The sequence below is a fragment of the Salinicola sp. RZ23 genome, from assembly GCF_003206675.1.
GTDB lineage: Bacteria > Pseudomonadota > Gammaproteobacteria > Pseudomonadales > Halomonadaceae > Salinicola > Salinicola endophyticus.
The window spans coordinates 56128-113798 of sequence record NZ_PZJK01000001.1 but is presented as its reverse complement, the minus strand read 5'-3'; the positions used below and the strand labels follow the sequence as shown (position 1 = coordinate 113798).

The 57671-nt window shown below is 64.1% G+C and carries 47 protein-coding genes (2 of these 47 only partly in view); 25 read left to right on the top strand and 22 right to left on the bottom strand.

Annotated features, from left to right (window positions below; all coding sequences use genetic code 11):
- The 4 genes from mnmE to rpmH form a co-directional block, all read right to left on the bottom strand.
- Nucleotides 1–720, bottom strand: the 5' portion of a protein-coding gene (gene mnmE, locus DOM67_RS00490; RefSeq protein WP_110673720.1) for a tRNA uridine-5-carboxymethylaminomethyl(34) synthesis GTPase MnmE. Its footprint begins 651 nt before the window's first position; the window shows 720 of its 1371 coding nt (coding positions 1–720); the start codon lies at nt 718–720; its stop codon lies beyond the left edge, outside the window.
- A 136-nt stretch (nt 721–856) separates the two neighbouring features.
- Entirely contained in the window at nt 857–2542 is a 1686-nt protein-coding gene (yidC, locus tag DOM67_RS00485) for a membrane protein insertase YidC (protein WP_110673719.1), read from the bottom strand.
- 105 nt (nt 2543–2647) lie between these two features.
- A complete protein-coding gene (gene rnpA / locus DOM67_RS00480; RefSeq protein WP_110673718.1) occupies nt 2648–3034 on the bottom strand; it encodes a ribonuclease P protein component in 387 nt (128 codons plus the stop codon).
- Between the two features lie 11 nt (nt 3035–3045).
- Nucleotides 3046–3180 (bottom strand): 50S ribosomal protein L34, encoded by a 135-nt coding sequence (rpmH, locus tag DOM67_RS00475; RefSeq protein ID WP_019019264.1) that lies wholly within the window; start codon nt 3178–3180, stop codon nt 3046–3048.
- A gap of 624 nt (nt 3181–3804) precedes the next feature.
- Here rpmH and dnaA point away from each other — a divergent pair.
- The 8 genes from dnaA to DOM67_RS00435 all read left to right on the top strand — a co-directional run bounded on the left by dnaA (nt 3805) and on the right by DOM67_RS00435 (nt 14819).
- Nucleotides 3805–5283 carry a chromosomal replication initiator protein DnaA gene (gene dnaA / locus DOM67_RS00470; protein ID WP_110673717.1) on the top strand — a complete coding sequence of 493 codons (1479 nt, stop codon included), beginning with the start codon at nt 3805–3807 and terminating at the stop codon, nt 5281–5283.
- 140 nt (nt 5284–5423) lie between these two features.
- Nucleotides 5424–6527, top strand: coding sequence for a DNA polymerase III subunit beta (gene dnaN, locus DOM67_RS00465; RefSeq protein WP_110673716.1), 1104 nt, complete (start codon nt 5424–5426; stop codon nt 6525–6527).
- Nucleotides 6528–6757: 230 nt separating this feature from the next.
- Complete coding sequence (gene recF / locus DOM67_RS00460) at nt 6758–7843, top strand: DNA replication/repair protein RecF (RefSeq protein WP_110673715.1); 1086 nt, start codon at nt 6758–6760, stop codon at nt 7841–7843.
- A 19-nt stretch (nt 7844–7862) separates the two neighbouring features.
- Nucleotides 7863–10277, top strand: coding sequence for a DNA topoisomerase (ATP-hydrolyzing) subunit B (gene gyrB, locus DOM67_RS00455; RefSeq protein ID WP_110673714.1), 2415 nt, complete (start codon nt 7863–7865; stop codon nt 10275–10277).
- Between the two features lie 264 nt (nt 10278–10541).
- Nucleotides 10542–11837, top strand: a complete 1296-nt coding sequence (locus tag DOM67_RS00450) for an ABC transporter substrate-binding protein (RefSeq protein WP_110673713.1) — start codon at nt 10542–10544, stop codon at nt 11835–11837.
- 69 nt (nt 11838–11906) lie between these two features.
- Nucleotides 11907–12812: a sugar ABC transporter permease gene (locus DOM67_RS00445; protein ID WP_198651688.1), complete on the top strand. Its 906-nt coding sequence runs from the start codon at nt 11907–11909 to the stop codon at nt 12810–12812.
- Entirely contained in the window at nt 12809–13678 is an 870-nt protein-coding gene (locus DOM67_RS00440; RefSeq protein WP_110673712.1) for a carbohydrate ABC transporter permease, read from the top strand. Before DOM67_RS00445 ends, DOM67_RS00440 begins: the two co-directional genes overlap by 4 nt.
- A gap of 7 nt (nt 13679–13685) precedes the next feature.
- Entirely contained in the window at nt 13686–14819 is a 1134-nt protein-coding gene (locus tag DOM67_RS00435) for an ABC transporter ATP-binding protein (protein ID WP_110673711.1), read from the top strand.
- A gap of 149 nt (nt 14820–14968) precedes the next feature.
- Here the strand turns inward: DOM67_RS00435 and DOM67_RS00430 are convergent, their stop codons facing one another.
- The gene (locus DOM67_RS00430) at nt 14969–16402 is read right to left on the bottom strand and encodes a PLP-dependent aminotransferase family protein (protein WP_110673710.1); all 1434 of its coding nucleotides are present in this window, start codon (nt 16400–16402) and stop codon (nt 14969–14971) included.
- 206 nt (nt 16403–16608) lie between these two features.
- On the opposite strand from DOM67_RS00430, the gene DOM67_RS00425 reads away from it, so the two are divergent.
- On the top strand, nt 16609–18030 hold the full coding sequence (locus DOM67_RS00425; RefSeq protein ID WP_110673709.1) for an APC family permease: 1422 nt from the start codon (nt 16609–16611) through the stop codon (nt 18028–18030).
- 88 nt (nt 18031–18118) lie between these two features.
- The gene (gene gabT / locus DOM67_RS00420) at nt 18119–19396 is read left to right on the top strand and encodes a 4-aminobutyrate--2-oxoglutarate transaminase (RefSeq protein WP_110673708.1); all 1278 of its coding nucleotides are present in this window, start codon (nt 18119–18121) and stop codon (nt 19394–19396) included.
- A gap of 101 nt (nt 19397–19497) precedes the next feature.
- Here the strand turns inward: gabT and DOM67_RS00415 are convergent, their stop codons facing one another.
- Nucleotides 19498–19971: a GNAT family N-acetyltransferase gene (locus DOM67_RS00415; protein WP_110673707.1), complete on the bottom strand. Its 474-nt coding sequence runs from the start codon at nt 19969–19971 to the stop codon at nt 19498–19500.
- A 97-nt stretch (nt 19972–20068) separates the two neighbouring features.
- Here DOM67_RS00415 and DOM67_RS00410 point away from each other — a divergent pair, with 97 nt between their 5' ends.
- The gene (locus tag DOM67_RS00410; RefSeq protein WP_110673706.1) at nt 20069–21043 is read left to right on the top strand and encodes a threo-3-hydroxy-L-aspartate ammonia-lyase; all 975 of its coding nucleotides are present in this window, start codon (nt 20069–20071) and stop codon (nt 21041–21043) included.
- Nucleotides 21044–21062: 19 nt separating this feature from the next.
- On the opposite strand, the gene DOM67_RS00405 is transcribed toward DOM67_RS00410, so the two are convergent.
- Nucleotides 21063–21371, bottom strand: a complete 309-nt coding sequence (locus DOM67_RS00405; protein WP_198651687.1) for a hypothetical protein — start codon at nt 21369–21371, stop codon at nt 21063–21065.
- A 288-nt stretch (nt 21372–21659) separates the two neighbouring features.
- Between DOM67_RS00405 and DOM67_RS00400 the strand changes: the two genes are divergently transcribed.
- Nucleotides 21660–22100 carry a hypothetical protein gene (locus tag DOM67_RS00400; RefSeq protein WP_157958758.1) on the top strand — a complete coding sequence of 147 codons (441 nt, stop codon included), beginning with the start codon at nt 21660–21662 and terminating at the stop codon, nt 22098–22100.
- A 669-nt stretch (nt 22101–22769) separates the two neighbouring features.
- On the opposite strand, the gene DOM67_RS00395 is transcribed toward DOM67_RS00400, so the two are convergent.
- From DOM67_RS00395 to glyQ, 4 genes are all read right to left on the bottom strand, one after another.
- Entirely contained in the window at nt 22770–24824 is a 2055-nt protein-coding gene (locus DOM67_RS00395) for an AsmA family protein (RefSeq protein ID WP_110673704.1), read from the bottom strand.
- Nucleotides 24825–25038: 214 nt separating this feature from the next.
- Nucleotides 25039–25587 carry a D-glycero-beta-D-manno-heptose 1,7-bisphosphate 7-phosphatase gene (gmhB, locus tag DOM67_RS00390; protein WP_110673703.1) on the bottom strand — a complete coding sequence of 183 codons (549 nt, stop codon included), beginning with the start codon at nt 25585–25587 and terminating at the stop codon, nt 25039–25041.
- A gap of 239 nt (nt 25588–25826) precedes the next feature.
- Nucleotides 25827–27893 carry a glycine--tRNA ligase subunit beta gene (gene glyS / locus DOM67_RS00385; protein ID WP_110673702.1) on the bottom strand — a complete coding sequence of 689 codons (2067 nt, stop codon included), beginning with the start codon at nt 27891–27893 and terminating at the stop codon, nt 25827–25829.
- 2 nt (nt 27894–27895) lie between these two features.
- A complete protein-coding gene (gene glyQ / locus DOM67_RS00380; protein ID WP_110673701.1) occupies nt 27896–28858 on the bottom strand; it encodes a glycine--tRNA ligase subunit alpha in 963 nt (320 codons plus the stop codon).
- 152 nt (nt 28859–29010) lie between these two features.
- On the opposite strand from glyQ, the gene rfaD reads away from it, so the two are divergent.
- From rfaD to DOM67_RS00360, 4 genes are all read left to right on the top strand, one after another.
- Nucleotides 29011–29982, top strand: coding sequence for an ADP-glyceromanno-heptose 6-epimerase (gene rfaD, locus DOM67_RS00375; protein ID WP_110673700.1), 972 nt, complete (start codon nt 29011–29013; stop codon nt 29980–29982).
- A complete protein-coding gene (waaF, locus tag DOM67_RS00370) occupies nt 29975–30991 on the top strand; it encodes a lipopolysaccharide heptosyltransferase II (RefSeq protein ID WP_110673699.1) in 1017 nt (338 codons plus the stop codon). Before rfaD ends, waaF begins: the two co-directional genes overlap by 8 nt.
- Nucleotides 30992–31034: 43 nt before the next feature.
- Complete coding sequence (locus tag DOM67_RS00365; RefSeq protein ID WP_110673698.1) at nt 31035–32183, top strand: glycosyltransferase; 1149 nt, start codon at nt 31035–31037, stop codon at nt 32181–32183.
- 339 nt (nt 32184–32522) lie between these two features.
- A complete protein-coding gene (locus tag DOM67_RS00360) occupies nt 32523–33233 on the top strand; it encodes a hypothetical protein (RefSeq protein ID WP_110673697.1) in 711 nt (236 codons plus the stop codon).
- Between the two features lie 93 nt (nt 33234–33326).
- Here DOM67_RS00360 and DOM67_RS00355 read toward each other — a convergent pair whose 3' ends face one another.
- From DOM67_RS00355 to DOM67_RS00325, 7 genes are all read right to left on the bottom strand, one after another.
- Nucleotides 33327–34889, bottom strand: coding sequence for a sulfatase-like hydrolase/transferase (locus tag DOM67_RS00355; protein WP_110673696.1), 1563 nt, complete (start codon nt 34887–34889; stop codon nt 33327–33329).
- 259 nt (nt 34890–35148) lie between these two features.
- Nucleotides 35149–36246, bottom strand: coding sequence for a D-alanine--D-alanine ligase (gene ddlA / locus DOM67_RS00350; RefSeq protein WP_110673695.1), 1098 nt, complete (start codon nt 36244–36246; stop codon nt 35149–35151).
- A 96-nt stretch (nt 36247–36342) separates the two neighbouring features.
- Nucleotides 36343–37338, bottom strand: coding sequence for an NAD-dependent epimerase (locus DOM67_RS00345; RefSeq protein ID WP_110673989.1), 996 nt, complete (start codon nt 37336–37338; stop codon nt 36343–36345).
- 98 nt (nt 37339–37436) lie between these two features.
- On the bottom strand, nt 37437–38519 hold the full coding sequence (locus DOM67_RS00340) for a glycosyltransferase (RefSeq protein WP_110673694.1): 1083 nt from the start codon (nt 38517–38519) through the stop codon (nt 37437–37439).
- 4 nt (nt 38520–38523) lie between these two features.
- Nucleotides 38524–39312 carry a glycosyltransferase family 2 protein gene (locus DOM67_RS00335; RefSeq protein WP_110673693.1) on the bottom strand — a complete coding sequence of 263 codons (789 nt, stop codon included), beginning with the start codon at nt 39310–39312 and terminating at the stop codon, nt 38524–38526.
- A 62-nt stretch (nt 39313–39374) separates the two neighbouring features.
- Nucleotides 39375–41216 carry a DUF3413 domain-containing protein gene (locus DOM67_RS00330; RefSeq protein ID WP_110673692.1) on the bottom strand — a complete coding sequence of 614 codons (1842 nt, stop codon included), beginning with the start codon at nt 41214–41216 and terminating at the stop codon, nt 39375–39377.
- Nucleotides 41217–41220: 4 nt separating this feature from the next.
- Nucleotides 41221–41970 (bottom strand): 3-deoxy-D-manno-octulosonic acid kinase, encoded by a 750-nt coding sequence (locus DOM67_RS00325; RefSeq protein ID WP_110673691.1) that lies wholly within the window; start codon nt 41968–41970, stop codon nt 41221–41223.
- A 196-nt stretch (nt 41971–42166) separates the two neighbouring features.
- On the opposite strand from DOM67_RS00325, the gene DOM67_RS00320 reads away from it, so the two are divergent.
- Nucleotides 42167–43318 carry a glycosyltransferase family 4 protein gene (locus tag DOM67_RS00320; protein WP_110673690.1) on the top strand — a complete coding sequence of 384 codons (1152 nt, stop codon included), beginning with the start codon at nt 42167–42169 and terminating at the stop codon, nt 43316–43318.
- A 58-nt stretch (nt 43319–43376) separates the two neighbouring features.
- Here the strand turns inward: DOM67_RS00320 and DOM67_RS00315 are convergent, their stop codons facing one another.
- On the bottom strand, nt 43377–44570 hold the full coding sequence (locus DOM67_RS00315; protein ID WP_157958757.1) for a glycosyltransferase family 4 protein: 1194 nt from the start codon (nt 44568–44570) through the stop codon (nt 43377–43379).
- A 126-nt stretch (nt 44571–44696) separates the two neighbouring features.
- On the opposite strand from DOM67_RS00315, the gene DOM67_RS00310 reads away from it, so the two are divergent.
- Nucleotides 44697–45725 (top strand): capsular polysaccharide synthesis protein, encoded by a 1029-nt coding sequence (locus DOM67_RS00310; protein ID WP_110673688.1) that lies wholly within the window; start codon nt 44697–44699, stop codon nt 45723–45725.
- Nucleotides 45722–46900, top strand: coding sequence for a glycosyltransferase family 4 protein (locus tag DOM67_RS00305; RefSeq protein ID WP_110673687.1), 1179 nt, complete (start codon nt 45722–45724; stop codon nt 46898–46900). Before DOM67_RS00310 ends, DOM67_RS00305 begins: the two co-directional genes overlap by 4 nt.
- 563 nt (nt 46901–47463) lie before the next feature.
- Here DOM67_RS00305 and DOM67_RS00300 read toward each other — a convergent pair.
- A complete protein-coding gene (locus DOM67_RS00300; protein WP_110673686.1) occupies nt 47464–48252 on the bottom strand; it encodes a galactosyltransferase Lgt5 in 789 nt (262 codons plus the stop codon).
- 372 nt (nt 48253–48624) lie between these two features.
- Between DOM67_RS00300 and DOM67_RS00295 the strand changes: the two genes are divergently transcribed.
- From DOM67_RS00295 to DOM67_RS00280, 4 genes are all read left to right on the top strand, one after another.
- On the top strand, nt 48625–49764 hold the full coding sequence (locus DOM67_RS00295; RefSeq protein ID WP_110673685.1) for a glycosyltransferase family 9 protein: 1140 nt from the start codon (nt 48625–48627) through the stop codon (nt 49762–49764).
- Nucleotides 49761–51191, top strand: coding sequence for a bifunctional D-glycero-beta-D-manno-heptose-7-phosphate kinase/D-glycero-beta-D-manno-heptose 1-phosphate adenylyltransferase HldE (gene hldE, locus DOM67_RS00290; RefSeq protein ID WP_110673684.1), 1431 nt, complete (start codon nt 49761–49763; stop codon nt 51189–51191). The genes DOM67_RS00295 and hldE overlap by 4 nt, the downstream gene beginning before the upstream one ends.
- Nucleotides 51192–51197: 6 nt before the next feature.
- On the top strand, nt 51198–52478 hold the full coding sequence (waaA, locus tag DOM67_RS00285) for a lipid IV(A) 3-deoxy-D-manno-octulosonic acid transferase (RefSeq protein ID WP_110673683.1): 1281 nt from the start codon (nt 51198–51200) through the stop codon (nt 52476–52478).
- A gap of 101 nt (nt 52479–52579) precedes the next feature.
- Complete coding sequence (locus DOM67_RS00280; RefSeq protein ID WP_110673682.1) at nt 52580–53614, top strand: glycosyl transferase family 90; 1035 nt, start codon at nt 52580–52582, stop codon at nt 53612–53614.
- Here the strand turns inward: DOM67_RS00280 and DOM67_RS00275 are convergent.
- Nucleotides 53524–54465, bottom strand: a complete 942-nt coding sequence (locus tag DOM67_RS00275; RefSeq protein ID WP_232825079.1) for a histone deacetylase — start codon at nt 54463–54465, stop codon at nt 53524–53526. The genes DOM67_RS00280 and DOM67_RS00275 overlap by 91 nt on opposite strands.
- An 80-nt stretch (nt 54466–54545) precedes the next feature.
- Between DOM67_RS00275 and DOM67_RS00270 the strand changes: the two genes are divergently transcribed.
- Nucleotides 54546–55541: a 2-hydroxyacid dehydrogenase gene (locus DOM67_RS00270; RefSeq protein WP_110673681.1), complete on the top strand. Its 996-nt coding sequence runs from the start codon at nt 54546–54548 to the stop codon at nt 55539–55541.
- 7 nt (nt 55542–55548) lie between these two features.
- Here DOM67_RS00270 and rpiA read toward each other — a convergent pair whose 3' ends face one another.
- A complete protein-coding gene (rpiA, locus tag DOM67_RS00265; protein ID WP_110673680.1) occupies nt 55549–56220 on the bottom strand; it encodes a ribose-5-phosphate isomerase RpiA in 672 nt (223 codons plus the stop codon).
- Between the two features lie 198 nt (nt 56221–56418).
- On the opposite strand from rpiA, the gene ilvA reads away from it, so the two are divergent.
- A protein-coding gene (ilvA, locus tag DOM67_RS00260) for a threonine ammonia-lyase, biosynthetic (protein WP_280951028.1) crosses the window boundary here: on the top strand, nt 56419–57671 show its 5' portion. Its footprint extends 283 nt past the window's final position; 1253 of the gene's 1536 nt are visible here — the first part of the coding sequence; its start codon is at nt 56419–56421; its stop codon lies off the right edge, out of view.

Sequence of the window (57671 nt, the reverse complement as noted above, 5' to 3'; positions counted from 1 at the left end):
CTCGGTGAGACGGTTGAGCAGACTCGACTTGCCGGCGTTGGGGCGCCCGGCGATCACCACGCTCATGCCCTCACGCATCAGTGCACCCTGGTTGGCGCTGGCGCGCACTGCGGCCAGGGTCTCGCGCAGCGCCGCCAGCTTGGCCGCGACCACACCATCGGCGAGGAAGTCGATCTCCTCCTCGGGGAAGTCGATCGCCGCCTCGACATAGAGGCGCAGTTCGATCAGCTCGCCGACCAGCTGCGACACGCGGCTGGAGAACTCGCCCTGCAGCGAGCGCAGGGCATTCTCCGCGGCGGCGCGGGAGCTGGCGTCGATCAGATCGGCGATCGCCTCGGCCTGGGCCAGATCGAGCTTGTCGTTGAGAAAGGCGCGCTCGGAGAACTCGCCGGGGCGTGCCAGACGCGCGCCGAGCGCCACGCAGCGCTCCAGCAGCATGTCCATCAGCACCGGGCCGCCATGGCCCTGAAGCTCGAGCACATCCTCGCCGGTGAACGAGTGGGGGCCGGGGAAGTAGAGCGCGATGCCCTCGTCGATGATACCCGTCTCGGCGTGGAAGGGTCCGTAGTGGGCGTGGCGTGCCTGGGGGCGGTGGCCCAGCAGGTGCTCGGCCATGACCCCGGCGGCGGGCCCGGAGACTCTGACGATGCCCACGCCGCCGCGTCCCGGGGGCGTGGCCAGGGCGGCGATGGTGTCCTGACGATAGAGCGGTGCGTTCATCACGGTCTCCGGTGGCACGGGGTGGACGGCGACGCTCGGTGCCGGGCCGGCGTGCGCGGGTAGTTGTACAGGAAGGCGATGTATAAACGCCAGACCCCCGCCGGGGCGGGGGTCTGGGAGGGTTCGCGGAGGGCGATCAGCTCTTGGGCTTGAGCGCCTTGCCGCCACCGCTGTCGTCGTTGAGGACGCGCCGGGTGATGAACCACTGCTGCAGGATCGAGATCGAGTTGTTGACGATCCAGTAGATGACCAGACCGGCCGGGAACCACAGGAAGAAGAAGGTGAAGACCACCGGCAGCATCTTCATGATCTTCGCCTGCATCGGGTCCGGCGGGGTCGGGTTCAGGAACTGCTGCAGCAGCATGGTGCCGCCCATGATGATCGGCAGGATGAAGTAGGGGTCCTTGGCCGAGAGGTCATGGATCCACAGGATGAACGGCGCGTGGCGCAGCTCCACCGACTCCATCAGCATCCAGTAGAGCGCGATGAACACCGGCATCTGGATCACCATCGGCAGGCAGCCCCCCAGAGGATTGATCTTCTCCTTCTGGTAGAACTTCATCATCTCCTGCGACATCTTCTGGCGATCGTCGCCGTACTGCTCCTTGAGCCGCTTCATTTCCGGGCCCATCTTGCGCATGCGGGCCATCGACTTGTAGGCCTTGGCCGCCAGCGGGAAGAGCACGATCTTGACGCAGACGGTGAGCAGGACGATCGACCAGCCCCAGTTGCCGACGATCTTGTGGATATGATCGAGCAGCCAGAACAGCGGGTTGGCGAGGAACCACAGCCAGCCGAAGTCGACCGTCAGCTCCAGGTGCGGCGCCACCTTGGCGAGCATCGACTGCACCTTGGGTCCGACGTACAGCGTTGCCGCAAGGGTCTCCTGCTGGCCCGGCTTGACGGTTTCGTTGGGGCCGGCGAAGGCCGCCACGGTGCGATCGCGGTTGTCGACGCTGCCGTAGTAGAGGTTCTGCTGATTCGGGTTGGGCACCCACGCGGAGGTGAAGTAGTGCTGGATCATCGCGACCCAGCCGCCCTTGACATCGCGGTTCTGGAAGTTGCCCTTACGGATATCCTCGAAGCTGACCTTGCTGTACTTCTCTTCCGGCGACGAGAACGCCACTCCCAGGAAGGAGTGCATGCCGACGCCCTGGCCGCTGGTCGGATCGGCGCTCTGATCGCGGGCGAGCTGACCGATGAAGCGAGCGGTGACCGGCTGCTGGCTCGCGTTGTCGATCAGGTACTCGACCTTGATCGCGTAGCTACCGCGGTCGATCACGAAGCGCTTGATGATATCGACGCCGTTGACGCTGCCGTGCAGGTCGACGTCGAGGCTCTTCTCGTCTTTGCTGAGCGCGTAGCTCGTCTTGTCGGCGCGGAAATCGATGCGCCCGCTATGACCTTCGATCTGCAGACCGGACTTGGCCACGTAGCTGCGCACCTTGTTGTCGCTGAGCAACACGAAGGGCTTGTCGGAGTCGAGAACCTGGTCATGGCCGAACAGCGCAGCGTAGACGATGTCGCCGCCGTTGGGGTTGATGCGCAGATCGAGCACGTCGCTCTGGACCTGGATCAGGTTGCTGCCCTTGGCGGGAGCACTACCCGCGGGCATGTCGTCCTCGATCGGCTGGGTCTTGCCACTGCCGCCGTCGGGGGCGGAGAGGGCATTGCCTTCTTTGCCACCGTCGCTGGTGGCCGAAGCGACTTCCGGTGCCGGGTTGTTCACGACGTTCTGACCGTAGTCCTGATTCCACTGCATGATCAGCAGATAGGCGAGTACGGCCAGCGGAATCACGAAAAGGAGTCGTTTGAAATCCATAGAGGGGTCTGCCCGGTAAGGGAGTGGTTCGGTAGGCGCCGGGCAACGGCGATCATTCGGCGATGGACGCCGAAGCTCCCCGGCCTGCAGCGCGGGGATGTCCGATCAGGTCGACGACGAAGTGTCGTGGCGCGTCTGGCGCGCGGACTTTTCCAGGCGTCGCCACATGCCGTTGAGCTGGCGCGCGACGCTGGCATTGTCCAGCTCGTGTACGCCTCGCCGAGCGAGAAGAACGATATCCACGGGCGGCAGGCGATGCTGCTGCAGACGGATGGATTCGCGCACGAGGCGTTTGAGGCGATTGCGGTCGACGGCACGACGCACGTTCTTCTTGCTGAAGATCAACCCGATCCGCGGATGGCCAAGCGCGTTTGGGCGTGCCAACACCAGCATGCCTTTACCGTGGACCTTGAAGGGAGCGTGGTCGAAAACGTGCTTGTAGTCCCCGGCGTTGAGCAACCGTAGCTGCCGGGGGAAACCCTGATCGGACACCCGATGTCCGATCAGGCGCTGAGGCGCTTGCGGCCTTTGGCGCGACGACGGGCAATGACCTGACGGCCGTTCTTGGTCGCCATGCGGGCACGGAAACCGTGGACGCGCTTGCGCTTCAGGACGCTCGGCTGAAAAGTACGTTTCATGGTGGCTTTTTCCCAATTGGTTGAGTGATTAAGCTATTGATTTAGCTCGAAAAACTGGTTCGAAACGGGATGCCCGACACGCGTACGGAAACCGGGCTCACTCGGCTCAAGAGCGGGAATTCTAGTGAATCCGGCGATCGGGTGCAATTTTTCTCTGAATTATCCACACCCGTTTGTGGGTGAAACCCTTGCGTCAGATCGCCGCGGCGGTCACGCGCGTACGCCGGTAGGAAGGGGCGCCATCGGCGGTCGAAGGTGGAAATGGTCCTCCTCGGCTTATCCCCACCCTGGACGCTTGTCAATCACACCATGTGGTTAAGGATGGGGATAATGTTTGTGAATAACTCACAATAACCCTTATTATTCATGTATCTATGCATTTTTCTGGCCTGTGGGGAAGATGCGGAAGAGAGGTGAAGATCCTGCGTGCAGTGACAAGGTTCGAGGTCTGGCGCGGCGCTGAATGAGCACGGCCGGGTCATGATTTTCCCAAGGCTGTCAACGGGTTCTCCGCCGTTTATCCACAGAGGGATGACCTGGCGACCACGTGTGGATAACCTGTCTGGCCGGCGCTACACTGTGCGGCCGTTTTCTTTTCATCTGCCGAAATTCCCGTGAGGTCGTGTGTCGGTCGCTCTCTGGCAACAATGTCTCAATTCGCTTCAGGATGAGTTGAGCTCGCAGCAGTTCAACACCTGGATCCGCCCCCTGCAGGCGGAGGATGGCGAGACGGACGAGCTCTGTCTGCTGGCGCCCAACCGCTTCGTGCGCGACTGGGTCAGCGACAAGTACCTGAAGCGCATCAACGAGCTGCTGCGCGAAGTGGCATCGAGCAGCAAGCCGCCGAAGGTGCGTCTGGTGGTGGGCAGCCGTCGCGCGGCCGCCGTGTCGCCGCGGGATCTGGGCGCGCCGGTGTCGGCGCCCAGCCAGCCGCCGCAGCGCCCCAGTGCGCCCAGTGTCCAGACACCGTCGCGCTCCCCCGAGGTGGCCGAGGAGCAGGCACTCGACCAGAGCCGCGAGCGTGAAGAGAGCGGCCGGCGTGGCGGTGAACGCCAGGTGCAGGTGGAGGGCAGTCTCAAGCACCAGAGCGGCCTCAACCCCAACTTCACCTTCGAAACCTTCGTCGAGGGCAAGTCGAACCAGCTGGCGCGGGCCGCTTCGCGCCAGGTCTCGGAGAATCCCGGTGGCGCCTACAACCCGCTGTTCCTCTACGGCGGGGTGGGCCTGGGCAAGACCCACCTGATGCATGCGGTGGGCAATCATCTGGCCGGCCTGCGCGATAACGCCAAGGTGGTCTATCTGCACTCCGAACGCTTCGTCGCCGACATGGTCAAGGCGCTGCAGCTCAACGCGATCAACGACTTCAAGCGCTTCTACCGCAGCGTCGATGCGCTGCTGATCGACGATATCCAGTTCTTCGGTGGCAAGGAGCGCTCCCAGGAAGAGTTCTTCCACACCTTCAACGCCCTGCTCGAGGGCGGCCAGCAGATGATCCTCACCTCCGACCGTTACCCCAAGGAGATCAGCGGGGTGGAGGAGCGTCTCAAGTCGCGCTTCGGCTGGGGGCTGACGGTGGCGATCGAGCCGCCGGAGCTGGAGACCCGGGTGGCGATCCTGATGAAGAAGGCCGATCAGGCCAAGGTCGACCTGCCACACGACGCCGCCTTCTTCATCGCCCAGAAGATCCGCTCCAACGTGCGCGAGCTGGAGGGCGCACTGAAGAAGGTGATCGCCGACTCCCACTTCATGGGCAAGCCGATCACCCAGGACTTCATCCGCGAGTCGCTCAAGGATCTGCTGGCGCTGCAGGACAAGCAGGTCGGGATCGAGAACATCCAGCGCACGGTGGCGGAGTACTACAAGATCAAGATGGCCGACCTGCTCTCCAAGCGCCGGTCGCGCTCGGTGGCGCGGCCGCGCCAGGTCGCCATGGCGCTGGCCAAGGAGCTGACCAACCACAGCCTGCCCGAGATCGGCGATGCCTTCGGTGGACGCGACCACACCACCGTGCTGCACGCCTGCCGCAAGGTGGTGGCGCTGAAGGAGGAGAGCGCGGACATCCGCGAGGACTACAAGAATCTGATGCGACTGCTGACCAGCTGACCCCATCGGCTCGGCAAGCGCCGCCAGGGGATTGCCCGTATCGCCCCGGGCAGCAAGAATGAACCCCAGCCGGCAGCGTCGCCGCGGCCGCTCGCGGCGCCGACGTTTCTTTCAGGATCGAATTCAACCACGGAGCTCCCATGAAATTTTCCATCTCCCGCGAAGCCCTGCTGCGCCCGCTGACGCTGGTGGCCGGCGTGGTCGAGCGCCGTCAGACGCTGCCGGTGCTCTCCAATGTGCTGATCGAAGTCCAGGATGGCGGCCTGTCGCTGACCGGTACCGATCTCGAGGTGGAATTGATCGGTCGCGCGACCACCGACCTGGTCGACGAGCCGGGCTCCGTCACCGTGCCGGCGCGCAAGCTGATGGATATCTGCAAATCGCTGCCGGATCAGTCGGAGATCAGCTTTACCCTGGAGGATGGTCGCGTGGTGCTGCGCGCCGGGCGCTCGCGCTTCACCCTCTCCACCCTGCCGGTGGCCGAGTTCCCCAATATCGAGGATGGCCACAACGACACCACGCTGTCGCTGCCGCGGGGCACGCTCAAGTACCTGATCGATGCCACCTCCTTCGCCATGGCGCAGCAGGATGTCCGCTACTACCTGAACGGCATGCTGCTGGAGCTGGCCAACCACGTGGTGCGCACCGTGGCCACCGACGGTCACCGTCTGGCGGTGTGCGAGCGCAGCGCCGAGATCGAGCTCGCCGACGCGCGCAAGCTGATCATCCCGCGCAAGGGCGTGCTGGAGCTGTCGCGGCTGCTCGATGGCAGCGAGGAGCCGGTGGAGCTGGCGCTGGGTGCCAACCATATCCGGGCCAACACCGGCGAGTTCACCTTCACTTCCAAGCTGGTCGACGGCAAGTTCCCCGACTACGACCGGGTCATCCCCAAGGGCGGCGACAAGACCTTCATCGCCGAGCGCGGCGAACTGCGCCAGATCCTGGCGCGTACCGCCATTCTCTCCAACGAGAAGTATCGCGGCGTGCGTCTGCAGCTCGAGGAGAACAACCTCAAGGTGATGGCCAACAACCCCGAGCAGGAAGAGGCCGAGGAGAATGTCGGCATCGAGTACACCGGCGATGCGCTGGAGATCGGCTTCAACGTCGGCTACCTGATCGATGTGCTCAACGTGCTCGACGCCGACCGCATGCAGATGACGCTGTCGGATGCCAACAGTTCGGCGCTGATGGAAGAGCCGGGCGGTGGGGATGCCCGTTACGTGGTCATGCCGATGCGCCTTTGACCATCGGTAATGGCTGCGCGCGCGAATCGCGTTGTTGCACGCCGCCCGTCAAGCTCGCCTAACCCCGTTGTTATGTCTCGCTTTTCGGGCGGCGCGCGGCGTGCACTTTATCGCGCTCGCCGATTACCCTCCAGCGGCGGTGGTGGCCGATCATCGCTCGCCAACGTCTTCCCCGGTGATCGATTGGCCGGGCATCTCCTCTCGTCTCTTGCCATGAGTTTTCACTTGCCATGCCGCTCGATCGGTTGAGTTTTCACGGCCTGCGCAATCTGCATCCGCTCGAGATGACGCCGGGGCCGCACATCAATGTGATCAGCGGGGCCAACGGCAGCGGCAAGACGTCGCTGCTCGAGGGGCTCCACGTGCTGGGGATGGCGCGCTCCTTTCGCACCCAGAAGCTCAAGGCGCTGATTACCCACGACGCCGAGGAGATGACCCTGTTCGGGCGCCTCGACGGCGATCCGCCGCGCCCGCTGGGAGTGCGTCGTCGACGTGATGTCCAGGAGCTGGAGATCCGTATCGGCGGCGAGCGCGCCGCCAGGGTGACCCAGCTCGCCGAGGCACTGCCGCTGCAGTTGATCAACCCCGATGCCTTCCGTTTGCTGGAGGGATCGCCGGCGGCGCGCCGCGAGTTTCTCGACTGGGGTGTGTTCCATGCCGAGCCGGTGTTCCTCGACGCCTGGAAGCGCGTGCGGCGTGCGTTGAAACATCGGAACGCCCTGCTCAGGCATGATAGAATCGACCGGGCGTCGATAGGCGTCTGGGAGCAGGAACTGGCCCACTGGAGCGAGCGGCTGGATGCGCTGCGCGAGGGCTATATGGCGCGCTTTCTGCCGGTCTTCGAGGAGACCTTGGCGGCGCTGTTGCCGCTGGCGGATCTGAGCCTGCGCTACTCGCGCGGCTGGGATCGTCAGCGCGCCCTGCTCGAGGTGTTCGAGGCCGGGCGCGATACCGACCGCCAGATGGGCTTCACCCAGCAGGGGCCACAGCGTGCCGACCTGCGCATCCGGGTCGGGCGCCACGCCGCGGTGGAGGTGCTCTCCCGCGGGCAGCAGAAGCTGGTGGTCAGCGCCATGAAACTGGCCCAGGGGCGCCTGCTCGAGCAGCTGAGCGGGCAGACCTGCCTCTATCTGATCGATGACCTGCCGGCGGAGCTCGACGGCGAACACCAGCGCATCTTCTGCCGCTGGCTCGAGCGGCTCAACTGCCAGGTCTTCATCACCAGCGTCGAGCGCTCGGCGCTGGCCGACGTCTGGCAGCCGGACACGGATGTCGTGGCATCGTGTATCGCCGGCGGACGGCTGCATTCGGAATGATTTCACCATGGAGTGAGCAATGAGCGAACAGGCCTACGATTCATCGAGCATCAAGGTCCTCAAGGGACTGGACGCGGTGCGCAAGCGCCCGGGCATGTACATCGGCGACACCGATGACGGCACCGGCCTGCACCACATGGTGTTCGAGATCGTCGACAACTCGATCGACGAAGCGCTGGCCGGCCATTGCAGCGAGATCCGCATCGTCATTCACCCCGACGAATCGGTCACCGTCTCCGACGACGGTCGCGGCATCCCCACCGACATCCACGCCGAAGGGGTCTCCGCCGCCGAGGTCATCATGACCGTGCTCCACGCCGGGGGTAAGTTCGACGACAACTCCTACAAGGTCTCCGGCGGTCTGCACGGGGTCGGGGTGTCGGTGGTCAACGCACTCTCCGAGCAGCTCAAGCTGACCATCTGGCGCAACCACCAGGTCCACGAGCAGATCTATCGCCACGGCGTGCCGCAGGCGCCGCTGGCCGTGGTCGGCGAGACCGAGAAGTCGGGCACCCAGATCAATTTCAAGCCGTCCAGCGAGACCTTCGCCAACATCGAGTTCCATTACGATATTCTCGCCAAGCGCCTGCGCGAGCTGTCGTTCCTCAACTCCGGCGTGGCGATCCGCCTGGTCGACGAGCGTGACGGCCGCGAGGAGCTGTTCCACTACGAGGGCGGTCTGCGCGCCTTCGTCGACCATCTCAACACCAACCGCACCGCGCTCAATCCGGTCTTCCACTTCGAGATGCAGCGCGAGGACGGTATCGGTGTCGAGGTGGCGATGCAGTGGAACGACACCTTCGCCGAGAACGTCTTCTGCTACACCAACAACATTCCGCAGCGCGATGGCGGCACCCACATGGCCGGCTTCCGTGCGGCGCTGACGCGCAGCCTCAACAGCTACATCGAGGCCGAGGACATCCAGAAGAAGGCCAAGGTGGCGACCTCCGGCGACGACGCCCGCGAAGGCCTCACCGCGATCATCTCGGTCAAGGTGCCGGATCCCAAGTTCTCCTCGCAGACCAAGGACAAGCTGGTCTCCTCGGAGGTCAAGACCGCGGTCGAGCAGGAGCTGAGCCGGCACTTCTCCGACTATCTGATCGAGCACCCTGCGGATGCCAAGGCGATCGTCAACAAGATGATCGACGCCGCGCGTGCCCGCGAGGCGGCGCGCAAGGCGCGCGACATGACCCGACGCAAGGGTGCGCTGGATATCGCCGGGCTGCCGGGCAAGCTGGCCGATTGCCAGGAGAAGGATCCCAGCCTCTCCGAGCTCTATCTGGTCGAGGGTGACTCCGCCGGCGGTAGTGCCAAGCAGGGCCGCGACCGCCGCACCCAGGCGATCCTGCCGCTCAAGGGCAAGATCCTCAACGTCGAGAAGGCGCGCTTCGACAAGATGCTCTCCTCTGCCGAGGTCGGTACCCTGATCACCGCGCTGGGCTGCGGCATCGGGCGCGAGGAGTTCAATCCGGACAAGCTGCGCTACCACTCGATCATCATCATGACCGATGCCGACGTCGACGGTTCGCACATCCGTACCCTGCTGCTGACCTTCTTCTTCCGCCAGATGCCGGAGCTGATCGAGCGTGGTCATGTGTTCATCGCCCAGCCGCCGCTTTACAAGATCAAGCGCGGCAAGCAGGAGATGTACCTGAAGGACGAGCAGGCGATGACCGACTACCTCACCACCACCGCGCTGGATGGCGCACGCCTGTGCGTCAACGCCGACGCGCCGGGCATCGGCGGTGAGCAGCTCGAGACGCTGGTGACCCAGTATCGTGACGTGATGAAGCGCATCGACCGGCTGTCGCGGGTCTACCCCAACGCGGTGCTGCGCAAGATGGTCCACGCTCCCAAGCTGGAGGAGGCCAATCTGAGCGACCGCGGCACCCTGCAGCAGTGGATCGAGGCACTGCAGGTGGAGATGGATTCGCTGATCGCCCACGAGGGCGGCCCGCGCTACACCTTCCAACTGCAGGAGGACACCGAGCGCGGTCTGTGGCTGCCCAGCGTGGCGCTCACCGCCCACGGTGTCACCACCGACTACGTGTGGGGCATCGACTTCTTCCGCAGTGCGGATTACCGCGCGCTGGCGGGTCTCGGCGAGACCCTCGACGGGCTGGTCGAGGAGGGCGCCTATATCGCCCGTGGCGAGCGCCAGAAGCCGATCGAGACCTTCTACGATGCGCTGGAGTGGCTGATGCTGGAGGCCCAGCGCGGGCTGTCGATCCAGCGCTACAAGGGGCTGGGCGAGATGAACCCGGACCAGCTGTGGGAGACCACCATGGACCCGCAATCGCGGCGCATGCTGAGGGTCTCGATCGAGGATGCGGTGGCCGCCGACCAGATGTTCAACACCCTGATGGGCGACGAGGTGGAGCCGCGCCGCGACTTCATCGAGCGCTTCGCGCTGGTGGCCAACCTGGATATCTGAGCGCGCCCGAGACACTGCCAGGCCAGCCGACGGCCCGCCCCCTACCGGGGGCGGGCCGTTTTGCGTTCGGCGGCTGCACCCTTGGTTGTATTGCCGGCGGCAAACCGCTGCGCAATAGTCGTTCGAATCAGTGGCTGATCCGAGTCAGCAAGGGACTTTGGCGAGCCGCACCGTGGTCCCGGAAGCGGCCGACGCTTCCCCGAACGCGGTCTCCGATCCGATATGGCCTTCCTCGACAGGCCGACAACAAGAAGGATGACAGGGATGTTCGGTATCACGACACGACGCTTCATCGCCCGCCTCGGCTGCGCCCTGCTGCCGCTGAGCGCCTCGGTTCTGAGCCCATCGGCCCTGGCGGCGGATGGCACCGGCGACAATCAGGTGGAGGTGCTCAACTGGTGGACCTCGGGCAGCGAGGCCAAGGCGCTGGGCGCGCTCAAGGATGCGCTCGCCGCGCAGCAGATCGGCTGGCAGAACATGCCGGTCGCCGGCGGCGCCGGGACCAACGCGATGGCGGTGCTGCGCTCGCGGATCACCTCCGGCAATCCGCCCACGGCGGCCCAGGTGCTGGGCTACGACGCCCAGGACTGGGCCAAGCGCGATGCGCTGGCGACCCTCGACGACGTCGCCGCGGCGGAGCACTGGAACGATGTCTTCCCCGCGGCGATCCAGAACTTCGCCAAGTTCGACGGGCACTGGATCGCGGCCCCGTTCGAGATCCACTCGACCAACTGGGTGTGGGCCAACAAGGCGCTGATGGACAAGCTCGGCATTGCCCAGCCCAAGACCTGGGATGCGTTCATCGCCTCCCTCGAGAAGGCCAAGCAGGCCGGTTACACCGGGCTCGCCTACGGTGGCCAGCCGTGGCAGGACACCACGGTGTTCGAGAACGTGGTGCTGGCCACCGGCGGTGCCGACTTCTATCGCCGGGCGCTGATCGAGCTCGACCCGCAGGCGCTCGACTCCGAGACCATGGTCAAGACCTTCGACAACCTGCGTCAGCTGCTCGCCTACAAGGACGACAACTCGCCGGGACGCGACTGGAATCTGGCCACCGCGATGGTGATCAACGGCAAGGCGCTGTATCAGATCATGGGTGACTGGGCCAAGGGCGAGTTCCTCAATGCGGGGCTCGAGGCGGGCAAGGACTTCATGTGCTTCCGCACCCCGGGCACCCAGGAGGCCGTCACCTTCAACAGCGATCTGATGATCATGTTCGATACCGACGATGCCCAGCAGCAGAAGATGCAGCAGACCATGGCGCGGATCATCGGTTCACCCGAGTTCCAGCTCACCTTCAGCCGGCTCAAGGGCTCGGTACCGGCGCGCATGGATCTCTCCGCCGACTCGCTCGATGCCTGCGCCCAGCGCGGCTATCAGCAGGTTCAGGCGGCCGCCGAGCATTCGACCCTGATGGGCAGTCTGGCGCACGGTTACGCCGCGCCCGCTTCGGTCAAGAACGCCGTGTTCGACATCGTCTCCTCGTTCGTCAACAGCGACATGCCCAGCGACGTGGCCGCCGAGCAGCTCGCCATGGCGGTCAAGAGCGCGACCTCCTGAGCGTCGCGTCCGCGCAGTGGCGCGGGCGCGATCATCCAACCAGCGTGAGATCGAGCGGGGAGTGAATCGATGCCGAACGCCGCCTCGCGTCGGCACATGGGAGCGCGTGAGCGCCTGCAGCGCTGGCTGCCCAAGCTGGTGCTGTCACCCTCCTGTGTGCTGGTGCTGTTCTTCGTCTACGGCTTCATCGCCTGGACCAGCTATATCTCCTTCAGCGACTCCGGCATGCTGCCGGACTACACCTGGGCGGGGCTGCGCCAGTGGACGCGGCTGTGGCAGTCCTGGACCTGGGGCATCGCGCTGCACAACATTTGGGTCTTCGGCCTGCTCTACATCGTCGCCTGCATCCTGCTGGGGCTGCTGCTGGCGATCCTGCTGGACCAGCGTATCCGCGCCGAGGGCGTGCTGCGCACGATCTATCTCTATCCGATGGCACTGTCGTTCATCGTCACCGGCACCGCCTGGCAGTGGTTTCTCAACCCTGGGCTGGGGCTGGAGAAGACGATGCACGATCTGGGCTGGCAGAGCTTCAGCTTCCACTGGCTGATCGACTCGAAGATGGCGATCTATACCGTGGTGATCGCCGCGGTGTGGCAGGCCACCGGCTTCGTCATGGCGATGTTCCTGGCCGGCCTGCGCGGTATCGACGGCGAGATGATCAAGGCCGCGCAGCTCGACGGCGCGCCGATCTGGAAGATCTATCTGCGCATCATCGTGCCCCAGCTGCGGCCTGTCTTCCTCAGCGCGGTGGTGGTGCTGGCGCACCTGGCGATCAAGAGCTTCGATCTGATCGTGGCGATGACCGGCGGTGGCCCCGGCAACGCTACCGCGGTGCCGGCGACCTTCATGTACTCCTATGCGTTCTCGCGCAATGAGATGGGTATCGCCGCGGCCAGCGCGGTGTTCATGCTGGCGGTGATCGCGGCGCTGATCATCCCCTATCTCTACTCCGAACTGCGGGAGCCGCGCCCATGAGTGCCGTCGCCGGCCGTCGCTTCACGCTCGCGCGGGCCTTGCTCTATACGATTCTGTTGCTCTTCGCGGTCGTCTACCTGATGCCGCTCTACGTGATGCTGACCACCTCGTTCAAGACCCTCGAGGAGATCCATCAGGGCAACATGCTGGCACTGCCTGGGCAGTGGACGCTGGCGCCGTGGCGCGAGGCGTGGGGGAGTGCCTGCATCGGCCTGGAGTGCAGCGGGATCCATGGCTACTTCTTCAACAGCATCAAGATCGTGGTGCCGGCGGTGCTGATCTCCGGCCTGCTCGGGGCCTTCAACGGCTATGTGCTGACCAAGTGGCGCTTTCGCGGGCACAAGATCGTGTTCGGGCTGATGCTGTTCAGCTGCTTCATCCCGTTCCAGATCATCCTACTGCCGATGGCGCGGGTACTGGGCATTCTGCACCTAGCCAACAGCACCGCCGGCCTGGTGCTGGTGCATATCGTCTACGGGATCGGCTTCACCACGCTGTTCTTCCGCAACTTCTACGCCGCCTTCCCGGATGAGCTGGTGCGCGCCGCCAAGCTCGATGGAGCCGGCTTCTTCACGCTCTTCTTTCGCATTCTCCTGCCGGCCTCGGTGCCGATCATCGTGGTCACCGTGATCTGGCAGTTCACCAACGTCTGGAACGACTTCCTGTTCGGGGTCTCTTTCGCCTCCGGCGACAGCGCGCCGATCACGGTGGCGCTCAACAACCTGGTCAATAGCTCCACCGGGGTGAAGGCCTACAACGTCAACATGGCAGCGGCGATGGTGGCGGCGGTGCCCACCCTCATCGTCTACGTCCTCGCGGGCAAGTACTTCCTGCGCGGGCTGATGTCGGGATCGGTCAAGGGCTGAAAGAGACATGAGTTTTCTGCACATTCACAACGTCCACAAGCGCTTCGGCTCGACCCCGGTGCTCAAGGGGATAGATATCGCGATCGCCCAGGGCGACTTCCTGGTGCTGGTGGGGCCCTCGGGCTGCGGCAAGTCGACCCTGCTCAACATGATCGCCGGGCTCGATACCCTGAGCGATGGCGAGCTGCTGCTCGATGGCGTGCGCATCAACGACCTGCCGCCGGCCAAGCGCGACATCGCCATGGTGTTCCAGTCCTATGCGCTCTATCCGAGCATGACCGTGGCCGGCAACATCGGCTTCGGCCTGGAGATGCGCAAGGTGCCGCGCAAGGCGCGCCGCGAGGCGATCGAGCGGGTGGCGCGGCTGCTGCAGATCGAGAATCTGCTGTCGCGCAAGCCGTCTCAGCTCTCTGGTGGCCAGCGTCAGCGCGTGGCAATGGGGCGGGCGCTGGTGCGCGAGCCGCAGCTGTTCCTGTTCGACGAGCCGCTCTCCAATCTCGATGCCAAGCTGCGGGTCGACATGCGTACCGAGATCAAGCAGCTGCATCAGCGCCTGCGGACCACGATCGTCTATGTCACCCACGATCAGATCGAGGCGATGACGCTGGCCACGCGGATCGCGGTGATGCGCGGCGGCGAGCTGCAGCAGCTGGGCACGCCGCAGCAGGTCTACGATGACCCCAGCAATCTGTTCGTGGCCGGCTTCATGGGCTCGCCTTCGATGAATCTGATTCCCGGGCGGGTGGTCGAGCGCGACGGCGAACCCTGGGTCGCTCTCGACGCCGAGGAGACCCAGGTGCTGCTGCCGGTGCGCCGCGACCGTGACGCCCTGCGTCAGTGGTACGACCGCGAGGTGGTGGTGGGGCTGCGCCCGGAGGCGATCACCGACCCGGCCAGCGCCGATCGCCGCGAGGGCGACGTCCACGAAGCCGAGCTGCCGGTGGCGCTGGTCGAACCTACCGGTGCCGATCTCTACGTGGTGACGTCGCTCGGCGGCAAGCGCATCAATGCCCGCATGCGCCCGGGCGGGGCGGTCGAGCCGGGCAGCGCCGCGCGCTTCGCTTTCGACGTCACACGCATGGTGGTGTTCGACCCCGACTCCGAACAGCGCATCCGTTCCCCGGCGCAGGACCCCGCCTGACGCGCTGCCCTGTGGCGACCGCGCGGGTGTCCACCCGGTGCCGCGCGCACCCTCCATCGAGCACACCTTGTACCTCGGCGCTCTTCACCGAGTCGCCCTCCATCAAGAGAGCGTGACGGCTTACTGTCCCGGTGTCGGTCGCATGACGCTCACGCCTGCTGTTCGACGAAGCTGCGGATCGCCGCCGCCAGCCGCCGACCCTGGTGTGTCAGCGCTTCCCCTTCGGCCATGCCCACCCCGAGAACCAGACCGCGGCGCGTATCGCCGGGCGCGCACACTCGGCTCAGCGGTCGTACCACCAGGTGGTGACGGTTGAGCAGGTAGTGCGACAGGCGTTCATCGTCGAGGGTGGGGGAGAGCTCGACGCTCAAGCTGATATTGGGCGCCGGCGGGGAGACCGCGATCACCCCCGGTGTCTCTACCAGCAGGGCGTGGAGCTCGCGCTGACGGGTCAGGTAGTCGGCCGCGATCCGGTGGCACCAGCTATCCAGGTCGCCAGCGTCGATGAAGGCGGCGAGCACCGCCTGATCCAGCAGCCGACCCTCGCGAAAGACCCCGGTACGTACCCGGTTGAGGGTATGGCTGAGAGCGCTGGGCACGACCAGATAGCCCAGCCGCAGCCCGGGGAACATCAGCTTGGAGAAGGAGCCGATCAGGATGCGATTGCCGCTGCGCGGGTCGAACGTCAGTGACTGGCGATCGCCGTCACCGAATTCGTAGTCATCCTCGAGTATCCATTCGGGCTCGAGATGCTGGATCAGTGCCTGTTTGTGAGCGTTTACTGACTCCACGCCCAGCGGGTAGTGGTGCGATCCGGTGAAGTAGACCAGTCGCGGTGCAGGCGCCGGCAGCGGCTCACGGTAGCCGTGGCGGGGGTCCCAGATGGCGTGGTCGACACCCAGGCCGCAGGCCTGGAAGACGTTGCGAGCGCCCCAGTAGAAGGGCGAGTCCATCACCGCCCGGTCACCCTCGTCGGCGAGCGCCAGAGCGCATAGCTGCAGGCCATGGTGGGCGCCTTCGGTGATCACGATCTGATCGAGCTCGCAGTGGATACCGCGCCAGCGGGCGAGAAAGCCGGCGATCGCGCGCTTGAGCGGGCCATAGCCCCCTGAGGCGTAGGCGAGCAACAGGGTGTTGTGAGGTACCGTGACGCGTGAGTAGAGCAGGCGCCAGCGGGCCAACGGGAAATGCACGATATCCGGCACCCCGGGGACGAAGGCGCCGCTCTGCACCGGACTGGCGCCGACGTCGCTGAGGAGGCGTTGGGCACGCTGCGAGATCGGCCCGGTTGCGGGTGCGCTGGTATCGGGCGGCGAGCGCTTGTGGACCCAGGTGCCGCGGCCGTGATCGGTGATCAGGTAGCCCTGCTGGACCAGCCGTTCGATCACCCCGGCCAGGGTATTGCGGGCCACGCCCAGCGATGCGCACAGATCGCGATGCCCGGGCAGGCGCTGACCTTTCTGCCAGTGGCGCTCGATCAGCGACAGCAGGGTCTGCTCCAGGCGTTGGTGCTTGGTCCAATGGGCGGGCTGGTCGCGGTAGCCGCTCTCGATCCGGGCCAGAGCCCGGCGGCGATCTTCCATGGGTGCCTCCGGGGTGCCGTGACGATGAAATTATGGCGCTTGCCGCGCAAGTGGTCTATCTGAATAGCAGGAGTGGTCTACTCAGCGTGGCTGGCGGCGGTGATAGCGTGGCGTCAGAGTCGTGCCAATAGCGGCTCATCGACAATGCTTCGGCAACAACGCTTCATCAACACGCTTCATCAACAACAACGTCAAGAGATCCTGCTATGTCCAACGCTTCTCAACCCACCGAGTTCGTGCGCGTCCTGGCGCGGGCCGACGTGCTGGCACTCGCCTTCGGCGCGATGATCGGCTGGGGCTGGATCGTGCTCACCGGCGGCGCCATTCTCGATGGCGGCAGCCTGGGTGCGATCATTGCCTTCATCATCGGCGGCATCGCGGTACTGCTGGTCGGCCTGACCTACGCCGAGCTGGCCGCGGCGATGCCGCAGGTCGGCGGCGAGCACGTCTACAGCTATCGTGCGCTGGGGCATTTCGCCTCCTTCGTCTGCACCTGGAGCATCGTGCTCGGCTATGTCAGCGTCGCCTCGTTCGAGGCGGTGGCGCTGCCCACCGTGGTCCAGCATCTGTTCCCCGGCTATGCCGTGGGCGATCTGTGGACCGTCGCCGGCTGGGAGGTCAAGGCCAGCTGGGTGGCGGTCGGGGTGATCGGCTCGCTGATGATGATGGTGATCAACTACCTGGGGATCTCGACGGCGGCGCTGCTGCAGAAAGTGGTCACCGGGCTGATCCTGATCGCCGGGGTGATGTTCGTCACCGGTTCGCTGTTCTCCGGTGATACCGGCAACATGCAGCCGCTGTTCGCCAGCGGCGAGCACGGCGCCTTCGGCGGTATCGTCGCGGTGCTGGTGCTGGTGCCCTTCCTGTTCGTCGGTTTCGACGTCATTCCCCAGGCGGCGGAGGAGATCGATCTGCCGTTCCGCGACATCGGCAAGGTGCTGGTGCTGTCGGTGCTCATGGCGGTGGCCTGGTACACCCTGATCGTGCTGGGGACCAGCCTGATGCTCGATAACGACGCCCTGGGCGGCAGCACCCTGAGCGTGCCCGATGCCATGCAGGCGGTGTTCGATGGCGCCTGGGCCGGCAATCTGATGGTGCTGGCCGGGATCGCCGGGATCATCACCAGCTGGAACGCCTTCTATATCGGCGGCTCGCGGGCGATCTACGCACTCGCTCACTCGGGCATGCTGCCGGCGTTCCTGGGCAAGCTGCATCCGCGCTACAAGACTCCCACCAACGCCATCATCCTGATCGGCGTGCTCTCCACCCTGGCGCCATTCTTCGGCCGCCCGGCGCTGGTGTGGCTGGTCGATGCCGGCGGTCTGGGGATCGTCATCGCCTACCTGTTCGTATCGCTGTCGTTCTTGATCCTGCGCCGGCGTGAACCGGAGATGGCGCGCCCTTATCGGGTCAAGGCCGGTGGCCTGGTCGGCGTGCTGGCGGTACTGCTGTCGCTGGGCATGGTGTTCCTATACCTGCCGGGCAGCCCGTCGGCCCTGGTGCCGGTGGAGTGGGTGGTGTTCGGCGGCTGGATGATCGCCGGATTGCTGCTGTACCTGTGGGCGCGACAGCGCTACGGTCGAGAGGTAGGCGATCGTCTCATCCGTGCCTCTTACACGAAATCGTGACAGTCACCATCGTCCCGTCGATACCCGTGTGGACGTCCGGGACGGCTCATCGGCGCCATCACGCGCGCCGCCTCAGGAGGAGAGTTGCATGACCAACGCAGAACTCAATGAACTCAAGCAGCGCTACGTGGCCAACGGTGCCGCCAGCCCGGCGGTCGAATTCGCCGCGCGGGCGGAGAACGCCGAGCTGTGGGACGAGGACGGCAAGCGCTTCATCGACTTCGCCGGCGGTATCGGCGTGCTCAACATCGGCCACCGCCATCCCAAGGTGGTCGAAGCGGTCAAGGCGCAGCTCGACCGCGTCATGCACACCTGCCAGACGGTCATGCCCTACGAGGGCTATGTGCGCGTGGCGCAGAAGCTCAGTGAAGTGACCCCTGTCCGTGGACACGCCAAGGTGATGCTGGCCAACTCCGGTGCCGAGGCGCTGGAGAACGCGGTCAAGGTGGCGCGGGCCGCCACCGGGCGCTCCGGCGTCATCTGTTTCACCGGCGGCTATCACGGGCGCACCTTCATGACCATGGCGATGAACGGCAAGGTCGCCCCCTATCGCAACGACTTCGGCCCGATGCCGGGTCAGGTCTACCGTGCGCCCTATCCGGTCGAGTCGATCGGGGTCAGCGAGGAAGAGGCCCTGCGCCACCTCAAGATGGTGCTCAAGAGCGACGCCAATCCGCGCGATACCGCAGCGATCGTGATCGAGCCGGTGCTTGGCGAGGGCGGCTTCCACGCGGCGTCCAAGCGCTTCCTCGAAGCGATCCGCGAGATCTGCGACGAGCACGGCATCCTGATGATCGTCGACGAGGTGCAGTCCGGCTTCGGGCGTACTGGCAAGCTGTTCGCGATCGAGCACAGCGGGGTCGAGCCGGACATCATGACCATGGCCAAGAGCATGGCCGACGGCATGCCGATCTCCGCGGTGGTGGGCACCGACAAGGTCATGGACGCTTCCGGTGGCAACTCGCTGGGCGGTACCTATACCGGCAGCCCGGTGTCATGTGCCGCGGTGCTGGCAGTGCTCGAGGTGTTCGAGGAGGAGCGCATCCTGGAGAAGAGCCAGGCGCTGGGCGAGAAGCTGCGGGCGCGCTTCGACAAGTGGCAGCAGGACTACGCCTCGGTCGCCAACGCGCGCAACCTGGGCGCCATGGCGGCGTTCGACCTGGTCAGCGACAAGAAGAGCGCGCAGCCCAACACCGAGATGGCGGCCAAGCTGTGCAAGACCGCTCGCGAGCGCGGGCTGATCCTGCTCTCCTGCGGCCTCTACGGCAACACCATCCGTTTCTTGATGCCGGTCACCATCAGTGACGAGGTACTGGAAGAGGGGCTGGACCTGATCGAGAAGATGCTGAGCGAGTTCGGCGCCTGAACGAAAGATGACCTCTGCCCCGCCTGGCGGGGCGGATACGCCGAAGAGAAGCCGACGCTGCTGTGCAGCGTCGGCTTTTTTGTCTCCATTGATGTGTGTGGTTAGCGACTTTCCGCGTCCCAAGCTCGGTGCATGTCGATATGCGGAATGCCGTCTTCCAGATAGATATCGCTGACGGGTTCGAATCCGTGGCGGCCGTAGTAGGCTCGTAGATGCGCCTGGGCAGACAGCCTGGCGCTGCGGCCGGGCCACAGGGATTCGATTCTGTGCAGCGCGGCTCGCAACAGGTCGTGGCCCAGGCCACTACCCCGGTGGTCGGGGTGGATGACGACGCGTCCGATGGCGACCGGCTGAGTGACCGTAGCGGGTGCCAGCAGACGCAGGGTGGCCGCGAGCTGACCCGCTGCCAAGACCTGCAAGTGATGCGTCGATGGCGCCAGGTCGCGGCCGTCCAGCTCCTGATAGGCACACTGCTGTTCGACCACGAACACCGCCGTGCGCAGCGACAGCAGTGTGTACAGCCCGGCGGGATCGAGTTCCGGCCCGGTTTGCCATATCCACTCGTATGACGTCATCTGTCCCTTTCCTCGGTAGCCGTTGAGAATGACACTGTGGCTGGCATATTACGCAGCGCGCCACGGGGTGTCAGTGGCGAAGGTGACAGGAGAGAGCATGAGCCACTTGGCGATCGATTATGACGATGTGGTGGCGGCACACCGGCGGTTGGCGGGCATCGCCCACCACACCCCCGTGCTGCGTTCGACGACGGCTGATGAGCGCAGCGGCGCAGCGCTTCATTTCAAGGCGGAACATCTCCAGCGGATCGGCGCCTTCAAGTTTCGTGGCGGATACAACGCCATCAGCCAGTTCGATCGGGAGCAGAAGGCCGTGGGGGTGATCGCCTTCTCCTCGGGTAACCATGCCCAGGCGATTGCGCTCTCGGCCAGACTGCATGGCATTCGCGCCGTCATCGTGATGCCCGAGGATGCACCGGCGATCAAGATCGCGGCGACGCGGGGCTACGGTGCCGAAGTGGTGCTCTATGATCGCTATACCCAGGACCGCGAGGCGTTGGGCCGGGAGCTGGCCGAGGCCGAAGGCTTGACGCTGATCCCGCCGTTCAATCACCCACACGTCATGGCCGGGCAGGGGACCGCGGCCAAGGAGCTGTTCGATGATGTCGGCGAGCTGGATGCGCTGATCGTGCCGCTGGGTGGCGGCGGGCTGTTGTCCGGCTGTGCCACGGTCGCCAGGGCGCGCTATCCGGGCTGCCGAGTCATTGGGGTCGAGCCGGAGGCCGGAAACGATGCCCAGAGAAGCCTGGCCAGTGGTGAGATCGTCTCGATTGCCACCCCGCGCACGATCGCCGATGGCGCCCAGACCCAGGCGCTGGGCAGCCTGACGTTCCCGGTGGTGCAGCAGTGCGTCGATGAGATCGTCACCGTCACCGACGCCGAGCTGGTCGAGGCGATGGGCTTTCTGGCCGGTCGCATGAAGCAGTTCGTCGAGCCGACCGGTTGCCTGGCGGCTGCGGCGGCTTTCGCTGGCCGTGTGCGGATCGAGGGCCAGCGTGTCGGGATCGTGCTCTCCGGCGGCAACGTCGATCTGAACCGTTTCGCCGAGCTGATATCGCCAGTCCGCGATTGATGCCGCCACCCGGGGTGGATCAAGACGGCGGTGAGCGTTCTTGGAGCAGTGATCGCGTGATCTCCTGCCACTCGTCATCGAGACTCTGGTCCGGCACTGGGCACCCCGCTTGCCGATACCAGTAGCCGGCGTTGCCGATATCGCCTTCCCAGCGGTGCAGATACGCGTGCACCCAGGCGGCGCGGGCACCGCAAGCGGTCTCCACCTGATCGTGTGCCTTGGACCACTCGGACTTGCCGGCCCACCACAGGGCGCGCAGCTCGCGCCCCAGGTCGGCGGGGGGAGACGGTCGATCCAGACTGCCCAGGAAGGTCGTCATGTCGATCATGGCGTTTTCTCTCTTCTCTGCCTGTCTGTGTGTCCCACTATCGACGAGTGAAAATCGGCTCGACACAACGTGGATCAAGTCGGCCGCCGTGAGTCGAACATATCGAAGGGCAGAGGCGCTGTCGCACGCGTGATGCATCCCCTTTGTGGCGGCTGGCCGCGGGATATGCCATTGCGCTTCAGGTGACCCTGCGACCTAGTGTCGCTTTCGACTAATGACTGAGGGAGTAAAGCCCCGGCGATGCATAGACTGAAGGTATCGTCACGCACCGAAGCCGAGGAGGTCATCATGATGCAGACGCAGGAATACCGCGAGCAGCGTCCGATGTCGGAGGCGACGGACTGCTGCGAGATGAGCGCGATCAATCTGCTCGACGACAGCGTTTCCACCCAGAAAGAGGTGCAGGAGCGTAACGTCATGCAGCTCTACCTGCTCACCGTGCAGATGAGAGCGCTGATGGATGTCGCCTGTCATCAGGGACACGCCGAATTTCTCACCGAGCGGATGCGTTTCCATACCGAGCAGCTGGGCGATCAGTTCGAAGCCCTGGTCAGAAAGCACAAGGGTTCCTCCTATACCCGCCACTTCTATGCCCAGCAGCAGGAGCGTTTCAGCAGCGAGATCGATAAGCTGATCGACGCTCTCGCATCGCTGGGCCGCCACTATCGTGACAACGCTGACGCTGATAGCGCCGCTCACCAAGATGGCAGGGCGGAACCCCGCGACTGACATTCCCTACCCGTTGCCTCCCGGCCCGCCGTTGTGTCGTTTCACGACTAAGGCGGGCCTCTTTTATGTGCCGGGCTTTCTCGTTGTGTAAGCCACTTCCCACCGTACATTCCCGCTGCGGCGCAGCCGTTGACACGCAAGCATCGCGTTCATGAGAGGTGACTGCGTGTTCTTTCGGCGCGTTGGATGTTTCACGTGGAACACCGTGCCTAGCCATCGATCGGCATCACTGATCGGCGCGGCTGGGGCGTTCGCTGAGGGTCAGGATTCGGTATTCGTCGAGTGCAGGGGCGGCCATGTTGTCGAAGCGGCAACAGGGTCGTGTCTCGGCAGCGACGGCACCAGATCAAGGAGTGATGGTTACGGTGGTCTCTCGGGCGACATAGGCACTGTCGTGAGATAGCGTCGATGTTTCACGTGGAACACGACTCCTCGCCATGGGCCGGCGTCGCTGATCGGCACCACCACAGTCGGGTCAATCGCTGAGTTTCAGATTCAAGTCGCCGTCGACTGCAGGGAGAGGAGCACGTCAGGGCGGTAGCACATCCGCATCCTGCGGCGGGCGCAACCGCCCCAGGGTAGACATGTCGACTGCCGGTCCCGGCCTCATGCTCGGCAGAGGCCGCTGCCGCAACGCTCCGATAGTGTTCCACGTGAAACATCTTGGCGTCATCGCTGGGTCTGGATCTGGCTCAGAAAGTCATTGCACGGCGTGGTCTGGCCGGCGCTGGGAGAAACCAGTGCCAGGAGCGCAGCCGCGGGTGCGGCGACAGTGCCCAGGAAGGCGCCGACAGCGCCTCGCGCCAGCAGCGAGCTGGCATCCACCCCGGGCGAGGGGTTGGCGAAGGTGCCATGGACATAGAGCGGGGAGCGCAGCGTGAATACTCGAGCGCCCTTGCTTTCCGGCTCGATATTGAGATCGAGCCGCTCGTTGGCGAAGTTGATGCTGCCATCGATCTTGATCAGTGCGTTCTCCGTATCGATGACGAAGAATCGCGTGCGTGCCAGGCCATCGTCGACCTTGAGACTGGTGGCGGCGCAGTTGATGCGTACCTGTTCGTCCCCGAACAGCTTGCCCACCAGATAATTGCCCACGTTGAGCCCGGCCAGTTCCATCAAATTGCGACTGATGACGCCATCGCTGACGATCATTTGTAGATCGCCATCGCTGCTGCCGAGCAGGGCGGCAACCGAGTTGCCGCGCCCGCTGAGGGTGGCGTCTCCGTTGAGCTCCCCACGGCTGTTCTGCATCAGCTCGACCTCGGGAAAGAGTCGGCTCAACAGCAGGCGACGAATATGCAGATCGATACGCGCCGCCAGTGGCGTCTGGCTGCCATCCAGGCGTAACGTGGTATTGAGATTGCCGCCGGCGACGCCAAAGCGCAGCGGGTCGAGCAGGATTTCGCCATCACGTAGTCTGACATGGGTATAGAGATCCTCCAGCGGCAGCGAGTCGCCGTGTTCGATCCGCTGGGCGGTGAACTTGACGTCGGCATCCATGGCTCGCCACTGCTCGGTCTTGAACTCTGCCACCGGCAATACCTTGCCTTCGGGCTGCGGTTTGCTCGTTTCGTCGGGGCTGTCGCTGCTGCTGTCGGCGCCGATCAGTGGCGCCAGATCGGCGAAGCGCAGCTGACGCGACACGACCTCGCCGGTGAGAGACGGGCGAGGCTCTCCCAGGGTATAGGTGAGGTCGCCATGGATGTCGCTGTCCCCGACCTGGCCGTCGAAATCGCGGTAACGAAAGGTGAGCGCATCTTGCGTCGCCAGGTCGGCGGTCAGGTGGCCACGAGTCGAGTACGGAGGAGTGTCGGGCAGGGTGACACCGATCACCCGATAGAGATCTCCCAGATTCTGGCCGGCGAAGGTGAGGTCGAGATCGATCCGTTTTGGCGCCAGCGGGTCGGTCAGAGTGCCGGCGACGCTCACGCGGGTCTGTCCTGCGGTGACATCGGCTTGCAGCGGGTAGGGCGCGCCGGGCTGACGCAGCGCTATCAGACTGCCTAGTTTACCCTCGCCGCCGATATCCTGACCCCGATAGGTGCCGCTGGCCTGCCAGCCGAAAGCGTAGTCGGCGACGCGATGACCTGTGCCGTCGTCAGGTGCAGGCGCCCCGCCGCTCAGCTCGCTGAAGGCGATGGGCTGGCCCAGCAGGGTCAAGGTGGCGTCGACATTGGCATCCAGGGTCTGGTCGCGATAGTGGAGGGCAATGGGGTCGAACGTGATATCGCCAATATCCACGGTCCAGCCAGGCTGCGCTTCGGCCGTATCCGCATCACTGGAGGTGTCGCCGAGATCGAGGGTCCAGTTGTTGCTGCCATCCTTGCGCCTGACCAAGGTGGTTTCGCCGCCGCTGATCGCTATTCGAGGGATCGTCACGCGGCGTTCGAGCAGTGACAAGGGGGCCAGCGTCAGGTCCAGTGCTTTCAGTCTGGCGAGATCGGCATCGGTGACGGGCTCGGGGCTGCCGACACGAATCTGCTCGGCGTGCAGGTGCGGCCAGGGTACCCAGCCACGCCAGCCGTCGACATCCGTCGGTCTCTCCCAGGAGAGATCGAGATCGCCCTCGATGGCGAAAGGCCGATGAATTGCCGCCGAGATCCGCTGGTTGAGCGTCGGCTTGAGGCGATTCCAGTCGAATGTCAGCACCACGATGACTAACGCGATGATCGCCACCAGCACGACGACCAGCAGCGATAGGCCTATCTTCTTACCCGATGTCATGACCCCGTCCCATCCGTTGGGCTGTTGCCCCTAGCGTAGTCCAGTCTTCATGCGCTGTTTGTGACGTAACGTTGCCGGGCAACACCCTAGGCCGCACGGCATGTTTCACGTGAAACATGTTGAGCGTACCGTCGCCTTCGTGGCACCTGCCGGGGCCAGTCTTATTGGGCTCGGCGATTGCGGTCTTGGTAGTCAGCGCGATATCGCGGTTCGATCATGCCACCTTCAGCAGGTGTCGAACGAAGTCAGCGAGGTCGTCGCAGCACCAGGTCTTTGGATGGTCACGGGCCACGTCGGAGGCGTAGCGCTCGCCCTTGCCAGTATTGACCAATGCCGTTTGTGTGCCGGCCGCGATACCCGCTTCGATATCGCGCAGGCTATCTCCCACCATCCAGCTCCCCGCCAGTGTCGGCAGTGCCAGCGCCTGCTGGATCTGAAACAGCAGACCCGGCTTTGGCTTGCGGCAGTCACAGGCCTCCTGGGGCAGGTGGGGGCAATAGGCGATATGTGCGATCTCGCCGCCGGCCTGACGAACCATCGTGTGAAGCCGCGCGTGGATGGCTTCCAGGGTGTCGCGACTGTAGTAGCCGCGGCCGATGCCCGACTGATTGGTGGCGATCGCTACTTGCCAGCCTGCCCGCGTGAGTGTGGCAATGGCTTCGATGGCATTGGGGTAGGGGTGCCACTCGTCGAGGGACTTGATATAGGCATCGGAGTCCTCGTTGATGACGCCGTCGCGGTCGAGGATGACCAGTTTCTGCATGGCGGGGCCTGGTTGGAGGCGGATGTCGCCGCATTATCGCTCTGCTGTGGCACTGGCGCCAATCCAGTTGCGCAATGTTTCACGTGGAACAATCTGGCTTGTGCCGCGCGCTCGGGCTGTGAGGATATGAGATGGCGAGAGGCGTGGTCGGGCCGTGCTGATGCAGGAGGGGCTGGTCAATACCGGGAGAGAAGAGACCCGCCCGGGTGTTCCGGGCGGGTGGTGTTTCACGTGAAACGTTACTGCTGCAGCTCGGAGATATCCGCCACGGCGAGGAACAGCCCTTGCAGGCTGGCCAGCAGCGCCAGACGGTTGGTGCGGACCGCGTCGTCGTCGACCGCCACCATGACCTCATCGAAGAAGCGATCCACCGGTGCGCGCAGCGTAGCCAGGATATCCAGCGCTTGGGCGTAGTCGGCCTGACGGAACAGCGGCTCCACCTGGTCGCGACAGTCGGTGACGGCATGCGCCAGGGCGATCTCTGCCTCTTCGCTCAACAGCGCCGCGTCGACGGTGGCGCCGGTGTCGTGCTGCTGCTTGGCCAGGATGTTGGCAACGCGCTTGTTGGCGGCCGCCAGGGCGGCGGCTTCCTCGCGCTGCTCGAAGCGATGCACCGCGTGCAGACGGCGGGCGAAGTCGAGCGGGCGAGTTACCGGGCGTGACCGCACGGCGAGGTAGACGTCTACTGGCAGGCCTTCGTCCTGGGCCCAGGCGCGGAAGCGGTCGAGCATATAGGTGAGGACGTCATCCACCAGACCGTCGGCCTTGGGCAGGTCGCGATGCTGGGAGGCGGCGAGTTCGAGCAGCTCACGCAGGTCCAGATCCAGCTCGCCCTTGATCAGGATGTTGAGCACGCCGATGGTGGCGCGGCGCAGGGCGAACGGGTCCTTGGCCCCGGTGGGGCGCTGGCCGATACCGAAGATGCCGGTGAGCGTATCCAGACGATCGGCCAGGGCGATTGCCATGCCGGTCGACGTACGCGGAATCTCGTCGCCGGCGAAGCGGGGCAGATACTGCTCGTGCAGCGCGTCGGCGACTGCATCGGGTTCGCCGTCGTGGCGTGCGTAGTAGGTGCCCATGATTCCCTGGAGCTCGGGGAACTCGAGCACCATCTCGGTGACCAGATCGCACTTCGCCAGCTGCGCTGCACGCGCTGCGGCGCTACTGTCGCCGCCGATCTTCTCGGCAATGAAGCTGGCCACCACCTCGCTGCGCGCCGCCTTGTCCGCCAGACTGCCGAGTTCGCGCTGGAATACCACGTTACTCAGCGAGGTCTGACGCGAAGCCAGTGTCTGCTTGCGATCGGTTTCGAAGAAGAAAACAGCATCGGCCAGGCGCGGACGAATCACCTTCTCGTTGCCGTAGATCACCTGCTGCGGATCTTCGCTCTCGATATTGGCCACGGTGATGAACTGCGGCATGAGCTTGCCGTCGGCATCGAGCAGGTGGAAGTACTTCTGGTTGGCCTTCATCGAGGAGATCAGGCACTCCGCGGGGACCTCGAGGAAGCGCTCGTCGAAGCTTCCGGTCAGCGCCACCGGCCACTCCACCAGGCCGTTGACCTCTTCCAGCAGGGCGTCGTCGATGACCGCCTGCCCGTCGTGGACCTCGGCTTCCGCCAGCACCTGCTCGCGAATGCGTGCGCGCCTGCGATCCATGTCGACCAGCACATAGGCATTCTCCAGCGCGGCCTGGTAGTCGTCGGCATGGGCCAGGTCGAACGCATCGGGGGCGTGGAAGCGGTGGCCACGGGTGGTGCGTCCGGCAGACAGGCCGAGCACCTCGGCATCGACGACGCGATCACCGTAGAGCAGCACCAGCCAGTGCACCGGGCGCGAGAATTCGATGCGTGAGGCGCCCCAGCGCATGTTCTTGGGGACCGGCAGGGCGTTGACCGCACTGGCGACGATGGCCGGTAGCAGGGCATCGATGGATTCTCCCTGCTGCTGCTCGCGGTAGCCGAGCCAGGTCCCCTTGTCGGTCTCCAGGTGGATCAGCTCGTCCACGCTCACGCCGCAGGAGCGGGCAAAGCCCTCGGCTGCCTTGGTCGGCTGGCCATCCTTGAAGGCGGCGGCGAGTGCCGGGCCGCGCTTCTCGACCTCACGGTCGGGCTGCTTGTCGGCGAGCGCTTCGATGCGCACGGCGAGGCGGCGGGGAGAGGCCAGGGCGGTGGCGCTACCCATGGGGACTTCGGCTTCGGCGAGCCCCTTGGAGACGCCGTCACGCAGGGCCTGGGCGAGATCGCGCAGGGCTCCGGGTGGCAGCTCCTCGACGCCCAGTTCGATCAGTAGGGTGTTGGCTGCCATGCTCATGCGTCTCCCTGAGTGGTTTGCGATGTCTGCGCCAGCAGGTCGCGCCGTAGCGCTTCCGGTGCCAGCGGGAAGCCGGCCGCCTCACGCGAGGCGTAGTAGGCGTGGGCCACGTCCCGCGCCAGTGTGCGCACGCGCAGGATATAGCGCTGACGCTCGGTCACCGAGATGGCGTGGCGGGCGTCCAGCAGGTTGAAGGTGTGCGAGGCCTTGAGTACCTGCTCATAGGCGGGCAGCGGCAGATTGGCCTCGAGCAGCTTGTTGCACTCGCCCTCGCAGTGGTCGAAGGCCTCGAACAGGTAGGGTACTTCGGCGTGCTCGAAGTTGTAGGCCGACTGCTCGCGCTCGTTCTGCAGATAGACGTCACCGTAGGTGACGCGGGTGCCATCCGGGGCGATCGTCCACACCAGGTCGTAGACACTGTCGACATCCTGCAGGTACATGGCGATGCGCTCGAGACCGTAGGTCAGCTCGCCGGTGACCGGATAGCACTCGAGGCCGCCGGCCTGCTGGAAGTAGGTGAACTGCGTCACCTCCATGCCGTTGAGCCAAATCTCCCAGCCCAGGCCCCAGGCACCCAGTGTGGGTGACTCCCAGTTGTCCTCGACGAAGCGGATGTCGTGGACCTTGGGGTCGATGCCCAGGCGCTCGAGTGAGCCGAGATAGAGCGCCTGGAAGTCTGCCGGCGAAGGCTTCATCACCACCTGGAACTGATAGTAGTGCTGCAGGCGGTTGGGGTTCTCGCCATAGCGACCGTCGGTGGGGCGGCGCGATGGCTGAACGTAGGCGGCGTTCCAGCTCTCCGGCCCGATCGAGCGTAGAAAGGTGGCCGGGTGGAAGGTGCCGGCGCCCACTTCCATATCGAGCGGCTGCAGCACGACGCAGCCCTGTTCCGCCCAGTATTGCTGCAGGGCGAGGATCAGCCCCTGAAAGGTTTTCGCATCTGCCGTCGACTCTGTCATTGACTGCGTACCGTTGCCCATGAATTCGTAAGCCGCCAAGTATACAATTAGCGCTCAATCGGTTATAGGCACCGGCAGCAATCGGCCGAAGGCGAGACCATGCCCTCGGGCCGCTGTCGGCATGGCCGAGTCGAGACAGAGAGGATAGCGACATGATCGTAGTCACCGGCGGGGCCGGCTTCATCGGGGCCAATCTGGTCAAGGCACTCAACGCGCGCGGCCGCCAGGACGTGATGGTGGTCGATGACCTCAGCGACGGCACCAAGTTCGTCAATCTGGCCGACTGCACGCTGGGCGACTATCTCGACAAGGATGACTTCCTGGCCCGGGTCCAGGCCGAGCTGCGCGGCGAGATCGGTGGCCTGCCGCCGATCGAGGCGATCTTCCACGAGGGCGCCTGCTCGGATACCACCGAGTGGGACGGGCGCTTCATGCTCGAGAACAACTTCGAGTACTCCAAGACACTGCTGCGCTACTGCCAGGCCAAGCGCATTCCATTTCTGTACGCCTCTTCGGCGGCGACCTACGGCGGTAGCGAGGTGTTCGTCGAAGCGCCCGAGCACGAGAAGCCGCTCAACGTCTACGGCTACTCCAAGCTGCTCTTCGACCAATACGTGCGTGCGCGCTGGGACAGCTTCGATACCCAGGTGGTGGGTTTTCGCTACTTCAATGTCTACGGCCCGCGCGAGCAGCACAAGGGCAAGATGGCGAGTGTGGCCTTTCACCATCACAACCAGGTTCAGCGCGGCGAGAATCCGAAACTCTTCGGCGCCTGGGGCGGCTTCGAGGCCGGCATGCAGAGTCGCGACTTCGTCTATGTGGGTGACGTGGTCGACGTCAATCTGTGGTTCCTCGACAACCCCGAGGTCTCCGGTATCTTCAATCTGGGCACCGGCCGAGCCGAGCCGTTCAAGGCGATCGCCGAGACGGTGATCGACTTTCATGCACGCCATGGCGGGGCCCAGGGCGAGATCGAGTACATCGACTTCCCCGATGAGCTCAAGGGGCGCTATCAGAGCTACACCCGGGCCGATATCGGGCGCCTGCGCGAGGCGGGCTACCGTGGCGAGTTCAAGACCGTGCGCGAGGGCGTCACGGCCTATCTGGAATGGCTGAATGGCTGAGACAGCAAGCCGCGCGTCGCGAATCCTCGTCGTCGGCCCGTCATGGGTCGGCGACATGGTCATGGCGCAGAGTCTGTTCATGACCCTCAAGCAGCGCCACCCCGGCGCCACGCTGGGGGTAGTGGCGCCGGGGTGGTCACTGCCCATTCTCGAGCGCATGCCGGAGGTCGACGAGGCCATTGCCCTCGACGTGAAGCATGGCGAGTTCGGCTGGCGCACCCGCCGCGACCTTGCGCGCCAGCTCAAGGGCCGCTTCGATCACGCCATTGTGCTGCCGCGCTCGCTGAAATCATCGCTAGTGCCGTTTCTGGCTGGCATCCCCCGGCGCACCGGCTTCACCGGTGAGCAGCGCTACTGGCTGATCAACGATCGTCGCCGGCTCGACAAGGGCGTGCTCGATCAGACCGTCAAGCGCTTCGTGGCGCTCGGGCTCGATGCGCAGACGGCGGCCCACGGCGATTTTCCCCTGCCGCACCCTCAGCTGCGCGTCGATGCCGAACGCCAGGCGAGTCTGCGCGAGACGCTGGCCCTCGGCGCGCGCCCGGCCATCGGCATGATGCCCGGCGCCGAGTACGGTCCGGCCAAGCAGTGGCCGCTGGCCTATTTCCGCGAGCTGGCCGAGACGTTGATCAGCCAGGGCTACACGGTGTGGATACTCGGCGGTCCCAAGGATGTCGAGGCCGGAGAGACGATCGTCGAGGGGCTCGAACACGCCCGCAACCTGTGCGGCAAGACCCGCCTCGCCGACGCGGTGGATCTGCTCGCGGCCTGCGAGCAGGTGGTCACCAACGACTCCGGGCTGATGCATGTCGCCGCCGCGGTCGGCACGCGTATCCAGGCGCTCTACGGCTCCTCTTCACCGGCCTACACGCCGCCGCTGAGCGATGACGCCCATATCCACTATCTGGCGCTCTCCTGTTCGCCCTGCTTCCAGCGCACCTGCCCGCTGGGCCACCACGACTGCCTGCGCCAGTTGACGCCGTCACTGGTGCTTCGGGCGATGGCATGACAGGTCGCCATAGCCCGCAGTCGCTTTGCTATGAGTATTTTGCATGACGCAGCGAGTTCTACTGGTATTACGCAAACTCAAGATCGGCGGCATCGAGCGTGCCACCGTCAATTTGGCCAATGTCCTGGCGCGTGAAGGGCACGAGGTGCATGTGCTCGTGCTCAAGGGGGGCAACGAGCTCGAGCCTAATGCCGATGTCGTCGTGCACCGTTATGATTTCGACAAGGCGTTTCGCAGGACCGGGGTCGGTCTGCTCTACGATCTGTTTACTCGGGCGCTGCTCAAGCCGCTGCTGCCGGGGTCGGGCTTCCTCTGGCGTGGCTGGTATGGGGGCTGGTACTTCAAGCGCTTTGTGAGTGGACTGGAGCGCCAGACTGGACGCTTCGATCGCATCATCGTCCGCGGGCAGGGTGCTTTCGAAACAGTATGGTCATGGAATGATCCAAGACTCTGGCAATTTACGGTCTCCTGGCCAGGCAGTCTCGGTGGGGGACGCCTACGTCGCTTCTATCTGCGCAAGCTCTACCAGGGCAAGCAGGTTGCTTGTAATACTCCCAAGGGAACCGAGCAGCTCGCCAAGCTCCTGACTTTTCATGGCATCGAGCCCAAGCGTGCGGCCACGGTAATGAATCCTTACGATATCGACACCATGCGTCGCATGGCGCAGGAACCGGTCGATCTGCCCCAGCGTCCCTATATCGTGCATGTGTCGAGGCTCTCTGACGTCAAGCGTCAGGACTGGCTTATCCACGCTTACGTGCAGTCTGGTATCGATGAGGATCTGGTCATCGTGGGTGACGGTCCCAAGCGGGCCAGTCTCGAGGCGCTGGCTGCCGAGCTGGGCGTGGAGGAACGGGTGCATTTCGTCGGTGCTCGACCCAATCCCTATCCGTGGATGAAGAACGCTCGGCTGTTCGTGCTGACGTCGCGTAGCGAAGCCTTCGGGAACGTCATGGTGGAGAGCATGATTTGTGGTACGCCTTGTGTTGCGGCCGATTGTCCAGGGGGAGTGCGCAACATTCTCGTACGTGATCAGGCTAGGCTTATCGCTGAGAATTCCATTGAAGGGCTGGCGCAGAAGATTCGCGAGGGCTTGATCAATCCGCCGTCGCTGCAGGAGGACCCCGATTTGGTTGAGCGTTTCCGCGATGTGCGGATCATGCAGAATTTCCTCGATTTGCCGACAGTGTGAAGCCGAGCTGGTTAGCACAAAAATTCATAGCGTGCTTACTTTTGTGCTAACCTAGAGTCAACTACTGACTGCCTCGAAGCCCTTCCCCAACGCTGTCTCATGAATGTCTTCCGATCTTGTGATGCGGGGCGTGAAGTGCCCCCGGACAACTTGATTCTCGACGCCGCCGCGAGTTCTGAGGCCAGGCGTGGGCTCAGGCGCGCCAAAGCGGTGAATGGATTCAAGACTCGCTTTCGGCGAGGAGTCGGTGAGCCTGTCGAGGCGTGGCTTTTCCGCCAGTGGCGCAGTGAGGCAGTCGGCGCTACCAGAGTCGAGCGGGCCGGTTTGCCACGACATTCGATGGAGGACGAGCTTGGCACGGCGCTCGTGCTCCAGGTCGATCCGCGTCAGCTGATCCGTGATCGCAACGCCAAGGGTATCGGGGGCAAGAAGAACTCGTCGTCGGTTTTCATCTGGGATGGCGACTGGGATCGCAGCCGGGGTGACCTGCGTTTCGGTTCGCGTTACCGCTTCATCAGCGATCTGGACGTTCACCGCGACGATCTCACCCGCACCGAACGCTTTCGCCAATATCTCTCTCGCTTACAGTCCGGCCGCCCTTGGTCGTCCTATCGCGATGGGCTGGTGCTCGATTCCGAAGAGAAGATTCTTGCCTATCTGCGTACCTACCTGGGCTATCTCGACCATATGGCCACCCATGGCTTCGATGCCAGCCTGGGCAAGGATGCGCTGGGGGTGGCGGTGACCCGCGACGGCACGCTGCTCAAGATCAATCGCGGGCTGCATCGGCTGGCGATGGCCCAGCGGCTGGGCCTGCCGTCGATTCCGGTGGTGGTACGCGCCGTCCATCGCCAGTGGTGGGAGCGTGTGGTCCAGGGCGCGCGGGGCGAGAAGGCGCTGGTCCGGGTCGCCGCAGCGTTGTCGGCATGCGTGCCGGAATGCGAACCGGGTGATCTCGACCCCGTGCGCCGGGAGGAGCCCTTTAGTTGGCCGGCACCGCGTCAGCAGAGACCGGCGCAGTGGCTATCAGCCAATTGCGCCGTCTCTTAGGCATCTCTGGAAAGGTGGGTGCCTCTGGAATAGAAGAGACTCGCTGCGCGGCAGTGGCGAAGGGCATCAAGAGCAACACGACAGAACGGCGTGCTAGTTGACGCCATTCCATAGCTCTTCCTGCAGCCGGTTCTCGCTGCGCATGCGTCGGTTCAACTCTTCCAGCGAGTAGCGCTCGACCAGCGTCGGCTGTGGCGACAGCAGCGAGACACCGAGGCCGGCGCGATGATCGGGCACACCAAAGCCCATCGCCTCGAGCACCGTCGGCAGAACGTCGACCATGCTGGCCTGGCGCTCGATGATGCGCGGGCGCTGGTGTTTGCCCAGCAGGATCAGGGTATCTTCCCGCGGTCCCGCGATCAGCTGTTCCCAGGCCGAGTTCTTCATCGACAGATGATCGCTGGATACCACCACCAGGGTATTGTCGAGCAAACCATCGGCATCGAGCCGCGCGATGAAGTTCTTGACCAGCCAGCCGGTACACTTCACCGAATAGAGAATGTCGGTGCCGTCGAACGGCCCCTGGTTGTCGCGGCAGGATTGCGACGGATGACCGAACGGCGGATGCGCGGCCAGGGTCAGGCCGAAGAAGGCGTAGGGCTTGTGAGCATCGTGCAGACGGCGAATACGCGCCTCGGCCAGGCCCAGCAGGGTGTCATCATAGAGTCCCCAGTCGTTGAGGTAGTCCGCCGGGGCCTGGTTCAGCAGCTCATCCTTGCCCAGCACGGTGTCGAAGCCGTGGCCGCGGTAGAACTTCGCCTTGCCGGCGAACTTGGTGCTGGCGCCACCCATGAAGGTCAGCGCGTAGCCTCTGGCCTTGAGCAGATCGCCCAGGCAGTCGACGCCGGGAAGCACGTCGGAGAGCGGCTCGAACTGGTTGTCGTGCATCAGCCCCGCCGGCATCAGCGGGACGCCACACTGGCTGGCAACCATGCCGGCCATGGTCCAGCCGGTGTTGTCGAGCTGCTGAACGCCGTGGAAGACCACGCCACGTTTGCCCAGGGCGGCCAGGTCTTCGTAGGCATTACCGAAGCGCTGGGTATCGGCGTAGGTGCGCTCAGTGCTCTCCAGATAGAGATAGATCAGATTGGGTGGCTGCTTCGGAGCGGACACGATCTGCGGCGGACGATAGCGATCGGCAAGCCAAGAGGCGTTGTCGTCGATCACCGAGGCGCCCCGCAGCGAGAGTCCGAACAGCAGCGGATTGAAGGCGAGCAGAAACAGGCTCAGCACGCGTTCCCACAGGCGCCAGCGATGGTCCGCGCGCACCAGCCAGGTCACGCACATCAGCATGAGGATGGCGGCGAGGGTATAGATCGCGCCCGCGATCTGGCGGTCGGTGCTGCCGTTCTCCTCTATGCCGGCCTGAAGGTGGAAGATCACCGCACCGAGATCGAGCTTGCCGAAGCTGTCGTCGAGATAGATATAGACCCACCACAGGGCCAGCGGCAGCAGCGACCAGGGCCACGCCCGGCGCCGCGCCGCGCGCTGCTCGGGGGCGCCCCAGCCGAAGCGATGGGCCGGTACCAGCCAGGCCAGCGCGAGCAGCGCCGGGGTCCACCAGGGCAGCACCCACATCACCATGACCGCATAGCCGATGCAGAGTCCGATGTAAGTGAGTGCAAACCAACGTCGCGTATTGCGGGAGAGGGTCATGACGTTTTCGATCCCTGAACGTCCGCTATGGCGCGGCACCCATCCCGGGTGCCGCCTGAGTGTCGTTGCTCGAGCGTGCCGGCTCGCGCGGGTCATGATGACTTTATCATGACCGTTCGGTGACCGGCTCCCTTGCCGACTTTGCGCAAGGATCTTAGAGGGTGTTTACAAATTCGCCGAGCGAAGGCAAGACTGGGCTCGCGTACGAGATCGATTCCAACGCCGTATTGTCGAGCGCAGACATTCTGTCAATACCCTCTCAGTCGCGCGAGCTGCGCAGCGCCTCATCGGCGGCGTGGCGCGCCAACGCCAGTTCGATCAAGCGCGTCACCAGGGCGGGATAGGTCACTCCGCTCGCCTGCCACAGCTTGGGGTACATGCTGATTCGCGTGAAGCCCGGCAGGGTATTGATCTCGTTGATCACCACCTCGCCCGCCGGCGTCAGGAAGACATCCACCCGGGCCAGGCCGGCGCACTCCAGCACCTGGAAGGCGCGCACCGCGAGCGCTCGGATACGCTCGCTCGCCGCCTCTTCGATATCCGCCGGCACGGCGATGGTCGCGCCGTCGTCGATATACTTGGTGTCGTAGGAGTAGAAGCCCTGGGAAACCACGATCTCACCGCAGACGCTGGCCTCGGGGTGCTCGTTGCCGAGCACCGCGCACTCGATCTCGCGGCCTTCGATGGCGGCCTCGACCAGCACCTTGTGATCGAACGCCAGAGCCAGGTCCAGAGCCGCGGTGAAGGCCGCGGCACTCTCGACCCGGCTGACACCGACCGAGGAGCCCTGGTTGGCGGGCTTGACGAACAGCGGCGTCCCCAGGGCGTCGCGCAGGGTATCGAAGTTCGCCTCGCGGGCGCTGTGACGGGTATAGGTGACGAAGGGGGCAACCGGGATGCCGGCGTCGCGCAGCAGCCGTTTGGCCACGTCCTTGTCCATGCCCACGGCGGAGCCGAGCACGCCGGAGCCGACGAACGCCAGGTTGGCCATACGCAGCAGCCCCTGCAGTGAACCATCCTCGCCCAGGGTGCCATGGACGATGGGGAAGACTACATCGAGCTGGTCGAGGACCTGGCGGGCGTCGTCGGCGGCGACCAGCTGTGAGTTGGAGCGGCCTGGGACCAGGGCGAGATCGCCCGCCGAGGGGTTGAGTGCGATACGCCGCGGATCATCGGCATGGCGCAGGAAGTCATCGGCCGCATTGAGATGCCATTGCCCCTGCTTGTCGATCCCGATGACGCTGACCGCAAAGCGCTCACGGTCCAGCGCGTCGACGATGTTCTTCGCCGACTGCAGAGAGACTTCGTGCTCCGCCGACTTGCCGCCGCAGATCACCCCGACCCGAATTTTGCTCATGCCACCGCTCCGCTGATAGATCTGGTGGGCGCCATGATGCCACGTCGTCGGCCTTTGCGCTGCCCGGGCTGAGCACGACCGTGGCGCCTCATGATGTCAGACACGATAGAAGCGCCGATACCAGTCGACGAAGCGCGCCACGCCCTCTTCCACGCCGATTCGAGGGCGGTAGCCGGTAGCGGCGAAGAAGGCTTCGGTATCCGCCCAGGTACGCGGTACGTCGCCCGGCTGCATCGGCTGGAAGTCGCAGCGTGCCTGGCGACCGGTCGCCTTCTCGAGGGCGTGAATGAAGTCCATCAGCGCCACCGGGCTGCCGTGACCGATGTTGTAGAGCGCGTAAGGAGGGCGCTCGCCAACCTGGCCCGCGTCGAGGCCCCCTGCCGGCGGGATCACCTCGAGAATGCGTGTCACCCCGGCAACGATATCGTCGATATAGGTGAAGTCACGCTGCATGTCGCCATGGTTGAAGACCTGAATCGGCTCGCCCGCCAGCAGCGCCCGGGTGAACTTGAACGGCGCCATGTCGGGACGCCCCCAGGGCCCGTAGACGGTGAAGAAACGCAGCCCCGTCACCGGCAGGCGATGCAGATGGGCATAGGTGTAGGCCATCAGCTCGTTGGCCTTCTTGGTGGCCGCATAGAGACTGATCGGCTGGTCGACGCTGTCTCGGGTCGAGAACGGTACCTTGGGGTTCATGCCGTAGACCGAGCTGGAGGAGGCGTAGACCAGATGCTCGATGGCGTGATGCGCGCAGCACTCGAGCACGTTGAGATGGCCAGTGACGTTGCTGTCGGTGTAGGCGTGGGGATTCTCGAGCGAATAGCGCACGCCGGCCTGGGCGGCCAGATGGATCACCCGGGTGAAGCGTTCGCGCGCGAACAGCGCCTGCATGCCATCGCGATCGGTCAGGTCGCAGGCGGCGAAGCGCACGTTGGCATAGGGCTCGAGATCGGCAAGGCGCGCGCGCTTGAGCGCCACGTCGTAGTAGTCGTTGAGATTGTCGATGCCGACGATCTCGATCCCGCGCGGGGCCAGCTGCTTTGCCACGGCATGGCCGATGAAACCGGCCATGCCGGTGATGAGTAGCTTCATGGTGTCGTCTTCGATGCCGGCGGCTTGTGGTGCTGGCCGCTCGCTCATGAATAGGTAGCAGGGCGGCGATCATGCTTTCTAACGCCCTGCGCGTGACGTTAGGCGTCGGGTGAAATCTGCCTGCGCTCGTCAAGGATGCGCCGATAGCACGCCAGGTAGGCCGCGCCCATGGCCGCTGGTGTGAACGTCGCCAAACGCGCACTGGCCGCCGCGGCCAGCGCTCGGCGCTGTACCGGATCGTCGAGCAACCTCGCCAGCGCCGCGCTCAGGGCAGCACCGTCGGCGGGCGGCACCAGCACCCCGCTGACGCCATCCTCGATCAGATCCGGGATGCCGTCGACCCGGCTCGCCACGATCGGCACACCATGATCCATGGCATCGAGCAGCGTCGAGCCCAGGCCCTCGTTGCGCGAAGGGAAGGCAAACAGCGTCATGATCTCGAGATAGTCGCCGACGTTGGGCTGGAAGCCTTCCCAGATCACGTTGTCGAGATCCCGGCTCTCGGCCGCGAGTGCCGCCCCATCTTCGCCCTCGCCGAGCAGCAGGAAGCGCACCTCGGGGTGACTCTCGCGCAGGCGACGGGCGGCGTCGAGCAGGATCCGCTGGCCCTTGTGGCGGTCGACCAGCGCGCCGATGTGGCCGATCACCGGGTGACCGGTGAAACGCTGGCGCAGCGCCGCAACCTTCGACGGGTCGCTGGGCTGACCGGAGAGCACACTGGGGATACGCTCGACCGGGCACCAGGCGCGCTGGCGCAGGTGGGTCTCGATCACCGACGAGATCGCCACGGCGCGGGCCGCGGCACCATAGGTCAGGCGGTTGAAAGGCTTGTCCTTGACTGGCTGGGGCACGCGTCGGGTCAGCAGATAGGGGGTGCCGCGCAGGCGCCGCTCGAGCCAGGCCCAGTGTACCGCCTTGGCTTCATGGGCGTGGATCAGACTGGGGCGCGGTCCACGCAGGTGTCCGGCCAGGGCGTGGTCGGCATCGATCAGCTGCACCTCGGGGGTTGTCAGCTGCGTGCGCAGCGGTGAGTCGCGCCGGCATACCAGACTCTGGGTGATGCCGCCCTGGGCCTGATCGAGTTGCGCCAGTGCCTCGATCAGCAGCAGCGTCTGGCGCTCGCCGCCACGGAAGCCGCGGGCGAGATTGACGTGGCGTACATGCAGGGGGGGAGCCGGCATGCGTTCACCACACCTTGTCGAAATCTTCGGCGTCGCGCACCCGGGCGTCACGCTGGAGTTCGAGCAGCTTGGCGTACTTGAGATAGGCGTTGACCGCCGCAGAGAGCGATACCGAGAGGCCGTCCAGCCCCCCCAGCATGCCGCCCTGGAACAGGTACTTGCGCACGAAGGCATTGGCACCGTGCAGCGCCGGCGAGCCGGCGTTGGCGCGCTTGCCCTTGAGATACATGATCTTGGCGGCGCGGTTGGAGAAGCGCCCGCTGGCCTTGCCGAACAGCTCGCCCAGGTTGGCGAAGGAGTAGTGCTCGAGGTCGGCATCGAGGCGGTGCGGCTGACTTGCCTGTACCGAGGCGTGCTGGCGCGAGTCGGAGAAGGCGCAGCGCTGGCGATCGTAGAGCCGCAGGCAGTAGTCGGGATACCAGCCGCAGCGCTTCACCCAGCGGCTGCCGATGAAGTTTCGCCGGCGCAGAGCGAAGGCGTCATGCGGCGTACTCTCGAGATCGAGCGCGCCGATCTTGGCCACGGCAGCGTCGGTGAGGCGCTCGTCGGCGTCCAGTGACAGCACCCAGCGATGACTGGCGGCGGCCGGGCCGACGTTCTTCTGCGGACCGTCACCCAGATAGGGCTGGGCGATGACGCGGGCGCCATAGGCCTCGGCCAGGGCCACGGTGGTATCGCGCGAGCCGGAGTCGACCACGATCAGCTCCTGGCACACGCGTCTCAGCGAGGCCAGGCAGGCTTCGATGTTGTCCGCTTCGTTGAGCGTGATCACCACGCCGGTGATATTAGCCATGGCTGTATCCTGAGTCGTCGATGGACGCGCGCCCGGGGGCGTCCATTGTAGCCGTCGATGCCCTAGCGATAGAACTGACGGAAAGTCTGCATCGCCTGGAACACCGCGGGCGAGAACTCTGCACCGGGGATCGGGTCGAGCCGGTGATCGAGAATCTGCCACTGGCCGGCGCCGTCGATCACGGTGATCCGCGACGGCTCGATGATGCCGTAATCCAGGTAGCTGCTGGCCTGAACCCAGGGTCGGTCGATACCCGGGGTGAGCAGTTCGATGCCTTGGGCATAGTCGGATAGCGGGTTGGTGCAGCCGAGCGCATGGCGCATCAGCATCGGTGCCACGTCGAGATGGCTGGTCATGCCGTCGACCGTGCCGGGGTCGACGCCAGGGCCGTGCACGATCATTGGGACGTGGGTCTGGGGCGCGGCGAAGTTGCTGTTGTGGCCCCAGTAGTTCTTGCCGAAGTCGTTGAACGACTGGCCGTGATCGGCGGTGACCACCAGCAGGGTGTTATCCCACTCACCCTTGGCCTTGAGATCGTCGATCACCTCGCCGAGCAGGGTATCGTCGTAGTGCACGGCATTGCGGTGGCGATTGAAGTAGGGCGTCGGGTCGGTATCCGGCCCCAGCTTCAGATAGTTCATATCCTGGACCGAAGGCTGATAAGGCTGTTCTGCATCCGCTGGTACGTCGTAGCCGTGAGGGGCGTCGTAGAACAGCATGCCGAACCACGGCTGCGTATCTTTATGCTCCTGCTGCGATAGCCAGGCCAGCCAGTCGTCGGTCATCTGGCGGTCGCGGGCGGCGGGCGTCGGCCCCTGGGTGCGCAGACGCAGCGACTTGATCGAAGAGAAAATGGTGCGATCGAAGCCGATACCGTTGAGGCTGGCCGAGGCGAAGATGCCCATGGCGTAGCCCTGCTTCTGCATCTGCGTGATCAAAAGCGCCGGGGTCTGGGTATTGTCCAGATAGGCGTAGTAGTTGCCGGTCAGCCCGTAGAACAGGCTCATGGTGCCGTTGCGAGTGGCGTTGCCGCCGCTGAAGTGATCGAGATAGCGTCGGCCGCTGGCGTCGAGTGCGGCGTAGAGGTTGGGGGTGTTCTTGGGGCCATACTCATCGGCGCGCCAGGAGTCGATCAGCACAACCAGCACGTTGGGCGGCGAGTCGGCCTGGCAGCTCAGCGGATGCTTGGGCCAGTCGAGATTCTGGGCCTGCTTGCCGTCGATGTCGGCGCGTTCGGCGCGCGCCGCGCGCGGGTCGAGCCAGCCATGCTTCTCCATGAAGTCCTTGGCGGTGGCCGGGAACAGCAGCGGGTAGATGCCCACCTGCTGGGTGACGCTGCGCATGTAGCGGGCATCCGCGACCAGATGCACGACGTGGCTGCCGATCAGTGCCAGCAAAATCACGCTGCAGGCCAGGCCCTTGGGCAGGCGGCGCCCGCGATCGCCGATGATCACCCGTCGGGCGAGCCAGGCTTCCAGTGCCAGCGCCACCACGACACAGGCGCCGACCACCAGCCAGGTGGAGGTGGTGAAGTCGAAGATCTCGCCATTCTTGTCGTTCAGGAACAGCGACACCATGAACAGGTTCACGTGGAAGCGGTACTGGGCGTAGACCACCGTATCGAGCAGCAGCGCGCACAGCCCCAGCGCGCCCAGCAGCGTGGCCGGTAGCCATAGCCAGCGCGACTTGAGCACCAGCGCCAGTATGCCCAGCGGCAGCCAGCCGAGCAGCACCAGCATGCCGAAGTGCCCGATCCAGGTCAGGATCAGATAGGCGATACCCATGGCATCGTGCGGCAGCGCCAGATAGGGGGTGTAGCGCAGGGCGATCAGCCACACCAGCGGTAGCTGCAACAGGGCGAAGACCAGCGTGGTACGCCAGCGGCGTCTCAGAGTGTCGTGCATGGGACTAACCTTGATCAGGAGCGTCGGCGCCGTGATAGCCATCGCAGATGGCGGCGAAGAGGGCGCTGGCGTTCGCGGTGGAGAAGCGCGTCAGAGAGCGTTCCAGACGTGCCAGGTTGCGCTGCTGCCAGGCCCCGGCCGGGCGTAGGCGGCAACGGTCGAAATCTATCATCCACACCTTGTTGCGACCTGAAGTCGGATCGGTCGATATCAGCAGGTTGCGTGCGTTGAGATCGACATGGTCGAGGCCAACGTCGTGGAAGCGCCGAATGACCCGCCCCACGTCATGCAGCAGCGCGGTCGCATCCGGATCCAGGCAGTCGGCCAGCGCGCGCGAGTGCGCCAGGCGCTGGGTCAGCAGTGCCGCACGGTAGGTAGGACCCTGGCGGCAGACCAGCGCTGCCACCGGGGCCGGTACCGGCAGGCCGCGCTCGTAGAGCGCCAGGGTCAGGCGCATCTCGCGGAAGGCCCGGGTACGCTCGAGGCCCTGCCATAGATAGCGCTGCTCATTGACGCGGGCGACCATGCCGCCACGCCGATAGGGACGCAGCACCCAGGCCTGGTCTTCCACCTGCAGGAACTGGCTCGCCCCACGTCCGGGGGCCGAGCCCACCACCAGCCCCTTGGCTTGCCACGCTGCTGGATTCAGCCAGGCCGGGCCCGGAGCGGGCAGTAGCGCGTGATCGGGCTGAGCGAGGTGTGCCGGATCGTATAAGATGTGGGTGCCGCGGTGATGGTAGGTCGAAAGAGCCATGGCCGGTTCCCGTTGGCGCCGCCATGGTCAGCCGGCGGTTTGACTGACGGCCAGGCGCCGTCCACTGTTCGCGCGGCATTGTACCCGTGCCGGGAGGCGGGCGCCTAGGCACGTATTCGTTGCCAGGCACCCAGCTCTGCTGCGTCGGTGCACTTGATGTTCGTTGTTATTCGTTTTCATCTCATGGGGAAGCCTCGTGACCCGCGATTCACACAAGCCCTTGGCGGTCATTGCCATTCGTCAGGTGGAAAAGAGCACCGGTGCCAGTCGCAACGCCTTCGAGCAGGCGGTCGCCCTCGGGGCTCTGGGCTACCGTGTGGTGATTCTGGCCGAGCGCGGCCGCCATGCACTTGCCGAGCGCTTCGGTGCCGAGCTGGTACGCCTGTGGCGCTGGCCGCTCAAAGGGTCTTTCCGGCGCTTCTGGTTCAATCGTCGAGTGCAGGCCTGGTGTCGCCGTCAGCGTCCGGCGCTGCTGGTGAGTCACGGCGACGTCGAGACGCCGGATACGGTTTACATGCACAACTGCGTGCACCTCGCCAGCCGCCTGATTCATGGGCGCGATTTACCGGCGGGGCACGAGGTCGCGGCGATACATGATCACGTGCTCAGCGGCGGCTATTTTCGCCAGGTGGCGGTCAATTCACGTCTGATGGCGGAGGATTTTCAAACACGCTACGGCATCGACGCGACCAAGATAGAGATCAGCTATCCCGGTTACGACCCCGAGGTGTTCAACCTCGAGCGCGCGCGGAGGGACCGCCACGCCCGGCGCCAGGCACTCGGTGCTGACGATGACGTCTTCCTGATTGGCCTGATCACCTCCGGCAATTTCACCAAGCGCAACGTGGCGGGCTTCGTCGAGATGGCCGCGGCGCTGGCACAGCGATTGCCGGGGCGCTGCCGCTTCCTGGTGGTGGGCAAGGACAATGTCGACCCTTACCGCCAGCAGGCCACAGCTGCTGGCATCGCCGACGCGTTCGAGTGGCGCTCGACGGTCAGCGATGTCGAGACCCTTTATGGCGCGCTGGATCTATTCGTGCTGCCGGCACATATCGAAGAGTTCGGCCGGGTCTCGCTCGAAGCGATGGCCTGCGGTACGCCAGTGCTGCTGTCGCGCACTACTGGCGCGTCGGAACTGCTCGAGGAATCCCACGCTGATCTGATTCTCGATAGCCGAGATACTCAAGGCTGGGTGGCGCGGATTGAGCGGCTGATCGAGCAAGATGACCTCACCACCCTGGGGGATTCACTTGCGCAGTTGGCGAGCGCTTACTCTTATCGTCGGCAGACGGAAAAGCTGAAGCACTCTTTCGAGGCCCTGATGCAGAGCAGAGGCTCGGTGAAATGAGCGTCTTGTCGTGCTTCTGCTGGCGTTAACGGCAATGATGCTTGGCTGATACGGCAGTTCAACAGTGCTGGCGCAGGAATGCCATCAGTTGGTCTCCGTAGCGCTGAAGGTTTTGCTGGCTATCAAGTCGTTCTCTGGACCTGTCTCCGATCTTGCGTCGCATTCTGGGATCTTCCGCCCAGGCTATCAGAGGCTCGGCGGCTTCCTCCGGGTCGATGGTGCGGGCGGCCACCAGATCGTCTTTCGCCGGAGAGTAAACCAGGTCAGGGCCTTCGGCACATGCATCGCCGTAGACGCTCAAGCTCGCCTTGGGACGGCGTGGCTCGACGATGGCACCGCAGCCAGCATCCATGATCGCTTCCGGCAGCCCGTCGACATTGCTGACGACGGTCGGCAAGCCATAAGCAATCGCCTCTTGCGCCACCAGCCCGAACGGCTCGCGCCAGGACGGGCAGATGAATGCATCCAACTGGGTATAGAAACTGGCCATGTCGTCGACCAGACCGCAGAACTTGACCCGATCCTCCAGCCCCCAGCGCCGTGTCCATTCGCGCAGCGTGGCCTCCAGCGGCCCCAGGCCGGCAATCCAGAGTTCGGCATGTGGGATGCGGGCCTGCACGCATCGGAAGGTCTCCAGTGCTACCATCGGCGCTTTCAGGCCCTTCAGGCGCCCCGCGAAACCGAGCCGGAAACGGCCCTCTGGGTGCTCGGTCTGCTGCTTGGGCACGGCAATGGCGTTGTGTAGAACGAGGGAGGGCAGGTCCTGCCGCAATTGCCAACGGATCTCCAGCATGCGCTGTGCCGCACGAGACACTGCCACCAAGCCGCTAACCCTAGCCAGATAGCTTGCGACGGCCGCCGGATCCTGGTCTGTCCAGGCGGTGCCGTGCTCGTAGTGGAAGATGCGTTGACCTTCCAGCAGTGGCATGGGATTACCCGCCAGCTTGTTCCAGACCAGGACCGCATCGGGCGTAAGCCGCTTGGCAAGTGAGCGCTGATAGGCGGCGCGCAGACCCAGCAGCTCGGGTAGCTTCCAGTGGCCGGGCCCTTTGATGCTGTGTATACGGGCTATCGCATCTGCCAGCGAGGGTCGGATGAACGGGTGTATGTCCTGCGTCTGCAGGAGAATACTCAGTGTCAGGCGATGCCCATAGGCCCGGTAGAACCGTGCGAAATAGCGCTCGACGCCGCCCAAGTTCTTGAGGCTGACGAGATGTGCGATAGTCGGGGCGGTGTCGTCTGAGGCCGGCATATCTTGTTGATCGCAAAGTGGGATGGGGCGAGTGTAAAGGGGGCTATGGCGCAATACCACTCTGTTGCCATACCGCATGGCAAAGGCCCTTTACAGACGATGAAACGATAGGCAGATGAGTTTTCGATGTTGAATCGATGGTTAGCGAGTCACGCTTTCGAGCGCAAGGGATTCTGGTTTAGGCGGTATAGCGCCTGGCTGGATAGACGCTACTGCCAGGTCCACGGCATTGGCCATGTCGGAAAGGCGCAGGCCGATACGCACGCTCGTCGGGCCGCCACCGCCATTCTCGCCGCGGCCGAGAGGCGTGAAAGTCCTGGCACCTGTTCGAAAATCATCTGGATGTACTGGCATGCGCCGCTGGAGCAGGCTCCCGAGGTTGTGCAGCTGAGCGTGAGATCTTGGCAAGTGATGAATCCAGATTACGATGTCAGGCTGCTGAGCGATGACACGATGGAGGCGCACTTGGGGTTCGATTTCATGGCTGCCTTTGAACTCTGTCGCGTGCGCCTAAAGGTGGCGACGAAGGTCGATGTGCTGCGCCTTTATTTGTTGAGTCGCTTTGGCGGGGTCTGGGCGGATGCAACGCTTTTCTGCCTGAAGCCTCTCAAGACCTGGATGCCTGCGCTCGTCGATGAATTCGGTTTCTATACCTTTCGCCGAGAAGCCGTCGTCACGCGCCCGATCGAATTCTGGTTCATCGCGGCGAAACGTGGCGACCCTGTCATTCAACGTGTCTTCGAGCTACTGGTGATGCACCTCTTTCGTGATAGACGAAGAGCACTTTATGTGTCCAATAGCCGTAAATGTCTACAGAAAGCCGGTGTGAGAAAAAATCATGGTAGCCCCATTTGCCTGGAAGAAGTCGAAGATGCCGAGCGGAAAGGATTCGTGCCTTACTTTATTACAGGGTATTTGTTCAATAAGGCAACTCGAAAGGCTTGGAGTCCTGAAAAAGTAAGGCAGTATTTTCTTTCAGAAAATCGATGTCAAGCGAATCTTGAGTGCGTTGGTTTGAGTGGCTTAGTGGCTTCCAAGGAAAGCTACAAGAGCCACCATCAAGAGAGTAGAGGCTATCAGGTCCGAAAAGCGCTCCTTTTGGCTCGTATGAGTCGCGGCAAAAGCGATCGAAGTTCTGTGGAGGTCGGAGTATGAAGGTAAAACACTTCATTCGATTGAAAGAGCTGGCCGGCACGGAAATCATGTTTTTTAATTTGGTCGCTGCTTGGAGTGCTGAGCACAATGTGATTTTAACTTCGCGCATTCCCCGGTCGCTCAGCGGCTTCTTGCCTCCAATCAAGAGTTGGAAACGTCGCAAGTCAGTGCTTGGCTTGCGGGTGCCTAGTAAGCTGCAGACGTTGCGAGATTCTTATCTGGGTTGTAGTGGGGAACTTCTCGTTTCGTGGTCCCAATACAAGGGGTCGGACATCGCCAGAGGTATCAGGCGCGCCGGTGGTCAAGTGGTACACTATGATCATGGTGTTTCATGGAGTATTGGTGAAGATATAGCAAGAGAGTGGCTTTCTAATGTAGATCGTATAGTGTGTGTGTCGCAGGCCAATAAGAGGGTTATGCAATTGAGATTTGGGCTGGATGATATGCCCATTCAAGTTTGTTTCAATCCTTCAAGACGGTATTTGATTGAAGATGGAGGCGACGTAGAAGGTTTTATTGCTAAGGCTGCTCTACAGCCAAGGGTTGTTATTGGAATGGCTGGTCGCTTGACCCCGCTTAAAGGGATGGCTATTGGGATTCGGGCGTTGAGGCAACTCGTCGACTCGGGTTTTGACGTGGAGTTGCATATTGCAGGAACTGGGAGTCAGCAAGGCGAGCTGCTTCGTGAAGTTGAGGCGCTGGGGCTAGAAAAAAGAGTCAAGCTGTTGGGGCATGTTGCAGACATGGCCAGCTTTTATCAGTCCTTATCATTATTTTGGAATCCAACCCTTAGAGATCCCTGCCCCCTAGTGACGCTGGAAGCATTATCCTATGGCGTTCCTGTTGTTGGCAGTCGTGTCGATGGTCTGCCAGAACAAATAAGTGAAAGAGAGAATGGTTTTACGATACCTTGTACACAAGAGTTGAAGTCAAGGCCGTGGCTTCAGAATGTTTCAGGTCTTTTAGGGTATCAAGTCTACGATCCGGAGTTGGATCAATTGAGAAGTCCCATGGCTATAGATCCCGTACAATTAGCAGAGAAGTCTGCTGGACTGCTAGCTAATGTCGACCTTCTTCAGGCGTTTAGTCAAAAAGCGCTTTTTGAATCTAGGCGACGCTTTCATTTTTCAAGATATTGTAGTGAGATCATTGCAGCCTTGACCAAAGGCAGCTGATGCTAACTAGTGATGGCTGTTTTTAATGATGCGGTTCAGATGAGGTGAGCCCGGAAGTTTAGTTGGGTCTTAATCTGCGGGCCGGTCCCGCGGCAAAACCATTGAAATAATGTAGGGCCTGGGTGTTATCGGAAAACTTGCCTCGCATCGACTTTGAAAGGTCCTTGTTGACATGAGTTTTGGATGAATAGTACAAATATGAGATTTGAGGTGAACGCTCACTGACGAGGACTGCGAGTGTTTGCTCGTATGGCCCCTGCCAAGTCAATAGTGGGTCGGTTTCGCCTTTAGTCAGTTTTCTTTAGTTTGGTCGGCTTGGCTACTAGATATAGAGTTTTCATGGCATAGCGCTCTTAGTGTTGCATTGTGGATCGGCCTGCCGCTAGAGGCTTTCTGTAAAAAGGCGGCTTTGTTGGGCTGAGTGGCGAGGGTTCCTTAAAAAGATGGTTAGACATTTCTTTAGTGGATGCTAAGCTATTGCAAGGAGGCACGCTGCATATGCTGGGTGCTGGCTGTGCCACACTTGGCTATGTTTTTAGCTGTCTGCTATGTTGTTGAAGAGTTCAGGCGAAGCGCAGCATTCGACCCAGCGGCGATGTTGGTGGAATGTTTGAAATATCATGTTTCTTGAATTTTTCATTATACAGATGGATGCAAGAAGACCGGCTTGTAACTATATCCTCCACAGAAAGCTCGGGATCCAGAAGTAGTTTTGTGCGGTGGCATTCAAGTGGGTAAAATTTGTCGACCGGTTGAGCTAGGTCTTGAATGCCGTAGATCTTGGCATAGTAGGTCAGTGCAGCCGGGCCAGTGGTGCCCCACTTCATGCTATCTCTGGATGCGGAAAATCCGAGTGCCTTACGCAATTTTAATTTTTTTTGTTTTCTCTCGGACAGCCAAGGTGGAATGAATTCAGCATCGCGTGATATGTTTAGCAGGGCATTAAGAAAGTCACTGCCTATGGGTGCCGCGAGCACCGCACAGTTTATCTGTTGATCGTCCTCGTATCCCAAGAGATAGCCGTGGTGAGGGATGGTGAGTGGGGCAATGCAGAAAACATCGCAGTCTACGTAGATGCCAGCCTGGTTGTTCAGTAGTTCGTACGTGAATAAGTCTGAAAAGACCGCATAGCTTCCAGATTTTTTATGCTTGAAAATAAATTTCTCTGGAATTGTTTCGTTAGCGTCGCGTGTCGAGACTCCCTCTGGAATATCCTGAATAGGATGGTAACAGTGTAGGACCGTTTCGTGTCCTTGTTCAACGAAGGACCTCAGGCAGGCCGCAGCGATAAGGCCTAACTTATCCCCTATCCATAGTGCATGAATTACAGGAAGTTTGTCTGTTGGTTTCATAAGGAGTCGTTACGCTTCACTGTTGTTTGCGAAAGTGGCGGTCTTATTGTATCGATAGGGAAGAGCCAAGGGAAGTGATTGGCATGCGTAGACTTGCCGATGGTCAGTGTTGGGTTTATATGTTCCGAGTTCCCATGCCATACTTTTTTATAGTGTGTCTCTAGCGCTGTGCGGGTATGGATGTCGGGTTTTGGGGAAGCGGACAAGTCTATGAGTATACTGAAGCCAGTTCCTGTAGTTAGACATCGGCCATCCTACCTTGTCTCCGTAAAGGAAAGAGAGCTTCCGGCAATACCAAAAGAGTGGGATAAACTGTTGGCGGCCTATTCTGATAGACTAGCCCATAAGGCTAATCTCGGATAGATCCCGCACATGAAACACTCCCTCCCGGCACATCCCCGCCATATCGCCATTCTGCGCCTGTCGGCGCTGGGCGACGTGTGCAATCTGGTGCCCACGGTGCGTGCCCTGCAGCGCCAGTGGCCGGATGCGCGTATCACCTGGATCGTGGGCAAGACCGAGCACGCGCTGCTCGAGGGGCTCTCTGGTGTCGAGTTCGTGGTCTACGACAAGGCTACCGGCTTCGGCGGCATGCGCCAGATCTGGCGCCAACTGCGCGGCACGCGCTTCGACGTGTTGCTGCACATGCAGCAGGCGCTGCGGGCCAGCGCGCTGTCGCTGGGGCTTGAGTGTGACCTGCGCGTGGGCTACGACAAGGCGCGGGCCAAGGATTGGCAGCACTGGTTCACCCAGCGCCAGCTGGCGCCGCACCCGCGCGCCCACGTACTCGAATCGTTCATGGATTTCGCCCGTCTGCTGGGGGTCGAGGACACCTCGCTCGACTGGTCGCTGCCGATCCCCGACGCCGCCTATATCGAGGCCGCCCGCCTCAGCGGTGAAGCGCCCTATCTGGTGATCAGCCCTTGTGCCAATCCGCGGCTGCGCAATTTCCGCAACTGGTCGGCCGAAGGCTATGCCGCGGTGATCGCGCATGCCTGGGAGCGCCACGGCCTGGTCAGCGTGTTGAGCGGCGGGGGCAGCCCCCAGGAGCGCGAGATGGGCGAGCAGATTCGGCGTCTCTGCCCGCAGGTCGAGATCGTCGATGCGATTGGGCGTACCTCGCTCAAGGGACTCCTGGCGCTGCTCGATCGCGCCCGTGCCGTGATCGCGCCGGACTCCGGCCCGGTGCACATGGCCAACGCCCTGGGTACACCGACGCTGGGGCTCTACGCCACCACCAACCCGGATCGCGCCGCACCTTACTGCTGGCGTCGCCACGTGGTCGACCGCTATCCCGATGCGCTGGCGCACTATCTGCACCAGACTCCGGAGTCGGTGAACTGGGGCACCCGCGTGCGTCATGCCGATGCCATGAGCTTGATCACCCTCGATGACGTGGTTGGTCAACTGGATCGGCTGCTGGCGGAGACCGCGATGAATAGGGATGATGGCGGGATTCACCGGCCTGAGGATGGGCCGGCGACCCAGGACGACAGGGAGCCCAACGCATGAAAGTCGATCTTTCCCAGCTCGAGCACGCCCGTCTGCTGGTGGTCGGTGACGTGATGCTCGACCGCTACTGGCATGGCGGCACGTCGCGCATTTCGCCCGAGGCGCCGGTGCCGGTGGTCAAGGTTGAGGAGGCCGATGATCGCCCGGGCGGCGCGGCCAACGTGGCGCTCAATATCGCGGCATTGGGCGGGCGGGCGAGTCTCGCCGGCGTGGTCGGCGATGACGACAACGCCGAGCGTCTCGAGCGCGCGCTGGATGCCGCCAATGTGAGCACTCACTTCCAGCGTAGCCCCGAGGTGCCGACGATCACCAAGCTGCGGGTGATGAGCCGTAACCAGCAGCTGATCCGTCTCGATTTCGAGAGCTCGCTGTGGAACGTCGATACCGCACCGCTCGGCGCCCAGGTCGAGCAGGCGCTGACCGAGGCCGAAGTGGTGATTCTCTCCGACTACGGCAAGGGCAGCCTCAACCGGGTCGAGCAGTTGATCGCCACGGCACGGGCGGCGGGCAAGCGTGTGCTGGTGGACCCCAAGGGCGGCGACTTCACCCGCTACCGCGGCGCCAGCGTGATCACCCCCAATCTGGGCGAGTTCGAGGCGATCGTCGGCCCCTGCGCCAGTGATGCCGAGCTGGCCGAGAAGGGCGAGCGGCTGCGCGCCGAACTGGCGCTGGAAGCGCTGCTGGTGACCCGCAGCGAGCGTGGCATGACGCTGATCCGCGAGGGGTACGCGCCGCTGCATCTGCCGACCCATGCGCGTGAGGTCTACGACGTCACCGGGGCCGGCGACACCGTGATCGGCGTGCTGGGGCTGGCCCTGGCCGCCGGGCATGGTTTCGGCGAGGCGGTGATGCTGGCCAATCTGGCCGCCGGCCTGGTAGTGGCCAAGCCCGGCACCGCGGTGCTCTCGGTGGCCGAGCTCTACACCGCACTGCACGGCGACAAGCTGGCCGAATTCGGCGTGATCGCCGAAGCCCCCCTGATCGCAGCGGTGCGGGCAGCCCAGGCGCGTGGCGATAGGGTGGTGATGACCAACGGCTGCTTCGACATTCTCCACGCCGGCCACGTGGCTTACCTGGAGCAGGCGCGCAAGCTCGGTGACCGGTTGATCGTGGCGGTCAACGACGACGCTTCGGTGGCCCGGCTCAAGGGGCCCAAGCGACCGATCAACACCCTGGCGCGACGCGCCCAGGTGCTGGCTGGGCTGGCCGCGGTCGACTGGGTGGTGGGCTTTGCCGAGGACACCCCGGCGCGGCTGATCGAGGCGGTGCTGCCCGACCTGCTGGTCAAGGGCGGCGACTACCTGCCCGAGCAGATCGCCGGCGGAGCGGCGGTGGTCGCCAACGGCGGCGAGGTACGCGTGTTGGGGTTCGAGGATGGCGTCTCGACCACCACCATGATCGATACCATTCTCGACCGCGAGCGTTGAGCGGCGATGTCTCCCCGGCTGGCACGGCGGCTCTACTCGCTGCTGCTCTATCTGCTCGCACCGTTGATCTGGTGGCGGGTGTGGCGTGAGTGGCTGCCCACTCACCCGCGTCGCGAGCGGCTCGGCTACGTGCCCGCGGTGGGCGTTCACCGCTGTCTCTGGCTGCATGCGGCCTCGGTCGGCGAGGTGGTCACCGCCACCCCGCTGATTCGCGCCCTGCTCGATGACTATCCCGATCACGCCCTGATCGTCACCACCATGACCGCCACCGGGGCTCGGCAGCTGCAGCAGACCTTCGGCGACCGCGTGCGCCACCACTTCCTGCCGCTCGATTTCCCCGGTGCGACCCGGCGCTTCGTCGCGCGTATCAATCCGCGCCTGGCGATCATCGCCGAGACCGAGCTGTGGCCCAATCTGCTGGCGGCCTGTTACCGCCGCGGCGTGCCGGTGGCGGTGGCCAACGCGCGCCTCAGTCCAGGCGCCTTCCGGCTCTATCGGCGTCTCGGCGCGCTGTGTCGCGGCATGCTCGCGCCGCTCGACTGGGTTGGGGCGAAGTCGCAAAGCGATGCCGAGCGCTTCCGGGCCCTGGGGGCGCGTCCCGAGGCGGTGGCGATGACCGGTGCGCTCAAGTTCGATCTCAATGTCGACGAGAGCGTGCTGGCGGCCAGCCGTCGCCTGCGCCAGCGCTGGGGGCCGCGACCGGTCTGGATCGCTGGTTCCACCCACCCGGGCGAGGATGAGCAGGTGCTCGCCGCCCATGCCCAGGTGCGGCGCCATCTTCCCGAAGCGCTGCTGATCCTGGTGCCGCGTCATCCCCAGCGCTTCGAGGCCGTGGCCGAGCTGTGCGAGGCCGCCGGCGAGCGCCTGGTGCGGCTCAGTGCCGGCGCCCGGGTGGATGCCGAGACCACGCTGCTGCTGGGCGACACCATGGGCGATCTGATCAAGCTCTACGGTTGCGCCGATGTCGCTTTCGTCGGCGGCTCGCTGGTGACGGTCGGCGGCCACAACCTGCTCGAGCCCGCTGCCCTTGGCGTGGCGGTGGTGAGCGGGCCCCACCTCGACAACCTGCGTGAGATCGCCGACACCCTGGCCGAGCACGAGGCGCGCTGCGAAGTCACTGATGGTGAGGCCCTGGGACAGGCGGTGGCGGCGCTGCTCGACGATGCCCCGCGGCGCGAGCGGCTGGGTGCTGCCGGCCGCCAGGTGGTCGCTGCCAACCGCGGCGCGCTCGCCGCCACGCGCCAGCGTCTCGCCGCCTACCTGACGGATACCACCCACGGCCGTTGACGCTCGGGGCGGGTAGTACCGTGCCCCGATGCCTGTCAGATGCTTGTCATGCCCGACCCCGACAATCGTCCTTGACTAGGAATCGCTGCCGGTGACCGCCGATGGATATCCGCTTCAAGAGCCGCAAGCTGCGCTTCTACAGCGCTGGTGCCGCGCGTCTGCTGATCCCCGATGCGTACTATCGTCGGCGTCTGGCGCAGTGGCTGGATAGCCTCTCCGAGCCGACGTGGCAGCGGCTCGCCTCACGCGTCGACTACTACAACCGCATGGGGGAGGCGTTCGACCCCAGCGAAGGTGCGGTCGCCGTCGGTGACTTCCACTACGAGCGGCGTGGTGCCTACTATCTCGACGCCAAGCAGATCGTGCGCCACTTCGCGCCGCAGCACTGCTTCGATTACCGTTTCGGCGACGTCACCTGGGTGCCGGAGCGGCCCACGCTGGTCAAGAGCCGCCCGATCTGTCGCGCCACGCCGCCCAGCAATGCCAACGGCGTGCTGCTCAAGCTCAACAGCGTGCGTCATTTCCAGTTCGTCGATGACCGTCTGGCGTTTCGCGACAAGCGTTCGGGCGTGGTGTGGCGGGGCAAGTGTTTCCATGCGCATCGCGCCGCGGTGCTGCGGGAGTTCTGCGACCATCCACGCATGGATATCGGCCAGAGCAACCCCAAACGCCGCCATCAACGCGACTATCGGCCCTATCTGTCGATCCGTGAACAGCTGCGCTATCGCTACGTGCTGAGCCTCGAAGGCAAGGACGTGGCGACCAACCTCAAGTGGATTCTCGCCTCCAACTCCCTCTGCTTCATGCCGCCGCCGCGCTTCGAGACCTGGTTCATGGAGGGCACGCTCGAACCCTACGTGCACTATGTGCCGCTGGCGGAGGACTGCAGCGACATGGAAGCCCAGATGGCCTACTACGATGCCCACCCCGCCGAGGCCGAGGCGATCGTGCGCCGGGCCAACGCCCATGTTGCGCAGTTTCGCGACCCGCGCCAGGAGCTGCTGCTGGGGCTTTTGGTGATGCACAAGTATCTGGTGCTCTCGGGTCAGCTGGATCCCGCGAGCTCGAGGGTGGCCAGCCCGGCCTGGAACAGCTGGGCGTGCCGTCCGGCGAGTGCATTCAGGTCACGGTCGTAACCGCCACCGATCACCCCCGCCACGGGGATGCCTGCACGGCGACAGCGGGTGAGTACCAGGCGATCCCGCGCCAACAGACCCGCGTCGCCCAGACACAGATGCCCCAGGCGATCGTCGGTATGTACGTCGACCCCGGCGTCGTAGAGCACGCACTGCGGCGCGAACTGGGTCAGAGCCTGCTCGAGCGCTGCGCTCAACGCGGCGAGATAGGCGTCGTCGCCGGTGCCACGCGGCAGGGCCAGGTCGTGGTCGCTGCACTGCTTGGTGAAGGGGAAATTGTCGGCGCCGTGGAGCGAGAGGGTGAACACCCGTGATTCGTGGCGGAAGATCCAGGCCGTGCCGTCGCCCTGGTGCACGTCGCAGTCGACGATCAGCACGCGTTCCAGACCGTGCACCGTGAGCAGATGACGTGCAGCGACCGCCAGGTCGTTGAGCAGACAGTAGCCGCTGGCGCGATCCGGGTAGGCGTGATGGGTGCCGCCGGCGGTGTTCAGGGCCAGACCCTCGCGCAGCGCCGCCTCCACCGTGGCCAGCGTGCCGCCGACCTCGAGCAGGGTGCGTGTCACCAGCGCCGGTGACCAGGGGAAGCCGCTGGGCGTGCGCCGCGACGGGCTGGTGTCGCCCAGGGCGAAGCGTTGCAGGTACTCCGGGGTGTGCACCCGCAGCAGCGAGTCGCTGGCTGCCGGGCCGGGGGTGATCCAGCGTACCGCCGGGTGATGGTCGAAACCCTGTGCCGTCAGGTGTTCGCGCAGCACGCGGAACTTGGCCATGGGGAAAGGATGACGCTCTGGCCAGGCGCAGCTGTAGCCCGGGTGGTGGATGAGCGGCAGCGGGGCGAGAGGCCGGGTCACGGGTTGCGGCGTCCTGTCACTGGTGAGGCCATGGGGATCGATTACGATAGGGGCTCTTCGATTGCCGTGCGAGCGTTGCCATGCGAGTCACCGTCTACAGTGCCCAGCCCTACGACCGTCGTTTTCTCGACGCGGTCGGCGCCACCCAGTTTGCCGATGCCGGGATCGAGTGGCACTACCAGTCCGTCGCGCTGACCCGGCAGACGGTGGCGCTGGCGGCGGGCAGCGACGCGGTCTGCGTGTTCGTCAACGACGCCCTCGAAGCGGCCGTGCTCGAAGCCCTGGCCGCCCAGGGCGTGGGTGCCGTGGTGCTGCGCTGCGCCGGCTTCAACAACGTCGATCTGGTGGCCGCAAGAAGACTCGGGCTGTTCGTGGCGCGGGTGCCGGCCTACTCGCCGGAGGCGGTGGCCGAACACGCGCTGGCCATGATCATGACCCTCAACCGCAAGACCCACCGCGCCTACAACCGGGTGCGCGAGGGCAATTTCGCCCTCGACGGGCTGCTCGGGGTGACCCTGCACGGCAAGACCGCAGGCGTGGTCGGCAGCGGGCGCATCGGCCTGGCCATGGCGCGTATCCTGCACGGGCTGGGCTGCGAGGTGCTGGGTTACGATCCCGCCCCTGCGGCCGCCTTCGAGGCCTACGGCGAGAGCGTGCCGCTGGCGGCACTGCTGGCGCGTTCGGATATCGTCTCGCTGCACTGCCCGCTGAACGAGGCGACCCACCACCTGATCGACGCCGCCGCGCTGGACGGCATGAAGCCCGGTGCCATGCTGGTCAATACTTCGCGCGGGGCGCTGATCGATACCCCGGCGGTGATCGCCGCGCTGAAGTCGCGCCAGCTCGGCGCGCTGGCGATCGACGTCTACGAGCAGGAGAGCGAGCTGTTCTTCCGCGACCACTCGGCGGAGATCATAGAAGACGACGTCTTCGCCCGACTGGCCAGCTTCCCCAATGTACTGATCACCGGCCACCAGGGCTTCTTCACCGCCGAGGCGCTGGACGAGATCGCGCAGGTCACCTGCGCCAATCTGGTCGCCTATGACCGCGATCTGGAGTGTCCCAATCGGCTCTGACTCGGTCTCAGCGGGTGAAGCGCTCGACCCCCGCAGCGCCGCCGAGCAGCAGCACGTCGGCCGGGCGCTTGGCGAACAGGCCGTTGGTGACCACGCCGACGATGGCATCGAGGGCCGCTTCCATCGCTTCCGGATCATCGAACAGCTTGTCGTAGCCATCCAGAATGCGGTTGCCGTTGTCGGTCAGCACGCCATCGCGGTAGACCGGCGTGATGCCGAGCTTGACCATCTCACGGGCGACGTAGGAGCGCGCCATGGGAATTACCTCGACCGGCAGCGGGAAGCCGCCTAGCACCTCTACCCGCTTGCTGGCATCGGCGATGCAGACGAAGCGCTCGGCGCAGGCGGCGACGACCTTCTCGCGGGTGAGCGCAGCACCGCCGCCCTTGATCATGCGCAGGCGGCCATCGACTTCGTCGGCACCATCCACATAGACCGGCACCGTGCCCACGTGGTTGAGTTCGAGCACGTCGATCCCGTTGGCCTTCAGGCGCTGCGCGCTGGCCTCCGAGCTGGCCACGGCACCGCGAAAATCGTGGCGCCGTGCGGCGAGCAGGTCGATGAAGTGGTTGGCGGTGGAGCCGGTACCGATGCCGATCACCGCATCCGGCGTCAGCAGGCTATCGATGTCTTCGAGCGCCGCGGCGGCCACCGCGCGTTTGAGGTCGTCCTGGGTCATGTCGGCTCTGGCAGGCTGGCAAAAGAGAGCCGCCAGTATAGAGCAAGCCGCCTGCGCTGCCGATGGCGCTGACGCGCGGGGCGGGCATCTGTTAACGCTGGACGCTCGGGGCTGGCGTCTGTTAACAATGTCGATCCGCCACGTTCATCGCCGCCGCCGGGCTCTCCGCGGCGCGCTCAGGCAGCCACCTGTGGTGCGATACGCCAGGACACCTCAATGCTACTCGAAGACATCGTCAAGAAGATCCTCCAGGCCCGCGTCTACGAAGCGGCCCGGGAGACCCCCATTTCGCCCATGCCCTCGCTCTCGCGCCGTTTCGGCAATCGCATTCTGATCAAGCGCGAAGATCTGCAGCCGGTGTTCTCGTTCAAGATTCGCGGTGCCTACAACAAGATGGCGCAGCTCGACGAGACCCAGAAGGAGAAGGGTGTGATCGCCGCCTCGGCCGGTAATCACGCCCAGGGGCTGGCGATGGCGGCGCGCCAGATGGGTGTCAAGGCGGTGATCGTGATGCCCCGGGTGACACCCGAGATCAAGGTGGCCGCGGTGCGTGGCTGGGGCGCCAAGGTGGTACTCAAGGGAGACGCCTTCGGCGAGGCGCTGGCACACGCCAAGACGCTGATCGCCGAGCACGGCTACACCTATATTCCGCCCTATGACGACAACGACGTCATTGCCGGTCAGGGCACCGTGGCGATGGAGATCCTGCGCCAGCACTCCGGGCCGCTGGATGCGGTATTCGTGCCGGTGGGTGGCGGCGGGCTGCTGGCCGGGGTCGCTGCCTACATCAAGTATCTGCGCCCGGAGGTCAAGGTCTACGGCGTCGAGGCGGAGGATTCGGCCTGTCTCAAGGCGGCGCTGGAGGCCGGCGAACGGGTGGTGCTGGATCAGGTCGGCGTGTTCGCCGAGGGGGTGGCGGTGGCCCAGATCGGCGAGGCGCCGTTCGAGATCCTGCGCCACACCGTGGATGGCGTCATTACCGTCAACACCGACGAGATGTGCGCCGCGGTCAAGGACACCTTCGATGACACCCGCGCGGTCGCGGAGACTTCCGGGGCGCTGTCGCTGGCCGGGCTCAAGAAGTACGTGCAGCAGACCCAGGTGCGCGACCAGTCACTGTTATGCATCAACTCCGGCGCCAACATCAATTTCGACCGGCTCCAGCACATCGCCGAGCGCACCGAACTCGGCGAGCAGCGCGAGGCGATTCTGGCGGTCGAGATCCCCGAGCGCCCGGGCAGCTTCAAGCAGTTCTGTCGCGCCATCGGGCGGCGCATGGTGACCGAGTTCAACTACCGCTACGCCGATGACGACCGCGCGCATATCTTCGTCGGTGTGCAGGTCAAGCCGGGTGGCGAGGATCGCGCCGAGGTGATCCAAAAGCTGCGCGACGCGGACTATCCGGTCGAGGATCTCACCGATAACGAACTGGCCAAGCTGCATATTCGCCA

Bases quoted from the DNA above. Each gene is read 5' to 3' on its own strand.
- yidC (WP_110673719.1), bottom strand. From the start codon at position 2,542: ATGGATTTCAAACGACTCCTTTTCGTGATTCCGCTGGCCGTACTCGCC.
- rpmH (WP_019019264.1), bottom strand. From the start codon at position 3,180: ATGAAACGTACTTTTCAGCCGAGCGTCCTGAAGCGCAAGCGCGTCCAC.
- dnaN (WP_110673716.1), top strand. From the start codon at position 5,424: ATGAAATTTTCCATCTCCCGCGAAGCCCTGCTGCGCCCGCTGACGCTG.
- recF (WP_110673715.1), top strand. From the start codon at position 6,758: ATGCCGCTCGATCGGTTGAGTTTTCACGGCCTGCGCAATCTGCATCCG.
- gyrB (WP_110673714.1), top strand. From the start codon at position 7,863: ATGAGCGAACAGGCCTACGATTCATCGAGCATCAAGGTCCTCAAGGGA.
- DOM67_RS00450 (WP_110673713.1), top strand. From the start codon at position 10,542: ATGTTCGGTATCACGACACGACGCTTCATCGCCCGCCTCGGCTGCGCC.
- DOM67_RS00445 (WP_198651688.1), top strand. From the start codon at position 11,907: ATGCCGAACGCCGCCTCGCGTCGGCACATGGGAGCGCGTGAGCGCCTG.
- DOM67_RS00440 (WP_110673712.1), top strand. From the start codon at position 12,809: ATGAGTGCCGTCGCCGGCCGTCGCTTCACGCTCGCGCGGGCCTTGCTC.
- DOM67_RS00435 (WP_110673711.1), top strand. From the start codon at position 13,686: ATGAGTTTTCTGCACATTCACAACGTCCACAAGCGCTTCGGCTCGACC.
- DOM67_RS00430 (WP_110673710.1), bottom strand. From the start codon at position 16,402: ATGGAAGATCGCCGCCGGGCTCTGGCCCGGATCGAGAGCGGCTACCGC.
- DOM67_RS00425 (WP_110673709.1), top strand. From the start codon at position 16,609: ATGTCCAACGCTTCTCAACCCACCGAGTTCGTGCGCGTCCTGGCGCGG.
- gabT (WP_110673708.1), top strand. From the start codon at position 18,119: ATGACCAACGCAGAACTCAATGAACTCAAGCAGCGCTACGTGGCCAAC.
- DOM67_RS00415 (WP_110673707.1), bottom strand. From the start codon at position 19,971: ATGACGTCATACGAGTGGATATGGCAAACCGGGCCGGAACTCGATCCC.
- DOM67_RS00410 (WP_110673706.1), top strand. From the start codon at position 20,069: ATGAGCCACTTGGCGATCGATTATGACGATGTGGTGGCGGCACACCGG.
- DOM67_RS00405 (WP_198651687.1), bottom strand. From the start codon at position 21,371: ATGATCGACATGACGACCTTCCTGGGCAGTCTGGATCGACCGTCTCCC.
- DOM67_RS00400 (WP_157958758.1), top strand. From the start codon at position 21,660: ATGATGCAGACGCAGGAATACCGCGAGCAGCGTCCGATGTCGGAGGCG.
- DOM67_RS00395 (WP_110673704.1), bottom strand. From the start codon at position 24,824: ATGACATCGGGTAAGAAGATAGGCCTATCGCTGCTGGTCGTCGTGCTG.
- gmhB (WP_110673703.1), bottom strand. From the start codon at position 25,587: ATGCAGAAACTGGTCATCCTCGACCGCGACGGCGTCATCAACGAGGAC.
- glyS (WP_110673702.1), bottom strand. From the start codon at position 27,893: ATGGCAGCCAACACCCTACTGATCGAACTGGGCGTCGAGGAGCTGCCA.
- glyQ (WP_110673701.1), bottom strand. From the start codon at position 28,858: ATGACAGAGTCGACGGCAGATGCGAAAACCTTTCAGGGGCTGATCCTC.
- rfaD (WP_110673700.1), top strand. From the start codon at position 29,011: ATGATCGTAGTCACCGGCGGGGCCGGCTTCATCGGGGCCAATCTGGTC.
- waaF (WP_110673699.1), top strand. From the start codon at position 29,975: ATGGCTGAGACAGCAAGCCGCGCGTCGCGAATCCTCGTCGTCGGCCCG.
- DOM67_RS00365 (WP_110673698.1), top strand. From the start codon at position 31,035: ATGACGCAGCGAGTTCTACTGGTATTACGCAAACTCAAGATCGGCGGC.
- DOM67_RS00360 (WP_110673697.1), top strand. From the start codon at position 32,523: ATGGAGGACGAGCTTGGCACGGCGCTCGTGCTCCAGGTCGATCCGCGT.
- DOM67_RS00355 (WP_110673696.1), bottom strand. From the start codon at position 34,889: ATGACCCTCTCCCGCAATACGCGACGTTGGTTTGCACTCACTTACATC.
- ddlA (WP_110673695.1), bottom strand. From the start codon at position 36,246: ATGAGCAAAATTCGGGTCGGGGTGATCTGCGGCGGCAAGTCGGCGGAG.
- DOM67_RS00345 (WP_110673989.1), bottom strand. From the start codon at position 37,338: ATGAAGCTACTCATCACCGGCATGGCCGGTTTCATCGGCCATGCCGTG.
- DOM67_RS00340 (WP_110673694.1), bottom strand. From the start codon at position 38,519: ATGCCGGCTCCCCCCCTGCATGTACGCCACGTCAATCTCGCCCGCGGC.
- DOM67_RS00335 (WP_110673693.1), bottom strand. From the start codon at position 39,312: ATGGCTAATATCACCGGCGTGGTGATCACGCTCAACGAAGCGGACAAC.
- DOM67_RS00330 (WP_110673692.1), bottom strand. From the start codon at position 41,216: ATGCACGACACTCTGAGACGCCGCTGGCGTACCACGCTGGTCTTCGCC.
- DOM67_RS00325 (WP_110673691.1), bottom strand. From the start codon at position 41,970: ATGGCTCTTTCGACCTACCATCACCGCGGCACCCACATCTTATACGAT.
- DOM67_RS00315 (WP_157958757.1), bottom strand. From the start codon at position 44,570: ATGCCGGCCTCAGACGACACCGCCCCGACTATCGCACATCTCGTCAGC.
- DOM67_RS00310 (WP_110673688.1), top strand. From the start codon at position 44,697: ATGTTGAATCGATGGTTAGCGAGTCACGCTTTCGAGCGCAAGGGATTC.
- DOM67_RS00305 (WP_110673687.1), top strand. From the start codon at position 45,722: ATGAAGGTAAAACACTTCATTCGATTGAAAGAGCTGGCCGGCACGGAA.
- DOM67_RS00300 (WP_110673686.1), bottom strand. From the start codon at position 48,252: ATGAAACCAACAGACAAACTTCCTGTAATTCATGCACTATGGATAGGG.
- DOM67_RS00295 (WP_110673685.1), top strand. From the start codon at position 48,625: ATGAAACACTCCCTCCCGGCACATCCCCGCCATATCGCCATTCTGCGC.
- hldE (WP_110673684.1), top strand. From the start codon at position 49,761: ATGAAAGTCGATCTTTCCCAGCTCGAGCACGCCCGTCTGCTGGTGGTC.
- waaA (WP_110673683.1), top strand. From the start codon at position 51,198: ATGTCTCCCCGGCTGGCACGGCGGCTCTACTCGCTGCTGCTCTATCTG.
- DOM67_RS00280 (WP_110673682.1), top strand. From the start codon at position 52,580: ATGGATATCCGCTTCAAGAGCCGCAAGCTGCGCTTCTACAGCGCTGGT.
- DOM67_RS00270 (WP_110673681.1), top strand. From the start codon at position 54,546: ATGCGAGTCACCGTCTACAGTGCCCAGCCCTACGACCGTCGTTTTCTC.
- rpiA (WP_110673680.1), bottom strand. From the start codon at position 56,220: ATGACCCAGGACGACCTCAAACGCGCGGTGGCCGCCGCGGCGCTCGAA.